Annotated in this window: 37 protein-coding genes (1 of these 37 cut by a window edge); 28 read left to right on the top strand and 9 right to left on the bottom strand. The window is 32.5% G+C overall.

The window, feature by feature from the left end; translation table 11 throughout:
• On the top strand, nt 1-10,199 hold the 3' portion of the coding sequence (locus MY04_RS24320) for a T9SS type A sorting domain-containing protein (RefSeq protein ID WP_066215163.1). 3,013 nt of this gene lie to the left of the window's left edge; the window shows 10,199 of its 13,212 coding nt (coding positions 3,014-13,212); its start codon lies off the left edge, out of view; the stop codon is at nt 10,197-10,199.
• Nucleotides 10,200-10,264: 65 nt separating this feature from the next.
• Entirely contained in the window at nt 10,265-11,377 is a 1,113-nt protein-coding gene (locus tag MY04_RS24315) for a DNA alkylation repair protein (RefSeq protein ID WP_066215161.1), read from the top strand.
• Between the two features lie 59 nt (nt 11,378-11,436).
• On the opposite strand, the gene MY04_RS24310 is transcribed toward MY04_RS24315, so the two are convergent.
• A complete protein-coding gene (locus MY04_RS24310; protein WP_066215159.1) occupies nt 11,437-12,069 on the bottom strand; it encodes a class I SAM-dependent methyltransferase in 633 nt (210 codons plus the stop codon).
• Nucleotides 12,070-12,143: 74 nt separating this feature from the next.
• Between MY04_RS24310 and MY04_RS24305 the strand changes: the two genes are divergently transcribed.
• Complete coding sequence (locus MY04_RS24305; RefSeq protein ID WP_066215157.1) at nt 12,144-14,339, top strand: sulfatase-like hydrolase/transferase; 2,196 nt, start codon at nt 12,144-12,146, stop codon at nt 14,337-14,339.
• Nucleotides 14,340-14,371: 32 nt separating this feature from the next.
• On the opposite strand, the gene MY04_RS24300 is transcribed toward MY04_RS24305, so the two are convergent.
• Nucleotides 14,372-14,932, bottom strand: coding sequence for a DUF695 domain-containing protein (locus MY04_RS24300; RefSeq protein WP_158297894.1), 561 nt, complete (start codon nt 14,930-14,932; stop codon nt 14,372-14,374).
• 356 nt (nt 14,933-15,288) lie between these two features.
• Here MY04_RS24300 and MY04_RS24295 point away from each other — a divergent pair, with 356 nt between their 5' ends.
• The 11 genes from MY04_RS24295 (at nt 15,289) to MY04_RS24245 (ending at nt 32,000) form a co-directional block, all read left to right on the top strand.
• Entirely contained in the window at nt 15,289-16,164 is an 876-nt protein-coding gene (locus tag MY04_RS24295; RefSeq protein ID WP_066216774.1) for a DUF808 domain-containing protein, read from the top strand.
• 106 nt (nt 16,165-16,270) lie between these two features.
• Nucleotides 16,271-16,513, top strand: a complete 243-nt coding sequence (locus MY04_RS24290; RefSeq protein WP_066215154.1) for an AbrB/MazE/SpoVT family DNA-binding domain-containing protein — start codon at nt 16,271-16,273, stop codon at nt 16,511-16,513.
• Entirely contained in the window at nt 16,507-16,827 is a 321-nt protein-coding gene (locus MY04_RS24285) for a type II toxin-antitoxin system PemK/MazF family toxin (RefSeq protein WP_066215152.1), read from the top strand. The genes MY04_RS24290 and MY04_RS24285 overlap by 7 nt, the downstream gene beginning before the upstream one ends.
• A gap of 177 nt (nt 16,828-17,004) precedes the next feature.
• The gene (locus MY04_RS24280) at nt 17,005-18,522 is read left to right on the top strand and encodes a T9SS type A sorting domain-containing protein (RefSeq protein ID WP_158297893.1); all 1,518 of its coding nucleotides are present in this window, start codon (nt 17,005-17,007) and stop codon (nt 18,520-18,522) included.
• Between the two features lie 150 nt (nt 18,523-18,672).
• Nucleotides 18,673-19,515, top strand: coding sequence for an SDR family oxidoreductase (locus MY04_RS24275; protein WP_066215146.1), 843 nt, complete (start codon nt 18,673-18,675; stop codon nt 19,513-19,515).
• A gap of 218 nt (nt 19,516-19,733) precedes the next feature.
• Nucleotides 19,734-21,983 carry a GH92 family glycosyl hydrolase gene (locus MY04_RS24270; RefSeq protein ID WP_066215144.1) on the top strand — a complete coding sequence of 750 codons (2,250 nt, stop codon included), beginning with the start codon at nt 19,734-19,736 and terminating at the stop codon, nt 21,981-21,983.
• Nucleotides 21,984-22,070: 87 nt separating this feature from the next.
• Nucleotides 22,071-24,338 (top strand): GH92 family glycosyl hydrolase, encoded by a 2,268-nt coding sequence (locus MY04_RS24265; protein WP_066215142.1) that lies wholly within the window; start codon nt 22,071-22,073, stop codon nt 24,336-24,338.
• Between the two features lie 61 nt (nt 24,339-24,399).
• Complete coding sequence (locus MY04_RS24260) at nt 24,400-27,405, top strand: GH92 family glycosyl hydrolase (RefSeq protein WP_158297892.1); 3,006 nt, start codon at nt 24,400-24,402, stop codon at nt 27,403-27,405.
• 186 nt (nt 27,406-27,591) lie between these two features.
• On the top strand, nt 27,592-28,911 hold the full coding sequence (locus tag MY04_RS24255) for a metal-dependent hydrolase family protein (protein WP_066215138.1): 1,320 nt from the start codon (nt 27,592-27,594) through the stop codon (nt 28,909-28,911).
• 298 nt (nt 28,912-29,209) lie between these two features.
• Nucleotides 29,210-31,102, top strand: a complete 1,893-nt coding sequence (locus tag MY04_RS24250; protein ID WP_158297891.1) for a SusD/RagB family nutrient-binding outer membrane lipoprotein — start codon at nt 29,210-29,212, stop codon at nt 31,100-31,102.
• Nucleotides 31,095-32,000, top strand: coding sequence for a hypothetical protein (locus tag MY04_RS24245; RefSeq protein WP_066215132.1), 906 nt, complete (start codon nt 31,095-31,097; stop codon nt 31,998-32,000). The genes MY04_RS24250 and MY04_RS24245 overlap by 8 nt, the downstream gene beginning before the upstream one ends.
• 56 nt (nt 32,001-32,056) lie before the next feature.
• Here MY04_RS24245 and katG read toward each other — a convergent pair whose 3' ends face one another.
• Together katG and MY04_RS24235 are read right to left on the bottom strand one after the other, a co-directional pair.
• Nucleotides 32,057-34,357 (bottom strand): catalase/peroxidase HPI, encoded by a 2,301-nt coding sequence (gene katG, locus MY04_RS24240; RefSeq protein ID WP_066215130.1) that lies wholly within the window; start codon nt 34,355-34,357, stop codon nt 32,057-32,059.
• A 221-nt stretch (nt 34,358-34,578) separates the two neighbouring features.
• Nucleotides 34,579-36,693 (bottom strand): T9SS type A sorting domain-containing protein, encoded by a 2,115-nt coding sequence (locus tag MY04_RS24235; RefSeq protein WP_066215129.1) that lies wholly within the window; start codon nt 36,691-36,693, stop codon nt 34,579-34,581.
• A gap of 163 nt (nt 36,694-36,856) precedes the next feature.
• Between MY04_RS24235 and MY04_RS24230 the strand changes: the two genes are divergently transcribed.
• From MY04_RS24230 to MY04_RS24210, 5 genes are all read left to right on the top strand, one after another.
• Complete coding sequence (locus MY04_RS24230; protein ID WP_158297890.1) at nt 36,857-37,087, top strand: hypothetical protein; 231 nt, start codon at nt 36,857-36,859, stop codon at nt 37,085-37,087.
• A gap of 84 nt (nt 37,088-37,171) precedes the next feature.
• Nucleotides 37,172-37,861 carry an HAD family hydrolase gene (locus tag MY04_RS24225; protein WP_066215126.1) on the top strand — a complete coding sequence of 230 codons (690 nt, stop codon included), beginning with the start codon at nt 37,172-37,174 and terminating at the stop codon, nt 37,859-37,861.
• Between the two features lie 243 nt (nt 37,862-38,104).
• Entirely contained in the window at nt 38,105-39,175 is a 1,071-nt protein-coding gene (locus tag MY04_RS24220) for a DUF2652 domain-containing protein (RefSeq protein WP_066215122.1), read from the top strand.
• A gap of 162 nt (nt 39,176-39,337) precedes the next feature.
• Entirely contained in the window at nt 39,338-39,874 is a 537-nt protein-coding gene (locus MY04_RS24215; protein WP_066215120.1) for a PH domain-containing protein, read from the top strand.
• 120 nt (nt 39,875-39,994) lie between these two features.
• On the top strand, nt 39,995-40,390 hold the full coding sequence (locus MY04_RS24210) for a hypothetical protein (RefSeq protein ID WP_158297889.1): 396 nt from the start codon (nt 39,995-39,997) through the stop codon (nt 40,388-40,390).
• 51 nt (nt 40,391-40,441) lie between these two features.
• Here the strand turns inward: MY04_RS24210 and MY04_RS24205 are convergent, their stop codons facing one another.
• Nucleotides 40,442-42,637, bottom strand: coding sequence for a SulP family inorganic anion transporter (locus MY04_RS24205; protein ID WP_066215116.1), 2,196 nt, complete (start codon nt 42,635-42,637; stop codon nt 40,442-40,444).
• A 349-nt stretch (nt 42,638-42,986) separates the two neighbouring features.
• Between MY04_RS24205 and MY04_RS24200 the strand changes: the two genes are divergently transcribed.
• The 8 genes from MY04_RS24200 (at nt 42,987) to MY04_RS24165 (ending at nt 51,550) form a co-directional block, all read left to right on the top strand.
• On the top strand, nt 42,987-44,204 hold the full coding sequence (locus tag MY04_RS24200) for a site-2 protease family protein (RefSeq protein ID WP_066215115.1): 1,218 nt from the start codon (nt 42,987-42,989) through the stop codon (nt 44,202-44,204).
• A 515-nt stretch (nt 44,205-44,719) separates the two neighbouring features.
• The gene (locus MY04_RS24195) at nt 44,720-45,355 is read left to right on the top strand and encodes a GyrI-like domain-containing protein (protein WP_236941127.1); all 636 of its coding nucleotides are present in this window, start codon (nt 44,720-44,722) and stop codon (nt 45,353-45,355) included.
• 38 nt (nt 45,356-45,393) lie between these two features.
• Nucleotides 45,394-46,086 carry a hypothetical protein gene (locus MY04_RS24190; protein ID WP_066215110.1) on the top strand — a complete coding sequence of 231 codons (693 nt, stop codon included), beginning with the start codon at nt 45,394-45,396 and terminating at the stop codon, nt 46,084-46,086.
• A gap of 78 nt (nt 46,087-46,164) precedes the next feature.
• On the top strand, nt 46,165-46,575 hold the full coding sequence (locus MY04_RS24185) for a hypothetical protein (RefSeq protein WP_066215108.1): 411 nt from the start codon (nt 46,165-46,167) through the stop codon (nt 46,573-46,575).
• A 213-nt stretch (nt 46,576-46,788) separates the two neighbouring features.
• On the top strand, nt 46,789-48,117 hold the full coding sequence (locus tag MY04_RS24180; protein WP_066215106.1) for an MATE family efflux transporter: 1,329 nt from the start codon (nt 46,789-46,791) through the stop codon (nt 48,115-48,117).
• Between the two features lie 8 nt (nt 48,118-48,125).
• Nucleotides 48,126-50,414, top strand: a complete 2,289-nt coding sequence (gene gshAB / locus MY04_RS24175; RefSeq protein WP_066215104.1) for a bifunctional glutamate--cysteine ligase GshA/glutathione synthetase GshB — start codon at nt 48,126-48,128, stop codon at nt 50,412-50,414.
• 117 nt (nt 50,415-50,531) lie between these two features.
• On the top strand, nt 50,532-51,044 hold the full coding sequence (locus tag MY04_RS24170; protein WP_066215102.1) for a hypothetical protein: 513 nt from the start codon (nt 50,532-50,534) through the stop codon (nt 51,042-51,044).
• A 47-nt stretch (nt 51,045-51,091) separates the two neighbouring features.
• Nucleotides 51,092-51,550, top strand: coding sequence for a GNAT family N-acetyltransferase (locus MY04_RS24165; RefSeq protein WP_066215100.1), 459 nt, complete (start codon nt 51,092-51,094; stop codon nt 51,548-51,550).
• Here MY04_RS24165 and MY04_RS24160 read toward each other — a convergent pair.
• The 4 genes from MY04_RS24160 to MY04_RS24145 form a co-directional block, all read right to left on the bottom strand.
• The gene (locus MY04_RS24160) at nt 51,547-52,191 is read right to left on the bottom strand and encodes a YiiX/YebB-like N1pC/P60 family cysteine hydrolase (protein ID WP_066215098.1); all 645 of its coding nucleotides are present in this window, start codon (nt 52,189-52,191) and stop codon (nt 51,547-51,549) included. The two genes, MY04_RS24165 and MY04_RS24160, sit on opposite strands and share 4 nt — an antisense overlap.
• Before the next feature lie 198 nt (nt 52,192-52,389).
• Nucleotides 52,390-52,812, bottom strand: coding sequence for a YeeE/YedE thiosulfate transporter family protein (locus MY04_RS24155; RefSeq protein WP_066215095.1), 423 nt, complete (start codon nt 52,810-52,812; stop codon nt 52,390-52,392).
• Between the two features lie 11 nt (nt 52,813-52,823).
• Entirely contained in the window at nt 52,824-53,384 is a 561-nt protein-coding gene (locus MY04_RS24150; protein ID WP_205958167.1) for a YeeE/YedE family protein, read from the bottom strand.
• An 84-nt stretch (nt 53,385-53,468) separates the two neighbouring features.
• Complete coding sequence (locus MY04_RS24145; RefSeq protein ID WP_066215094.1) at nt 53,469-55,115, bottom strand: FAD-dependent oxidoreductase; 1,647 nt, start codon at nt 55,113-55,115, stop codon at nt 53,469-53,471.
• Between the two features lie 284 nt (nt 55,116-55,399).
• Between MY04_RS24145 and MY04_RS24140 the strand changes: the two genes are divergently transcribed.
• Nucleotides 55,400-57,517 carry a SpoIIE family protein phosphatase gene (locus tag MY04_RS24140; RefSeq protein ID WP_084006109.1) on the top strand — a complete coding sequence of 706 codons (2,118 nt, stop codon included), beginning with the start codon at nt 55,400-55,402 and terminating at the stop codon, nt 57,515-57,517.
• The last annotated feature ends 154 nt before the right edge of the window (nt 57,518-57,671 follow it).

Below are 57,671 nucleotides of genomic sequence, written 5' to 3'. Positions count from 1 at the left end.
ACACATTTTATAACCTACATCTAAATATTGATGGAACGAGTTTGATTTCTTTACAAGGAGGTGTATCTGATTATTATGTAATGAATGATTGGATACAAACAGGGGGACGTGTCGATGTAAATAATGCCAACTTGCATATAGGAGGTGATTTTAAAATGGGGTTGGGGGATATGTATGAAGTGGAAAAATTATATTTAATGACTCAAGATAATACCAAAAATCATGTTTTCCAGATGGGTAGACAATTTTCAAACTCTACTGTAGCTACTCGAAACAATAATACCGAAATTATCTTTCAACCTATCTCAGGAGCAACTTATATAATGGAATCTGACCTGAGAATGGAAGGTAGTACTGGGAATTTAATTTTACAATCTGGATCCTTGTTTATGGAAGGGAAATCCATAGAAATGACCAATGGTAATAAGCAATTACTTATTCAAGATGGAGCAGAATTATATGTAAATGCTGGTGCTACTTTAGCGCTACCCAACAATACATCAGGTGCTTTGGTAGTTGAAAAAGGTGGACATTTACGAGTAGTGGGTGATCATAATAATTATGCCTCAGTAGAAGGGTATAATGGAAATGCTTATACTATAGAAATCAATGGTCTTTTATCTGCAAAAGATTACATTATAACCGATATTTCAAACAATGGTCTTGAGTTTAAATCTGGGTCTACACTTGATTCAGAAAAGAATTTAAGTAATGGTTTGTTTATCAATAATTCTGGTAACGCATCTATAACAGTTAGATCTGGAGCACAACTTTTTGAAACAATCATAGAGAATGTTTCTTTCGGAAATGGACCAAGCAATGCAATCATAAATGAAGATACTTCAATTGGAATACTAACTTTTAATGATGCTAAAGGATCGAATAAAATGCTTGAGATTGATCTAGCAAATCGTGTTGAATGGATTGGAAATAATGGTCATTTATGGTTAGGAATAAACAGTTCTGATTGGTTTGATGCTTCAAATTGGAGTAATGCTGTGGTTCCAGCAAAAGATGATAATGCTATAATTAAAAGTGGTACAACTTACGATCCAATAGTTTCTGGTAATATAGCATCAATCCATAAAATAGAAATTGAAGATGGAGCAACACTTACCCTAAATGATAAAATAGAAATCTTTAGCGGTGTTTTTATTTATGCAGGAGGAACTATTATTGGCGGTTCAGCAGATTCAATAATAGTAGAAGGGGATTGGGTAAATGAAGGTGATTTTATTCATAATCAATCTATTATTCGGATGACTTCCAATGAGGCTAAGGTCCATTCTTTTGTTCCGGGAAATGATGTGTACAACGAATTAATTATTGATGCCCAAAAAGGAACAATCGTTCAATCTGATAACACTTTAAATGTAAATACTTTCTTTATTCAATCTGGCATTTATGATGTGACAGATAGCGACATCAAAGTGTATCATCTATGGAAACAGCCAATAGGAATTTTTGAATATAGGAAATCAAAAGTTACAAGTATTGATGCCAAAATTGAAGGAGGGAAATTCTATTCCTTAGGAGTTGAGAACTCAATGGATTTAATGGGGAATATTACCGTGAATAAAAATATCAAACTTAATAATGCTACGTCTATTCTAAATGGAAACGATCACCTTATTTATCTTTTAGGTAATTTGGATAATAGTAAAGGTGGTACTTTTACACATTCAGGGACAATTATTTTTAATGGTAATTCTCAAAATATATACGGTAATGCATCACTTGGTAATTTAATTTTTCAAGGAACCGGTAATAAAACTTTTCATGATAATGTTAATATCACTGCTAATGATGTAACAGTTCTGAATGGTATTGGATCAATATACTTAAACGAATTATCATCATTAAAAGGTACTGGAACTTTTACTATGACAGGTGGAAATGTAGAGGTGAGAGGTATAGAAAATTATCCTAAGGGTTTCTCTCTGTATAGACTTACAGAAGGGACATTTACTTATCGACCACTTACTGATATAGCTCAGGAAATTGTCAATTTGGACTATCATAACCTAAGTATTTATGATTCTAAAAAGGATTTAATTGAAGATATAAATGTTGCGGGTGATTTATATTTTGATAATTATGGAGTCCCTGCTACGCTTCATGTAAATGGATTTGAAATTGCATTAAAAGGAAATCTTAAAGTTCAAAACAGTACTGATATTATATCAATTAATTGGGGTAATGGTACACTCAGACATTATGGTGATGATTGGAAGATGCCTAAAGTTTTGGAAGAAGTTCATCATTTAATATTTGAAGGTAAAGGTGACAAAACAATTCAAAATGATCTTCTGGTCACAGGTGATTTCATCATTCGAGAAGAAGCGGTTGGACGACAAGGTAGTGCTGGTAACTCTGCAAAAGTTACGGGTTCTCTATCGAATTCATTTATGCTGGGTGATGGAAACATATACTATATTTTTGGTGAAAACAATGATGTCTTGCTACCATCGAATTTTAATAATTATCATATACACAAAAATTCAACAATCCGATTACAATCTGCAACAGCAGCAGAAACAACAATATCTACCCTTCCGACTTATGGTCATCTTTATGTTGAAACAAGCGGAGAAACTCAAATTCAAAATTCGGGAACACTTAAAATTTTAGGTGATTTTGAGGAGAGAATTAAAGACGGTTATTCCTTAAATGATCAATCTGTAGATATTGAAATTGGTGGAGATTTATATGTATCAACATATTTGAATCCATCCAATACAATTTCGTTGAATAGTAATGAAGTTGATGGAGAACAATTGATAAATACATCATCATCAATGGTATTTAATCATTTGAAATTAAGTGGTCAGGCACAGAAGAAGTTTGAATTTAATTCATATTTAGTGAACGGTGATATTCAAATAGAAGCCGATGTAAATATGAATATCACCAAAGATTTCATCTTCCAAGGTAATCAATGGAACACTGTTGATGGAGCTCAATTAATTGCTACAGACATTTTAACTATCAAGAATGAAAATGCTATTACACAGTCCATAAACTTTGGTAATAATCACAGGATTAGTTATTTAAATTTTGAGGAACAAAGTCATAAAGATCTTCTTAATTCCTTAAATGTGGATTACTCACTTTTCATACACTTAAATTCAGGTAAGGTAGATTTCAAGGATCATGAACATTTAATAGGCGCATCAGAAATTTCCTTGAATGGGCCATATGACGCCTCCTTATCTACTTTTATTTTAGATGGAGGAGATCAAATAATTCCAGACGAATTTGTGGTGAAAGAACTTCAATTGATAAATAAAGGGACAAAAAAGATAGGGGGGGATTTAACCGTAGAAAATATCATTGGAAAAAATAATGTTGCAGTAAATGCTAGTAAAAACGCATTGATTCTGGTGAAAGGTAATTTCGATTTATCAGAAGCACGATTTAATAAATCAACTGCTACAGTTAGATTCGATGGAAAAGAAAAAGGAAAGACGTATTCAATTAAAAATAAAGGATCAAGAAGAATTTACAAAGTTGAATTCAATGGGTCTAATGCAGATGTAAACTATCAAATGAATAGCGATTTGTACACCTCCAAAGGATTAACTGTAAACCAAGGTGCCTATCTTGATGTTAACGGTTATACATTAAATATTGGAGAAACTACTGAAATTCTTGATTCTGATAATATAGAATTTGTGGATATCTATGGAACACTTGATGTCTCAAAAGGCGGTGATTTACAGGTGAATGCAAGTGATACAAATGAAGATGGAAGTACTCAGCCAAAATTAACTGTTTATGCTGAAGGTACAATTAAAGTGGTTGGAGAAATAGGTCAACTATCAAGAGTGAGCACTGTTGAAAAAGCGACAGATAATCACCGCTTACTTTTTGATGTTCAAGATGGAGCAACAATACATGCCAAGTATTATGAGTTTAAGTCGCTTGCTCATAACGGTGTGCAGGTAGCAAGAAATGCGAACGTAGATGCAATTAATAATTTTTCAGAAGGTGTATTTACCGGCATTTCTACCAATAATGAATTATCAAAACGTGTGTATTTAGATATTGATGCAGAAATAGTTAATGATATATCCAATGTAATATTCGATTATTCTTCTACTCCCAATGCATCGGATCAACTTTATAATGTATCTAGAACTGATGATGCAGGTAGTATTATTAATTTTGTGGGTTCATCGGGAATTACAGGATCATTGAAAGGAGAAGAGTTTGAAAATGATCCACATCAAAGAAATGGGGGAAGTGGCTTAATTCAATGGCCAATATCAAATGATTATGTTTGGGAAGGAGGTGTTTCTACCGATTGGTTTGATGGCAATAATTGGTCGAGTGGAAAAGTACCAATCTTAGGAGTAAATAACGTTATCATAAATTCTAAAACATCCGCTAGCAATTTTTACCCAAGTATATCTGGAAATAGCACAGCTCAATGTAAAAGTCTTATTGTAAGAGGTGGACAGCTAATTATTGATAGTACTATTGAAGATGCTTTAGAATTATCGGGAGATTTAAGTTTAGAAAGTGGAATGATAACGGTAATGAATTCTGAAAGAATAACTGTTGGTGAAAATTATTCCGTTTCAACATCAGCTAATTTTTTCCCTGGATTAGGGACCATCGATTTAGTAAAATCAAATGGGACTGTAGTTCTAGATCAAAACAATTCTAGTTTTCATCATTTATCTATCAGTGGCGACGCTTCGGTTTCTCTACAAAGTAAACTGTCTGTTGATGGGAATTTCCAATTAACATCAGGTGGTGGAATTAAGCTACCTGAGGGACATAAAGTAACATTTAAAGGAGATGTATTTATTAGTGAAAATGGATTATTTGATTCCTCTTCTAGTGGAGATGTCTACCTGAGTGGGACGTCAACTCAAACATTAACAAATACAGAATTTCGTAAAGTCCATTTTGATGGTGTTGAGTATGTTATAACTGATTCTATCATTGTGAATGGGAATGCTTATCTCAACAGTGGGACTATAAAACAACTTCATTCTGATGCTAAATATGTATTTAATAATTATGTGTATTGTCAAAATGATCATTTCAAATTTTATTTAAATGAAGGCGGTGGAGATGTTATCATTAATTCTGATCGATGGTATGGATATGGTCTTTCCAATAACATCATTAATTCCGAATACGGTTCTGCCAATTTTATTTTCAATACCAAAGGAAATATAAACTTCTATGGAGATCATGTCTACTTTGATAATTTTATTTCGAAAGTAGAGGGCAATTATTTGAATACTGATATGAGCATTTTGGGAGATATGGACTTAAATGTATCTTCTTTGTTCGCTCGAACTTATCAAATTAAAGGTTCATCAAATGGAAGCTTTATACTCGGTGAACATCAAAGACTAGATTTGGAAGGTGAAAATAACTTTCCTGTGGGGTTTAATTCATATACTTTGAATAAAAATAGTAGTGTTTCATATACTGGTTATGTTGATCAAATAATTCGTACAGTTGAAAATAATCAACCCATTTTTTATGGTAATATTTACTTTGATCGTACAAGTACTAAAAAGCTAAAACATCATTTAATAGCAAAAGGGTATTTGAGGTTAAATGAATCAACATTAAATGCCAATCAACAAAATATAAATATTGGGGGAAATTTTCTTTACAATAATTCATCTGCGCGTTTTATATCAGAGAATTCAGTGATCACATTTGATGGAGAAGCGGATCAAAATGTATCTTTATTCCCAACCAACGACAATAGTTTTTATAGCATAGTAGTCGATAAACCGAATGGTACACAGGTGAATGTTTCGAATTCTGATATTCGTATTGTAAATGATTTATTGATACAAGAGGGTGAATTTCAGATGATCGACAAGACGGCAACTATTCATCGTAATATGTTGGTCAATAATGGTTTGATATTGGAAAGGGGGAATTATATAATGAATGCATCAGGTAGTGGTGCAATCATAAGAACGAATGGTTCTAAGTTTCGAGGCCTTGTTATAGAAGGACAAACTTCAACTATTTTCACCTTAGATGATAATTTGAATATCTCTAATAACTATGATTTAAACTTAGTAAAGGGAAAACTAATTTCTAATACAGGAGAAATCACAATTGGAAATAATGGACATTTTAATATTGAAGAAGGTGCAGCTTATGTAATGCTCGCTGACGCAAAGTTATTCATGAATAATAATGCCGTAATTAATGTATTAGGTGATATCACAATTTTAGGTTCAGATAATTTACCAGCAATAATATCTGGAGCTGAAGAAAACGATTATTATTACTTTACAGTAGATGGTAATATCGAAATCCAACACTATAGTATTAGTGGTTTAGCATTACCAGGTATAGTGATCAGAGAAAATGCGATTATTGACCCGAACGATTTAGGTTATAATTTCTCTGATGGTACTTTCTCTAATAACTATCGTGGTGGTGTTGCTTTAAAAATCGAAAATGATCAAGATTTTATTGCTACTGAAAACTTAGGTGTTTATACGGGAGGTGCCATAGAAAATGTCAATTTCATACAATCAGTATCTAATGGTACGGCCAACGTTTCGAAACAAATTGCCACAACAGGTCAAGTAGATTTCTATAATGCTAGAGGTGCTTTATCAGGTGAAAATTATGATAGAGATCCATATAATTTGATTAATTGGGTGAATCCAACTGAATTTGTATGGACAGGAGCTGAAGATACAAATTGGTTCAATGTAAATAACTGGTCACCTTCAGATCAAGGATTACCAACAAGTTCAGATGATGTTAGAATTCCTCCTGTAACTCGTCAGCCAGTAATTTCTGATACACAAATAGCGTATGCAAACAACTTAATTATTGAAACAGCCGCTATTGTTAGAATTTCTTCTTCAGATGGAGATGTAGATTTACAAATTGAAGAATCTTTAGATTTATCTGGTCAATTAGATTTAGGCTCTACAGATGGTCAGGTGGGCATCAAGAAAAACTGGAGTACTAATGTAACTGGTTCTTTGAAGAATCAAGGTGGAGAAGTCATCGCTAATGGAGATGGAGCTCAATTTATTGATAATGCGGGTATTGATTTTGGTAAGTTGACAATTGCTGTCACTTCTTCTACATCACTTCAATTAAATGGTGAAGAAAAAATCACTGGAGACCTACAAGTTGATGCATCCGCTTCATTAGAATTAGTAGGTGATAACGAAATATTAGATATCGCTGGGAATATTTCAGTATCAGGCGAGATGAATACAAATAATAATTCATTAGTCTTAATCGAAGATGGAGTAGATGGAAATACAAAAACTATCGATATTTCAAATACTTCTACAATCCAAAAGTTACAAGTGAATTCAACAGATATGAACGATACGTTTGAATTATCTTCTAATCTAAGAATTGAGGAAAGTTTAGCGGTAACATCCGGAACACTTGATTTAAAATCTTCTGAATTAATTTTTGGAACACAACCAAATGCTCAAATAGAAATAAATGGAGGTCACTTATTTATTGATGATACAAGATTATTAATGGGTGATCAATCTAAGTTAGTAATGTGTACAGGTACGTTGACCTTACAGAATAATGCTATAGTAACAAGGTCAAATCCTGCTAGTGGTGGCTACGGCTTTGAATTAAATGGAGGTCAATTGAATTCTTCTAACGCCACTTTTGAGTATATGGGAGCAGAAGGTATTGTGTATGATGGAGTGCAGATTAATCCAGTCAACCTTGATGTTGATATTGAAGGAGTTCCTACGAATTTTGATGTGTTGATGCCGTTTACAGTATATCAATATGGAGCGACTTCAGGAAGATATGTCCACTTTAAAAATTACACCACATCTGGAACTCCAACAGTTGGAAATAAATTACTTGATTATAAGTTCTACCATAACTTCTTCCTAAGAGGAGCACAGTATAACGCTTTAAATCAAACTGCTTCTACTGTTTATTTTGTAGATGCCAAAGGTTTATTAAAAGGAGATAACTTCGAAGAAGATGGTGACATTGTATGGGAAGATACCAAAAATGTATATGTGTGGATCGGTAGTGCAACAGAAGATTTACCGGGTAGTGGACATGCAGCATGGAACAATAAAGATCATTGGGGTTACTTTAACGGTACACCAACGCCAGATCCTGCAAATGAATTCCCAGGTGAATTAGCTGATCATGATGATAATGCTATCGTTATTGTAGGACAACCTCAGCCAGGTTTCTTACCTCCGGTATTAAGATCATCTCACCCAACAATTAAAATATTCTCTTTAGATGTTCTGCCACAAGCAGGCTTTGTTATCATTGGTGATAATACTACGGATGACTTGGATGTATTAAACCCTGTAGAATCAGATTACGAATTAATTATTTCAGAAGAGTTCAATATTGTATCAGATATGACTGGGTTTGGCTATGTTGATTTTCAAAATTCATTAGTGGGTATTCAAGGTAAAATAAATAATGATGGTATTTTCTATCCTAATACTTCAATTATGGTATTAGAAACACCAACAGGTAATATTAACCTAACTGCCGGAGAGAATTATCATAGTTTATATATCAAAGGACAGAATACATCAGTGGTTAATTTAGATGGAGATATAAATGTTCAAGGTAATTTCGAAATGGACAATGGTACATTAAATATTGGTGGAAATACATTTAATGTTGGAGGTGATTTCGAATTGATGGCTGGAGTAACAGTACAATATGAAGATGATTTCATTTTGAACTTAAATGGCTCTGATCAGAATATCACTTTGAACAATCAAACTATTAATCACCTATATTTTGATGGAACTGGCAATAAAACCTTCCAAAGCAATATTCAAATAGCAGGAGATTTACAGATTCTAGGTCAGTTTGTCTCATTAAACGATAATGGTTATAATTTAAATATTGGAGGTAGATGGTTTAATGAATATGCAAATGGAAACTTCACATCTACTGGTCAAACTACTTTTGATGGATCTACACCGCAGTATATCAATACATTTAATGGAGAGGAAGTATTCAATCATATAATCATAAATAATAGTAATGGATTAACATCACTAGTAGATTTACAAATTAAATCGAACCTTACTTTAACAAGCGGTTTAATAGTGGTTCCTCACATGATTTTACAGGACGCAGTGGGTAATATCACCTCTAATGCTTCTTCTTATGTTGTGGGTAAAGTAACTAAACAGAACTTGAGTACAGCATTTGGTAGTTATTATGTATTCCCTGTAGGTTCTACAACAACATGGGCTAGATTAGGATTGAATAATGTTGACGATGATCCGACAGATTATTATGTTGAATTTAAGGATGTCGATCCAAATGCTCAAGTAGTGGTAAATGATGGATCAGAGGATAAGACAATGGCTATTTCTTCTTATGTATGGGATGTTCATAGAGTAGATAATGGTGGTTCTTATGGTGGTATAACAATTGAAATGTATTTTGAGGATCTATCTGCATTGACATTAGAAAACGAAGGCTATAGAACTATTGTACATCATGATGAATCTTTTAATCCATCTGTTTGGGAATTAATAACTTCAACTTGGTCAACAGTAGGAGTTGGTGGACGATTACTCTCGACAATACCTGCAGAGATCAACAGTTTCTCTGATTTCGGTGCAACCTTAGAGGAGTATGTAGATCCTAGTGCTGATTTACCAGTAGAATTAATATCTTTCACAGGTGAAATTGAAGGAGATGAAGTTACTCTTAAATGGGCTACAGCCACAGAAGAAAATGCATCTCATTATGAAATTGAGAGATCAGTAGATGGAAGAAACTATGAAACTATAGGTGAAGTAAATGCTGCTGGTAATAGCAATACACTTCAAAATTATACCTTTATTGATGTATTAACGTCGTCTAAAGGATACTATAGATTGAAGCAAGTAGATTTTGATGATGATTTCACTTACTATGGTCCAGTAATTATTATTCATCCAAATGTTTCATCAGAAATTGATTTGTCTCTAGAAGCGTATCCTAACCCAGTTGATGATGAAGATACTCAATTATTTATCTTAGGTCTGGAATTAGGTGAGTCGTATGTTGCTCAGATTTACAGTATAACGGGTCAACTAATGCATGAAATTTCTGATGATGATGATAAAATCACTATTCCAACAACGGATTGGAAAACAGGAATGTATATGTTGAAAGTTCGAACTTCAACAGGCAAAACGGCTTATTTAAAATTGATCAGACAATAAAAAATAAACTAGAATATAAATGTAAAGGTGGAATGAAAGTTCCACCTTTTTTTTATTTTTAGCCCATGGCAGATTTACTTAAAAATATTTTTTCTAAAGCGCTAGTAGAATTAATTGCTGATGCAGTGGATAACGTTACAATTGATTTCTCAAAAGATAAGTTTCTTTCTAAAGTTTTTGATAAGGAATGGGACAAAAGAGAACTAAAGCAACGTACATCTCATGTTACTGATATTATCATCACTTATTTATCAGAGGATTTTAAAATTTGTGCTAAACAAGTGATGGATATGGGAGACTATTTTATTGATCATAATATCTATCAATTTAAAAATGGAACCTTGGCACTCTTATTCCTTCCAGATATTATTGAGAAACAAGGAATTGATTTCTTAGAAGAAAGTGTGATTGCTTTCAAAAAAATTACTCCTTTAATTTCTTGTGAGTTTGGTGTACGACCATTTTTTATCCGATATCCAAAAGAAATGATGTCGGTGGTGCTTAAATGGGCAAAAGATGAAGACGAACATGTGAGAAGGCTGGCATCAGAAGGTTCAAGACCAAGATTACCTTGGGGTATTGCACTACAAGCGTATAAAAAGAACCCCGATCCTTTAAAAGAATTATTAGAAACACTAAAGAACGATCCATCAGAATATGTAAGAAGGAGTGTAGCTAATAATTTGAATGATATCTCTAAAGATCATCCTGAGTGGGTAATTGATATTGCAAATAATTGGATAGGTAAAACAGCTGAAACAGATTGGATTGTAAAACATGCTTGCCGTACTCTTTTGAAAGAGGGTAGATCTGATGTAATGGAGATTTTTGGTTATTCTTCACCGAAACATTTTAAAATATCAAATTTTGATGTCGTTACAGAAAGTGTTGAAATTGGTGATGCTTTGACATTTCATTTTGAACTCAATCATTTGAATGAAGCACAAGGTAAAGTGAGGTTAGAATATGGTATTTATTATTTAAAGAAAAACGGTAATCATAATCGGAAAGTGTTTAAGATTTCTGAGAAAGAAATGGATGGCAAAACCAACTTAGTCATCAAAAGAAATCAACCCTTTAAAGTGATTACAACAAGGACTTTTTATACAGGAGAACATTTCGTGAGTATCATTATCAATGGTAAAGAAATGCAGAAAAAATCATTCTGTTTGATATGAAATTTTTCGTCTTGAACGGACGTAGCACTGCTACGTCCACACACATAATCTAGGATAAGTCAATTTCCTGTATATTGTAATACAAAAGAAACTAATCTAGGTAGAACTGTTTTATCATCGTCATCAAACCATTCATCCAATTCAATTAATTGAAAATGATGCTGTTTTGCAGAAAAAATAAATTCAGAAATATGATGAGTATATACTTCTAGTTCTTCAGTTCCTTTATCTGTTTCATACCTTGCTTTAGTCCCGCTATATTGTTTAAAAGGATGTAACTCACAGATAAAAAACAGACCATCTTTTTTAATTTTTTCTGAGGCTAATTTGAAAATATGATCAAGGTTTTTGATATGTTCTAAAACTAGATTTGTAGTGACTAAATCAGCATAATTATCAGCTACAGGCCAATCTTGGTTTAAATCGACTTTATTAAACGTGACATTCTGATCTCTTACCTTAACTTTAGCAAGTTCCATCATTTCTTCAGAAAAATCAAAAGCAGTTACTTCAGAAGCATTTTTAATTAGCCACTCAGTATTCTTACCTGTGCCACAACCTAATTCTAAAACAGTATCAAAAGAATATTTTGATAACTTCTTTTGGGTAACAATTTTATCTAAATCTCGAGTTTTATTACTATTTGTGTCGTATTGTTTTGACCAAATATTATAGGCTTTTTCGATACTCATTTATCTTGGGTTTTAGGAATATAAAAGAATTACTATAAATTTATATAATAAAATTTTTTGTGAACGATTTTTTTATGATTGATTTAATAAATCATTTAGGTGGCAGAACCAATACAGTTTTATTTCTTTTGATGATTTTATCCTTTTTTATTTTATCATCATTTATAAAAAATAAGTCTCTTAAAGTAATTTGGTCAATAACTAGTAGTTCAATATTAACACTACAGTTTTTTTCTTTGTATGCTACCCAAAGATTTATTGGTTATCAGTTTTATCTTCATTGCGAAATTAAAGGATTAATTGGGGTTGGAGGTTTGTTTTGGAAACAAATCATTTTAGGAGTTACTTTTTTTCTTATTAATACTGTAGTCTTATACTTATCAGATAGAATTTTTAATAATCACAGAATAACAAAATTATTACTGCTATTTATTAGCTTGGGTATTTTAATAGGTCAAGGAAAACTTATTGAAGATATAAGAACACTCAGCCAAATAGTATTTTTATATGATGATACAAATTTCGAAGAGGTATTAAATAAATACAACTTTTCTGATTATACCACACCAAAAAAAATTAAAGCAACAGCAGGAAAAAATGTAATCATCATTTCTATTGAATCTATGGAAAGGGGAATATTTTCTAATAAGTTTGATAGTATAGCTAAAAATTTGCATCAACTAAAAAAAGACTGGAATTATATAGATATTCAACAGAATACCGGGAGTTCTTGGACTAGTGGATCTTTGTATACTTTCATGACGGGTTTTCCTGCTTTTTTTGGTATGGAAAAAAATGAAGTTTTTAAAAATGCATATCACTCAAATATATCTAGTCTAGGTAGTGTTTTCTCAACTTGTAACTATAATACTACAACTGTTATTGGCAGTGGTGATTTTTCCGGAACGTCAGAAATGTTGAATTGTTTTCATATCAATAAGATAATTGACTATTCTAATACTAGTGATAAAGGAACAAGATCAGTTTTTGGTTTGAAAGATAAGGATGTATTTGATGAAGCTAAAGTTGAGGTAGATCGTCTATCAAAATTAAAAGAGCCATATTCATTAATCATTTCGACTACGGATACACATTTTCCAGGAGGTATTTATGATAATAGAATGGAGGGGTATGTTCCAAAAGGTTTATTCAAAATGGAATATTCAATGGCATCACTAGATTATCTTTTAAATGATTTTTTAATGCATTTGAAAAATAATGGTGTTCTTGAAAACACGAGTATTTTTATTTTTCCAGATCATTTAAAAATGGGAGATCCTGGAATATTTGAAAAAACAGGGGAAAGAGGTTTATATTTAATATCAAATGAAGATCTATCACAATTTGAGGATCAAAACCTATATCAAATTGATTTGCCAAAAATAATTTTAGCTTCTGCTCATATTAAGCATAACCTTCTTTTTTTAACTGATTTTATTGAAGGTGACAAAGAAGAGTATATTCGAAATCATATTTATGAACTCACTGAAATAAATACTAAAGGGATTTTAAATCCAAGAGTTAAAAAATTTGATCCTCAAGCTATTTCAAAAGATTATGAAAAATATAAAATAGATAGATCAAAGTTTATTGCTCAAGCAGGAGGAGTTATTGATAAAGAAAATTACACAAATAGCTTAGAAGCATTAAATAATAGTTATAAGAAAGGATTCAGATTTTTTGAATTAGATTTTTCTCAAACCAAAGATAAACATATCGTTGCAGCACATTCTTGGAAAGCTTTCCATTATTTTTTAGGGGATAATAAGGCAGATGCTTTTAATTATAAAGACTTTATTTCATCTAAAATATATGGAAAATACTCACCACTTGATATGAATTTAATTAATCAATGGTTTGCCAAACATACCGATGCTGTTTTGATGACAGATAACCCAATATCACCAAAAAAACTTATTAATTTATTCGTTGATAATCAAAGATTAATGCTTAAAGTCTTTAATATGAATGATCTTGATGAAGCATTAAAACTAAATTTCAGAACTGTTATACCACACTTTGATCTAATAAACGAAATGAATGAAAAACAGATCAAAGAGTATGTCGATAAAGGAGTACAATATTATACCATGGAATACTATAATTCTGTAGATCAAAATGAACAAATCAACTATTACAGTTCATTAGGATTACAGCCCATTTGTTATGGGTTAGATTTATCATCATATAATGTCGATTTTTATGTAAAGTATCATATGGATAATATCAAAGCGTTCCTAATAGATGATTACAATTTTGAAAAAAAATAGACTATCCATCTATAAGAATAGTCTATTTATGATTAGAGTTTAATTAAGGAATCTAACTTTGAGATAGCATCATTTAATCGCTTATTTAGAATTATAGAATACTGTTGATCTGTTGGAAATAATATGCCAAAATAGTTTCTCCATAATGGGTCTTTTTGGAGCTCTGTACTATAGTTATAATTCCCATATTCACTCATAATTTCATTAATCCGTTCTTCAATTCTAAAATATGTGTCTACATAGAAATAGAAGTGCCTTTCACCATTTTCAGTTAATCGACCTGCATAAGTGATATCATAAAGTTGCCATAACTCTTCTGATAGACTTTCCTCTATTTCAAATAGAGTTTCATTTTCTCTTTGTGATGCTAAACCGTTGGCTTTTGGTGATAACATCTCTATAGAGATCTTAAGCATGTTTTCTTGATGTAATAAAGGAGCTACTTTTTTTAACCCTAAATCTACATAAATACCCTTTTCCGGGTTAGTGCCGATTAAGAAATAAGACTCCCAATCAGCTTGGTAAACATAAGTTGTTTTAGTAGTAGTTGCTTGCTTTTTAGGTTTACCAAAAATAAAATTCATTAGTCCCATCTGCATATATTTTATAGAACCGTAAATGATTTAAAACGAAAGAGAACCACAGATTAAATAAGGTCTTGATTTTCGTACAGATGATAACGATAACCAACAATTTTAGTTGTGTTTTTTCTTTATTTTTTCATCAAATTTTTTGGTAATTTTAATTCCCTTATAAAATCTGTCTAGATGAGAGAATTATGCTTTTCATTTCCATCTAAATATTATTATTTTTATCAGAAAGGAGTAAATACAAAATCAAAAACTATTATAAATTGAAGAGAGTGAGATGAATGAAATTTTTCATTTGTCAAATTGAATTTTGTGATATAAATTTAACTTCTATTCATTGTAAAACAAACTTTAAAACTATGGCTTCTGGATTTTTTGCATTACTCGACGACATTGCTGTAATCATGGATGATGTGGCGGTAACTACCAAAGTGGCTACCCAAAAAGCAGGTGGAATATTAGGGGATGATTTGGCTGTAACGGCAGAGAAAGCCTCTGGATTTAAATCTTCTAGAGAGATCCCTGTGTTATGGGCCATCTGTAAAGGGTCATTTATTAATAAATTGATTATACTTCCTTTAGCCTTTTTACTAAGTGCTTTTTTACCTTGGTCTATCGTTCCCATATTAGTATTGGGAGGAATTTACTTGGCTTTCGAAGGAGCGGAAAAGGTATATCATTACTTCTTTGATAGTGGACATGCAAAAGCGGCAGAAGCTAAAATGAATCGCTCAGAAGAAGAGCAAGCAGCTCACGAAAAACAAAAAATTAAATCCGCTATTATCGTAGATTTTATTCTATCTGTCGAAATCGTAATTGTAGCCTTAAGTGCTGTAATTGATGAAGATATTTCAGTACAAATTGCTTCCGTATCATTAGCAGCAGTTATTGCAACTTTAGGTGTATATGGCTTAGTGGCTATCATTGTAAGAATGGATGACTTTGGTATAAAATTGATAGAATCAGCCAAGGGAAAAGATAACCTAGTATCAAAATTTGGGTTATTATTGGTCAATGCTCTCCCTTGGGTAATCAAAAGTTTATCGGTAATAGGTACTTTAGCCATGTTGTTAGTTGCAGGTGGAATTTTTGTACATAACATTCATCAAATACACGATGCATTGCATGCTGTACCTTCAATTATCGCTGAGTTTTTAGTGGGTAGTGTGGTAGGAGCTGTTGCTTTGATTATAGTGAAAGTGGTGGAAAGTACTGTGAAGAGGAAAGCCGTATAAATAAATTAAACTTGATATTTAATAGGGTTATTAGCTTTATTTATTTGTCTGATTTTTAAAAGTTTACAAAATGTAATAACTTTGTAATTACATTAATGCATTTCAAATGGAAGCTAAGATAATACAAGTAGGTAACTCTAAGGGAATTAGATTAAGTAAGACGATTTTAGAGAAATATAATATTTCAGATAAAGTAAAATTAATTTTAAAAGAAGATTCTATAGTTATTACTCCAATAACTTCGCCAAGACAAGGTTGGTCTGAGGCCTTTAAATCTTTATCAGAAGATAATGCTGAAGAGCCATTAATTGATGATTTTTTTGATGATGAACAAAATGAAGAATGGTAGAACAATATAGAATTGTACTTGTAAATTTAGATCCAACTCAGGGTACAGAAATTAAAAAAACTAGACCGTGCGTTATTATATCACCTAGTGAGATGAATAATAATATTCAAAGAGTCATCGTAGCTCCAATGACATCTAATACTAAAAATTACCCATTTAGAGTTAAGTCATCGCATAATGGACGTGAGGGAATGATATGCCTTGATCAAATTCGTACTATTGATCAATCTAGAATAGTTAAGAAATTTGATATGATATCAAATAATGAAATATCCGAAATCAAAAAGATATTAAAGAGTATGTTGGTGGATTAATATTATTTCAGCCAACATATTCAAAAAAATCCCCCAAACCACTCACAAAAAACTAGACAACACTAAATTCATCCACTTCTGATCAAAATACATAACAATTAATCATCACTTATTCTCTAATTTTGTTTCATACTTTTTTTATAAACTCAGCAGACTTCTTTGAAATAGAATTATTAAATGAAATTATTACCGCTCTTATTCTTGACTTTTTTGATGTGTAATATTACTTATGCTCAAAATAAAAAAACAGCTTCTACAAAAAGTAGTGCGACTCTTCGTTTAGAACAATATGCACAGGCTGGAAATTGTGATGTGAACATTCCAAACAATCCAGAATGGAATATTGCTTTTAATCGTTATGATCTTCAAGGTGATTTAGCACCAAATAATTATTATACTAGACGAGACCCTAGCTCAGTCATAAAAGTAGAAGGGAAGTATTATGTTTGGTACTCCTACAGTCTAACAGATGCACCTGGCAAGGAAGCCCCTTGGGATTACAACGATTTATATTATGCAACTTCTACTGATGGATGGACTTGGGAGGAACAAGGTTTAGCTGTTGGTCGTGGTCCAGAAGGATCATTTGATCATCGATCGGCATTTACTACAGAAATTTTTTATCACGAGAAGAAATTCTATTTAGTATATCAAGCCGCCAAAGATCTTGAAGGAATTTACGATAAGAACACTATCGCCATGGCGTATGCCGATTCTCCTGATGGACCATGGACAAAAGTACCGGAACCTTTAGTAGCTCCTACAACAGATGCAGATGGACCTTTTTTTGATGACAATGCTGTTCATGATCCTTGTATTCTTCATTTTAATGATAAATTCTACTTGTATTATAAAGGCGAAGGATCTGAAGAACCTATTTGTGGTGTTGGTGTATGGGGACTGAACAAACAAGTGAAATGGGGAGTCGCTATTGCAGATAATCCTACAGGTCCTTATGTGAAGTCACCTCAAAATCCAATAACAAATACAGGACATGAAGTTTGTGTTTGGAATTCTGAAAATGGAGTAGCATTAATGTTGCATCAAGATGGTCCTGAATACGGTACTATTCAGTACGCAGAAGATGGGGTGAACTTTGAAATTAAAGGAAAAGTAAACGATTTTGTGTTACAAGATTATTCTTCTGATTATCCAGAGGCAGCAGGATTGTATCGTCCAGTTACAGATGATAAATCGCCTGTTACTGGAGTATCTTGGGGGATATGTCATACTTTAACTAGGTCAGGTGGTAAATTTTGGATGTACCTTCGTCGTTTCGAAAGCAAAGATAAATCGATTATTGTCGATGATTCGGATAATGAAGGCATTGTTTTAACAGATGAAACTCCAGAACAACCTGTAGAGCCAGAAGAGCCGGAACCAGAACCAGAGGAGCCTTCAGAACCTGAAGTTCCAGGTGATGGTGAAACTCCTACATCAATTGGAAAAACATCTTCACCTTTATTAAATGTTTATCCCAATCCCGTGGATCAATCATTGTATTTGGATGGTATCATAGCTGGTATTTATGATTTTGAAATTCGTTCTATTGTAGGTCAAATAGTCAAACAAAATCGATACGATACCGACAATAAAATGATCAATGTGTCTAATCTTACATCAGGGTTATATTTTCTTTCCATGATGAATCAAACAACAAATGATTTTTATAAATCATCTTTTCTAAAGAATTAGAAATTGATGATAGCAAAATAAATAAGAGGGTACTTTATCAAGTGATATGGTACCCTTAATTTTTATCAAAAAAATTAGTTGAAATAATTACTTGTTTTATTATCATTTGATTAACTTAAATAATCAATCACCCATAAAACAATTTATTAAATGAAATTTGCAGTTACTACAGCAAGTGGAAACCTTGGTTCATCCATTATCAAACACCTAAAAACTGTAAAAGACAATGCTAATATTATTGGTATTGCTAGAACACCCGAAAAAGCAGCTTTTCTAGACGTTGAAATAAGAAAAGGAGATTACAACAGTAAAGATCAATTTATGGAAGCCTTAAAAGGAGTAGATGTATTGATCCTGATATCAGGAATGGATCATCCTGACAAAAGAATTGGTCAACATAGAAATGTTATTGAGGCAGCCAAAGAGAATGGAGTGAAAAAAATTGTCTACACCAGTATTATGGGCTTTGAAAAAGGGACAGGTTTTAGCCCTGTTGTCTCAAGTAATAGACAAACGGAAGAGGATATTAGAAACTCGGGAATGCAATGGGCCATCGGTAGAAATGGTATTTATATTGAACCGGATGTAGAATATATTGAAACGTATAAAAATGAGGGCAAAATAGTAAATTCAGCAGGAGAAGGGAAATGTGGTTATACAACTAGAGCTGAATTAGCTGAAGCTTATTTCAATTTAGCCATAAAAGAAGAATTCAATGGCAAAACGGTAAATTTATTTGGACCAAAAATTACTCAAAAGGAATTGGCTGATGGATTAAATAAAGTATTTGGTCTTCAATTGGATTATGAAGCTGTTTCTGTAGAAGATTATACAAATGCGAGAATCAAAGCTTTAGGTGATTTCTTGGGTTCTGTTATTGGAGGGATCTATGAGGGCATCAACAAAGGAGCATTTGATGAAGAAAGTCAGTTTGAGGAAGTAACAGGAAGGCCACACATATCTTTAGTAGAAATGATTGAAAGTATTAAGTAAGACCAATTATAATTAATCAAAAATGAGTGGAATTCAGTAGAATGTTGTGTTTTAAGTTTTTTTCACGCAAATAGTTGTTAAGCTACTTTGATTAAGTGAGTGTTTTACCCTTATTGCTCGACATAAATACGAAAAGAATTACTATACTGAGTTTTAAATTAGTTAAATAAATAATACTCAGCGTACTACAACTGTAACCGATTGAAAATTAAATAGAAATGAACTTGAGGAAATTCTACTCTTTTGTGGTTGCCTGCTTGTTTGCTTTTTCAGCTCAAGCGCAAGATTATACTAAATACGTAAACCCATTTATCGGAACGACGAATTACGGTGCAACAAATCCAGGAGCAATTGCTCCAAGAGGTATGGTGTCTGTGGTTCCATTCAATACTTCTGGAGGAGATACTAGCTTCGAAAAAGATAGTGGTTGGTTATCCCAAGTATATGAATACACCAATACATTTTTCACCGGATTTTCACATGTTAATTTAAGTGGTGTTGGGTGTCCTGATTTGGGTGCCGTTATTGTAATGCCTACAACTGGTGATGTAAATATTCATCCATTACAATACGGTTCTTCGCTATCAGATCAGAAAGCACAAGCGGGATTATACGAAGCCCATATCGATAAATATAACGTAGACGCTAAGGTAACTGCTACTCAAAGAGCAGGTATTTCTAAATTTTCATTCCCTGCTGGAAAAGCAAATTTACTTTTAAATCTTGGTCAGGCGCTTTCAAACGAAAGTGGAGCCATGGTTAAAGTGGTGAACAATCAAGAGATTGAAGGAATGAGAATGGTTGGGTCGTTTTGTTATAACAATCCGAAAACGATCTATCCAGTTTACTTCGTGATGAAGGTAAATAAGAAAGCAGATAAAACAGCCGTATGGCAACAACATAAATACAACGATGGTCCTGAAGCTGCTTGGATGGAAGCATACAACGGTCAGCAAAGAATTATCGAAGATGCGTATTACCCAATTATTGGTGACTCTCTAGGAACAATATTCTCTTATGAATTTGCTGAACCAACAGAATTAGAAGTAAAAGTAGGTATTTCATATGTTAGTATCGAAAACGCTAGAAAAAACCTAGAAGCAGAAATCTCTAATGTGCCTTTTGATGAAGTGGCAAAAAGAGCAAAAGAAAGATGGAATGATGTGTTATCAACTATAGAGGTTGATGGTGGAACAGACGACGAAAAGACGGTTTTCTACACGGCATTATATCACACTATGATTCACCCTAACATTATGAGTGATATCAATGGTGAATATCCTGAAGCAAAAACAAGAAGAACAAAACATACCGATGGAGATAGATATACTATATTCTCGTTATGGGATACTTATAGAAACCTTCATCAGTTAATGACTTTAGCTTATCCTGAACAGCAGTTGAATATGGTGAATACCATGTTGGATATTTATGATGAAACAGGATGGTTACCTAAATGGGAATTAAATGGCACCGAAACATTTACTATGGTAGGTGATCCTGCAGCAATTGTAGTGGCTGATACTTATCTAAGAGGTTTGGATCAATTTGATGAAAATAAGGCATTTGAGGCCATCATGAAATCGGCTTATCCAGTAGAAGGCGGCAACCCAGTTCGTCCATGTATCGATTCTTATATCAAACATAATTACGTACCAGTGGATGATGAATTGGAAGATAAGCTTTGGGCATCAGTATCTACCTCTCAAGAGTATTATGTAGCTGATTTTGGTATCGCACAATTCGCCAAAGCATTAGGTAAAGACGATAAATACAAAGAGTTTTCTGAAAGAGCAGACGGTTATAAAAAGCTATTAGATCCAGATACAAAGTTCTTAAGACCAAGATATGCTGATGGTTCATGGTATGCTGATTTTGATCCAAATGCTGGAGCTAACTTCACTCACAACGTTGGGTATGCAGAAGGTAATGCTTACCAATATAATTTGATGGTAGCTCAAGACATGCCAGGTTTAATCAAGTCATTCGGTAGTAAGAAAGTGTTCATTAATCGTTTAGACGAAATCTTTGATACTGACCAATTTGATATGGCTAACGAACCGGATATGAACTACCCTTTCATTTATAACTATATCAAAGGTCAGGAACATAGAGCCACAGAAAGAGTACACGAATTAAGAAAGAAATATTTTACTACTAAACCAGATGGTATTGCAGGTAACGACGATACAGGTACAATGTCTGCATGGGTAGTATTTTCTATGATGGGTATTTACCCAGATGCTCCAGCGGTTCCTCATTATACCATCACTGTTCCAGAATTTGATGAAGTAACAATTCATTTAGATAAAAAATTCTGGGATAATGATCAGTTAGTGATTAAGAAAACGGGAGGAAAAACCAACAAGATCAAATCAATTAAAGTAGATGGTAAAACTCTAAAAGGGTATTTCATCTCTCACAAAGATCTTGTTGCAGCCAAAACATTAGAAATAATCACTTACTAATCATAGGTGGAATTTGAGGTGATATAAAGGTATTTGTTTGTACGGACGTTGCATTGCAACGTCCTCCAAACCATCAGAGATAAAAATATGAAAAACATTAAATATATCGTTGGACTTTTATCCGTATTATTCATCGGATGCCAAGAAAAGCCAACACAAAAAACAACTGAAAAAGAAGCCATTGATTATGTTGATCCGTTTATTGGAACAGGTGGTATCGTCCACACATTCCCAGGAGCAACAACACCATTCTCTATGATTCAGTTATCACCTGATGGGGATAACACTGGTTGGAATTGGTGTTCAGGATATCATTATTCTGATACCAACTTGAAAGGATTTAGCCATACCCACTTAAGTGGAACAGGTTGGTCAGGTTTAGGTGATATTGCAATCATGCCTACAACAGGAGAGATTAAACCTCAAGCGGGTAGCAAAGAAAATCCTGATGAAGGATGGAGATCAAGATTCTCTCATGAGGATGAAACGGCGACTCCGGGTTATTATCAAGTGAAATTAACCGACTATAATGTCAATGCAGAATTGACAACGGGTAAAAGAGTAGGTTTTCACAAATATACTTTCCCAGAATCAATGGAATCTCACATAGTATTTGATCCAACAAATAAGATTTTTGAGCAAGTATTAAATACATCCATCACGGTAGTATCACCAACTGAAATCGAAGGCTTTTGTCAGTCGAACGGATGGGGAGGTAACAGACACGTTTACTTTGTAGCTAAATTATCTAGACCTTTCGATTCTTTCAATATTTATAAAGATCAAGAAAGAACAAAAACTTCTTCAGAGGAAGGAAAGAATGTAGTTGGTTTTGCGAACTTCAAAACTGTTGAAGGTGAGCAAATCGAATTGAAAGTCGCTATTTCTGCTGTATCTGTTGAAGGTGCTAGAAAGAACTTAGCCTCAGAAGGACAACAATCTTTTGATCAAGCTATAGCCAATGCTAAAAACGAATGGACGGAAGTATTGGACAAGTTTGAAGTAAAAGGTGGAACTGAAGAGCAAAAGAAAATTTTCTATACGGGTGTATATCATAACTTCATCGCTCCAAACTTATCGATGGATGTGGATGGACAATATGTTGCTTTAGGAAAAACTATGAAAGCAGAAGGATTTACTAACTATTCTTCTTTCTCTGTATGGGATACGTTTAGAGCTACAAAACCATTGATCAGTTTCTTGGCGCCAAATTATTCCACTGATTTTGCTAATTCATTAATCAGTCGTTACTCAGATGCAAAAGATCATTTACCTCTTTGGGAACTTTGTGGAGTGGATAATACATGTATGATTGGTTATCCTTCTGTACCGGTAATCTATGATGCGATTATCAAAAAGACAGGTAATATTGATGAAAAGATGGCACTAGCCGCTATGGATGATATCGCACATACCAATAAAGTCTCTAGTTCTGATGGAGACGGTGGTTTGGATGAGTATATCAAATTAGGTTATGTACCTGCTGAAATTCCAAAGAACGTATCTAAAACACTAGAATATGCTTATGAAGATTGGGTAATTGCTCAGTTAGCAAAAAAGCAAGGAGATGAAAAGAAATACAAAGAGTACATGAAACGCTCTGAAAATTATAAAAACCTTTTCAACCCAGAAAGAAACATGTTCTGGCCTAAGAAAGCCAATGGAGAATGGTTCGGTGATATTGAAATGGACCAATGGGAGCCATTGCAAAAACACTGGATTTCTGGTAACCTTTGGGCGTATGAGTATTTTGTACCTCATGCTATGAAAGACTTTATCGAGTTAAAAGGTGGACAAGAAGCCTTCCAAAAAGACTTGGATAAACTATTCACAGAAGAATTAAATATGAAAGGTGAGGAGCACGTTGACATCTCTGGCTTTGTAGGTGGATATGCTCATGGTGACGAGCCAGGTCATGCCAACCCATATTTATATAATTATGTTGGTCAACCTTGGAAGTCACAGGCAATGATTCGTCGTTTAATGGACGAAATGTATTCTGATAAACCTGATGGAATGATCAATAACGAAGACTGTGGTCAGATGTCAGCTTGGTACATTTTCTCGGCAATGGGCTTCTATCCAGTATGTCCTGGAGATGAAAGATATGTTATTGGTTCTCCATTATTCGATGAAGTTTCAATGAAGCTAGCGAACGGAAATACTTTGAAAGTAGTCGCTGAGAATCAATCGGAGAAAAACGTATATGTACAATCAGTCACCTTAAATGGTAAAGAAATAAAAGACGCATTTATTACACAATCACAAATAGAAGATGGTGGAACACTTCATTTTGTCATGGGCGATCAGCCAAACACAGAATGGGGAGCGAACCCTTCTAAACTACTTAACTAAACAACAATTTATATATATAAACCCTAGATTTTTTCTAGGGTTTTTTTATTACCTAATTGAAATGATGAGAAATTTTATTGCTTTCATTTTGAGTACATTTATGATTATAGGTTGTACTCAAAAAGAGAATATCGATTATGTGAATCCTATGATCGGTACAGATGGTATTGGTCATACTTTCCCAGGAGCGACTACACCTTTCGGTATGGTTCAATTGAGTCCTAGTAACGAATTTAAAAATTGGAATTGGTGTGCAGGATATCACTATTCAGATAGTATAATTAAAGGTTTTGCCCATACTCATTTTAGTGGTGCAGGCTTGGCCGGATTAGGAGATATCTTGGTCATGCCTACTGTTGGAAAACCCTCAACTTCAGCAGGAACAGAAGAACACCCGGAAAATGGATACCGCTCACGTTTTTCACATGATAAAGAAGTAGCCAAAGCAGGATATTACTCTGTTAATCTTTTGGATGATAATATTGATGTAGAATTGACAGCTACTCCAAGAGTGGGTTTTCATCAGTATACCTTTCATAAAGACGAAGAAGTGAATGTGGTTTTCGATCCCACACATCATTTGATGGAAACGATATTTGGCACCTCAGTAGAGATATTAGATGATCATAGTTTGAGAGGTTACAAGAAAGCCGATGGAGAAGCCGGTAAAAGAACGGTCTATTTTTATGCTGAATTTACCAAAGCATTCAAAGCATCTTTGCTTACCAACAATGATCAGCCTAAAAGCAATATCAAAAAGTTAGAAGACGAAAGAGCAAAAGCCGTAGTGACATTTGATGTCAAAAGTGGTGAAAAGCTAGGTTTAAAAGTAGCCCTATCAAATGTCAGTTATGAAGGTGCTAAAAAGAACTTTGAAGCAGAAGCTGAAGACAAAACGTTTGATCAAGCACTTTTCCAAGCACAACAATTATGGAGAGAAAAGTTGAATAAAATTGAAGTAGAAACATTGAATGAAGACGATAAAGCCGTATTCATGACGGGCATGTATCATTCATTTATCTCTCCCAACTTATTATCTGATGTAGATGGAAATTATGTTGTCGAAGGAAAAGTATTTCACACCGATTACCCTCAATATTCTAACTATTCCACTTGGGATACCTTCCGTGCCTTGCATCCATTATTCACCATCATAGAAAAAGAAAAAACGGGCGAATTTGTCAATTCATTGATTTCTAGAAAAACTGTATCGGAAATGGAGTTACCTATTTGGGAAGCTATCGGTCATGATAATATTTGTATGATTGGGTACAATACCGTTTCACCAATTGCCGATGCTATTTTAAAAGACATTCCAGGTATTGATGTTAATACGGCATATCAAACCATGTTATCAGCATCAAATTATCTGGGCAAACATTCTCCAAATTATGATGTGAATGGGATGGAGGATTACTTGAAATTCTATTTTGTTCCAGGAGAGATCGGATCATCAGTATCAAAAACTACAGAGCAAAATTATTACGATTGGACGATTGCTCAAGTAGCACATAAATTAGGTGATGTAAAAAATGAAAAATTATATCTAGAAAGATCTAAAGGATACAGAGCATTATTTGATAAAAAATCAGGCTATCTATTACCAAAAATGAGTGATGGTATGGTACCAAATGTATCGACCAAAACATGGGACGATTTGGTAAAGAATTATGTTTCAGGTAATATTTGGGCTTACAGTATGTATGTACCACACGATGTGAAAGCCTACATGAGTATGTTTGGTGGACCTCAACAATTTGCTCAAAAGATTGATGATATTTTGGCGGATACAACAACAATTGGAGGTGCTCAGCATGTGGATATTTCAGGATTCATTGGAAAATACGGTCATGGTGACGAACCCGGGCATCAAATACCTTACTTCTATGTGTATGCACAACAACCATGGAAAACTCAAAAGTTGGTGCATCAGGTAATGGATGAGTTTTACCATAATGACCCTGACGGTTTAGTCAATAACGAAGATTTAGGTCAAATGTCGGCATGGTACCTTTTCTCATCATTAGGATTTTACCCTGTAACTCCTGGCGATTTAAATTACATTATTGGTTCTCCTAAAGTGAAATCGGCTACAGTACATTTAGAAGATGGAAAAACATTTAAAGTGAAAGTAAATAATGCTTCTAAAGAAAATGTATATATCAAATCGGTCAAATTGAATGGAAAGACATTGGATAAAGCCTACATCACTCATAATCAAATAATGGAAGGTGGTGAATTGGTTTTTGATATGCAATCTACTCCAAATAAAGAATGGGGAGTTACAGAAGAGGCTACGCCAGGAAAAAATGTTGCATCAATTCCCGAAGTGAAGCAAAGAGTGACGAATACTCCTTATTCATCAAATACTGAGAATTTCTTTGGTACCTCGTTGAATATCAAATTGTATTGTAACAACAAAGATGCTGTTATTCGATATACTTTAGATGGGAGTGAGCCGACGGGTTCTTCAAAGAAATATGTAAATGGAATTCGTATTAATAGAACATCAACTCTAAAAGCAAAAGCTTTCCAAAAAGGATTAATTGATAGTAAAACGTTTGAACATCAATATATCAAAACTTTATCTGCCCGTTTAGGAAAGGGATTTCCTAAGATACAATTGATGCACGAAACAGAAGATTATGGTGCGACTGATGGTCGTCAGTTAATTGATCAGAAATTAGCATCTGATGCTTTTGCTGACGGAAAATGGAATGGCTTTATTAAAAATAATTTAGAAGCTATTTTAGACCTTGGTCAAGTTACTGATGTAAAACAGTTAAAATACAATACGTTATCGAATACATATGTATGGATTTTCCCACCTAAATCGATTACCGTTTGGACAAGCACAGATCAAAAGAAATGGAAAAAGGTGGCAACAGAGACTTATGATGTTGTAGATAGTCATGAGCATAAGATAATTACTAATAGTGTATCTCTGGGAAATCAAAAAGCAAGATACATTAAAGTAGAAATTCAAAACTATGGAGGAATGCCGAAGTGGCATGGAGGAGCAGGACAAACTCCTTTCTTAATGGTGGACGAAATTTTTGTAAACTAATTATTTTATTGTTATATAGCTTTAGGCCTATGGGAAACCATGGGCCTTTTTGTTTTGACTTTTTTGTGTAAAATCAAAAACAAATGATGTAAATAATTTTAAGATTAAACAATGACATTTGTATTGTGAGATTAAGGAAAGGAAAAGGGATCTCACGAAAGTCAAATCTTTAATACTTAATACATTATGAAAAAAATCGTTTATTTATTCATTTGCTTTTTTGCAAGCTTTGGTCTTTTTGCTCAAGACGATATTCTAATTAAAAATATTGATGTTTTTGATGGAAAAAATGAGAAGCTATTAAAAGGTGTAGATGTTTTAATACATGGAAATAAAGTCCACAAAATTGGAAAACATATCGATGCAGATTCTGCTCAAATCATCCAAGGAGAAGGAAAAACATTAATCCCCGGACTTATTGATGCACATTGGCACACTTCCTATGCCTATACACCTGCTGAGGTACTATTTATGAACCAAGGAGATATGCCAGAAGTGGCTATCCGAAGTATGAAAGGGGCAGAGGAAACATTGTTAAGAGGATTTACTACCGTTCGTGATCCAGGTGGGAATCCATTTGCAGTGAAGAAATTAATTGATGCAGGAGAGTATCCAGGCCATAGAATTTTACCATCAGGTCCTTTTATGAGTCAGACAACAGGTCATGCTGATCATTATTGTGTATTGGATGAACCAAGAAAAACATCTGGTGAGATGAGTTATTGGGAGAAAAACATGATGGCTATTACCGCTGATGGTGTTCCCGAGGTGAGAAAAGTAACTAGAGAAATCTTAAAATATGGTGCAACTCAGATTAAAATCTGTACCGGTGGTGGTGTATCTTCTGAATATGATCCTCTAGAAGTGATGGAGTATTCAGTGGAGGAAATCAAAGCAGTGGTTGAAGAAGCTGAAAATTACGGTACCTATGTGCTATCGCATGTAATGATTGATAAAGGAATCATTGCATCAGTAAATGCGGGTGTTAAATCTATTGAACATGGTTTCTTTGCATCAGATTCTACATTACAATTAATGAAAGATAAAGGGGTTTGGCTAAGTCCACAGCCATTCTTAGAAGGAGATAATTCATTTGCTGACCCTGGTAGCCAAGAGAAATGGTTACAAGTGGTAAAAGCAGTTGATAATGTATATCAAAAAGCAGCCAAAATTGGAGTAAAAGTTTCTTTCGGTACTGACATTTTATTCGATGCCGAGAATACTAAAAATCAAAGTTTATTATTGGCTAGATTAGGAAAATGGTATTCACCCTACGAAGTCTTAAGAATTGCTACTTCGGGTAATGCCGAAATGTTAGAAATGGCTGGTTCACGTCACCCTTATCAAGAAGGACCGTTAGGAGTTGTTCAAGAAGGTGCCTATGCTGATATGATTATTGTTGATGGTAATCCTCTAGAAGATATTAATTTGGTGGCAGATCCAGAAAATAATTTCAAGATGATAATGAAAGACGGTGTGATTTATAAGAATACACTTGAAAAGTAAAAGATTAAAATAGAAACACGACTTATTATGTAAATAGTAAGCCGTGTTTTTATCTTTATTATTATTTATTCTACTGATATTTTATAAAAGTCAATGGTATTTGCACTAAAATCACATTAACACTTAATCTTTTTTAAGAATTTATAATACAGATTGTCAGTTACATAAACGAGTTGTACTCAATGTTTTTAGAATTTATAGATATTGTTTAAATACAAACACTTATTTTTATATCACTTATAAAGTGACTATTTGTAATAGAACTAAACCTAATTTTTTAATCTAAATCTAAAATCAATTGAAACATCTGACAACAATTCTTCTATTGTGTCTCATTTTTGGATGCCAAAATCTTCTAGACGATCAACTAGAAATGACCGATGGAGATATCAAAACTAAAGAGCAAAGACCTCCTCAAGAAATAATGGATGATATCCAAGAAGACCTAAGAATAGCACAAACAGCAATGTATTCTAGTGGTCATGAAGCTTGGAGAGGTAATCTATTGACATCAGGTCAAATTTCTCAAAATATCGGAACAACTTTTTCAGCAAACCCAGGGTTTTCATATAATAGTTCATTTCATGGGGAAACTTTTTATTTAATTTTAAATCAAATTTTACCATCAATTGAAAAAGGTCTATATGAAACAGAAGGAATTGAAGAATTAGAATACATTCATTCAATTTTTAGGATAGTAAAAGTAGTCAACCTACTGCGATTAACAGAGATTTATGGAGACATTCCCTATGTAAAAAATTGTAGAGATTACTATCATGATGGTCTTTATTTACTTGAGTATGACTCTCAAGAAAAAGTATTGGAATATATGGTAGAAGATTTGATTGAGTCGAGAAATAAAATAGGAATATTAGATAAGAGTACTCTAAAATATACTGATTATTATAATACTAATAGCTCGAGTCAGTTTAGATATACTAAATTAGCTAACTCACTACTTATAAAAATAGGTTTAATGTTATCAGAAGCAAACCCATCTCGTGGGGCTGAAGTATTCAAGCTAGGATATGAAAACTTTTACGGCTATATAAAATCTTGGGATGATGCACCTTATATTGAGCATTCTGATGATTATAATCCTTGGAGCGATAAGGTAAATGGTACGGGTGTAGCAATCCAAGGTAGAGTGGGTGGTTTTTCAGAAACTTTTATTTCTGATGTGGCTTTGAAATATATGCAAGGAAATTTTGATCCTAGATTGTTTAGAATTGTTGCACATTATGACCGTAGTTATGGAACCGCAGACGCAATATCAAATCCCTTTTCTTTATATCGAAATTTTGACCCATTTGCAAAAGCAGAAGATAGCGGAGATTTTAAAAAGGTACATTACAGAGGAGTTAGAATGGGTAATTCACAAGAAGTTCCTACTTTATTTCACAACGCAGAAACTAATGAAGATCAGCTAGCATTTAAATATTATTCTGTTTTTGGAGATAATTATTCAAATTATCATTTTATAGAACAAGGTCAGTTATTAACCTTAGCTGGAATTAATCCTGCAACTTTTAATGCTACAACACCAAGTTTAGTCATCGGTGCAGATGAAGTTTCTTATTTAGTTGCTGAAGCCAATGTTTTACCTGAATATGGAATTAATGATGTGGATGCTTTTAAAAATGCACTAACCCTATCTCAGACGAAATATAGGGAGATGAATTTTCCTGGTGATTTTTTCGAAATGAGTTATTCAAATTTATATAAACATCAAACGAATAGTAATTACAACCCTGAATCTGCAAAAATAGAATATGTTGATCGCTTACTAAAAAAATATAATGAAGCAACAGATAAGAGAGATCTAATTGTCACCGAACATTGGATTTCATTAATCCCAAATGGTTATTCTTCATTTTGCTTAGTGAATAGAACAGGTGGACCTTCTTTTCTTAAATCATTTATATCAAACGATGAGAGAACGCATTCAGTAAAAATATTTGATAAAGATCCTATTATGTATTCAAGTGCTATTGGAATTGGTACAAAAGAAATTGAGTTATTTCATTCTTCAGAGGCCAATTTTGAACGACCATATAGGTTTCCTTATTCATCTGACGAACTAGAAAAGAATACACAAAATGTAACAGAAGCGATTCAAAATCAAGGTGGTTATCTTCCATTAAATACTTTAATGAACTTAAAACAATATTACTCTAAAAAAGATGAATAAAACATTTAAATCAATACTATTATTAGGAATTTTTTTAGTCAGTTCATGCCAAAAAGATGTTCTAGATGAGTTATCGTGGATTGAAGGGAATATTGTTGATACAATGACATATTATGATGAAAAAGTATCAGAAAATGGTGATAAGAAAGGAACTTTACGTATTTATTATTTGCTAGAAGATAATACCTTCCAATCTGAAAAGCTTACATATGTTAAAGTCTATAATCAGGGTATACCTACTACTGATATCGTTACTAAAATAAGAAGTAAAGGAACTTATGAATTTGAAGGTGATCAAACTTACTTTTATTTTGAATTAGATCTTGTGTATAGAATGGAGAGAAATAGGGTGAATGGTGAAATGGAATTAGATTATTTCTCAGAACATAAAGTGGATTGTGTCACTAAATCTAATTATAACCAGCAGTCTAATATCAATGAAAGTGAGGTTAGAAATAGCATTATGGAAAAAGATCATCGCTATAAGTCATTTAATGAGAATACAAACCTAACCAATCATTCATATTCTGATGAACATATTATTAAAAAAACAAATATATGGTATACCTTTCAACCTAATGGTTTGTTTAATGTAACTAACGTTGATTTGATAGTTGAAAAGAATTTTTCGAATGAAATATCAATGATAAGAAAATCATCTAATGAAGAGAAAGGAAATTATTTTATATATGATGATGAGCATTTAGTATTTTACAATATCGAAGGAATAAGTAAAAGCGAGCATTTTTCAAAAGATTATAGCTTTTGTGAACCAATATATCAAAATGAACATGAATATATAAATTCATACCATCAAGTATATGATATAAACGAGTATTTTACTTCAGAGAAAGAAAATGATCTATCATTCGAATCATTAGGGATTAGTTGTGATTAATATAAAAATCCAAAAGACCTACTTTAAATAAGTAGGTCTTTTGGATTATAAATTTACTAAACCGAATCAGGTCTATCTATATCAAACCGATCCAAGTTCATCACTTTTGTCCATGCTTTAATAAAGTCTCTTACAAACTTTTCTTTTGACGTTTCACTTGCATATACTTCTGTAATTGCTCTTAATTCAGAGTTTGAGCCAAAGATTAAATCTGCTCTTGTTGCTCTCCAAACTTCTTGATTTGTATCTCTATTTGATCCAATAAATTCTAATTCATCATCATTTACAGCTTTCCATTCGTAGTCCATGCTTAATAGATTTACGAAAAAGTCATTTGATAATGTACCAGGTTTGTTGGTTAAAATACCTAATTTGGAATCATCAAAATTGGCATTTAAAGAACGCATACCACCTAATAAAACTGTCATCTCTGGAGCGGTTAACGTAAGAAGTTGTGCTTTATCGATTAATAATTCCTCCGTTGTTAGCGTATATTTTTTCTTTTGATAGTTTCTAAAACCATCTGCCATAGGTTCAAGTACTGCAAAAGATTCTACATCAGTTTGTTCTTGAGTGGCATCTGCACGACCAGGAGTAAATGGAACCGTAATGTTATAACCACCTCTTTTAGCAGCTTCTTCAACAGCTGCAGTTCCACCAAGAACGATCAAATCAGCGATTGATACTTTTTTATTTCCTGAATTGTATTTCTTTTGAATTGCTTCATATTTTGCTAGTACTTTTTTCAACTGAGTAGGGTTGTTGCTTTCCCAATTTACTTGGGGAGCCAATCGAATTCTAGCACCATTTGCACCACCTCTTCGGTCAGAACCTCTGTAAGATGAAGCAGAAGCCCATGCTGTCTCTATCAATTCATTATGAGGAATACCTGATTTTAAGATCTCCGTTTTTAATTTATTGATATCAGCTTTAGAAATAACTTTATGATTTGAAATGGGTGTTGGATCTTGCCAAATAAATTCATCTTTTGGAATCTCCGGTCCAAGGTAAGTTGATTTTGGCCCCATATCTCTATGAGTTAATTTAAACCAAGCTTCTGCAAATGCTTTATCAAATGATAGGGGATCCTCCATAAATCCTTCCATCACTTTTCTGTAAGCAGGATCTTCTTTTAATGCTAAATCTGAAGTAAGCATTGTCGGACGGTGTCTTTTCTTCTTATCGTAAGCATCGGGAATAATCTCTCCTACATCTTTCGCCACCCATTGATGAGCTCCCGCAGGACTTTTAGTTAATTCCCATTCGTTGGTCATCAATAAATTTATAAACGAGTGACTCCAACGTGTAGGAGTTGGTGTCCAAACTACTTCAAGACCAGAAGTAATAGCATCTTTTCCTTTGCCAGATTTGTAAGAACTTTTCCAACCGAAACCTTGTTCCTCAATTTTTGCTCCTTCAGGTGATGCTCCAACATGTTTTGCATCTCCAGCACCATGCGTTTTACCGAAAGAGTGACCACCAGCAATTAACGCTACCGTCTCTTTATCATTCATACCCATTCTACCAAATGAGATTCTAATATTTTTTGCTGATGCCAATGGATCAGGGTTCCCATTTGGTCCCTCTGGATTAACATAGATCAAGCCCATTTGTACTGCAGCCAATGGATTTTCAGCATCCAAGTCTAATTCACCGTCTTCGTTAAGACGCTTAGATTCAAGCCATCCAGCCTCAGATCCCCAATATATATCGTTTTGAGGTTCCCAAACATCTTCTCTACCACCTGCAAAACCAATAGTTTTGAATCCCATTGATTCTAAAGCTACATTTCCTGTTAAGATCATTAAGTCAGCCCAAGAGATTTGATCTCCATATTTCTGTTTAATAGGCCAAAGTAAACGCCTAGCTTTATCAAGGTTACCGTTATCCGGCCAGCTGTTTTGTGGTGCAAATCGTTGAATACCCATTCTTGTACCTCCACGACCATCACCAGTTCTGTACGTACCAGCACTATGCCATGCCATACGGACGAATAGCGGACCATAGTTACCATAATCGGCCGGCCACCAATCTTGGGATGTAGTAAGGACTTTCTTTATATCTGCTTTTAAAGCAAAATAATCCAGTTTTTCAAATTCTTTTTCGTAATTAAATGCTTCACCCATTGGGTTGGTCTTCTCAGAATTTTGAGCAAGAATACCCACATTTAGTTGGTTAGGCCACCAATCTTTATTGGTTTTTGCCGTTTTGATCTGTTCTTTCTTATGGAGTTTGTCAAATCCAAAAGGACAACCTCCAGACGATTTTTCGTTACTTGTTGTTTCGTCGTTGCTGCTTGAACATGCTGATGCTATCACTATTAATGATAACATAGAAAGTCTGAGTAATTTTTTCATTCTATTTAAGTTTGGTTAATTATGATTTAGCTGACTGATATTTCGATGGTTTTTGATATGATTGACTAGCTAAACCGTAATACAAAAGTAGATAGAATAGAGGTGTAAGTAAAATTGATATTATTTATGAAACTATAATTATTTATTATATGATCTAAATTTTAGTGAGTTAAATGACAAAAAAGCGTATGACTTTATTCCAATTGCCATACGCTTTTATTTTATTTTACTAGTATCTTATGTGTTTCAATAAAATCTGCTTGATTCACTTTTAGAATATATAATCCCTTTTGTAAATCATCTGTAGGAATTACTTGATGTTGAAGGTCTGATATATATACCTTTATAAGCTTTCCATGTAGATCAAACAGCTTAATTTGAGCCTTACCCACTTTATTAAAAAATAGATTAATCTCCTTATCTGCAGGGTTAGGGTAGATCTTAATTTTTTCAGTTCCATGATCATCAAGAGAAGTAATATCATCTTCGTCTTCTACGATATCAGCAGCTTTTGTCGTAGTGTTTACAATCATTCCAACTGAAGCTATATGACCACCTTGATCACTAAATAGAACACTTATTTCATTGGAACCTGATTTTAATAAATTCTGATCAAATGGAATTTCTAGGACCCCAAAAAAACGTGAACGATTCGATTGATCATACCCTTTGATAATATCATTAGTAATAATTACTTCTTGACCATTTACTTTAACTGTAGGTAATAAACTTTTCCCATGATCCCTGCCAATGCCAATTCTCAATTTACCAAAACCATTTTCTTTAGTAACATTCTTAATGGTGAATTTTTGTTCTGTATTTGATGAAATTGGTTTTAAATAAGTTGAAGCATAGTATTTCTTTTCAAATAAAGTATTTGATAAATCAACAACATCTGTGAAATGGTAAGTAACTACAATAGTTTCGCCATATTGAATAGGTAAACTTTCTGGAACTTCATTTAAAGTTTGATTTGAAAGTTCTGGTAATTGATCAACATATACTTTTAACTGTTTGATGTCAATTTTATCTACTCCAATGTTATCATTCAATTTTAAGTTGATGTTTTGAGTTTCATCGTTTAGATTATTCAAAACAACATACATTTTATTGTCATCCACAAAAGCCATTGACTGAACATCAACGTTGTCATTTTCGATTTTAACTCTTTCTCCTTTCACATCTTTCCATATTTCAAAAAAGTATTTTCTCGATGTCAATTCCCACTCTTGATCATCATTCAATGTCCATAATGCAGCTTTAGAATACTTTTCTTTAGGATTGATTTTTTGAGTAGAGAAAGGGATGGCCATTTCAATTTGTTCACCTCTTTCCATAAAACTCATTGCCATATGAATTTGAGATCTTACAGCTTGAGAATTTTCAATGGGATGATAATTCGATTGTCCATTATTCCAAGTCCAACCTTCTTGATCAGCAACTAATCTACCGTATTCAGTAATTGCTATAGGTTTTACCTTTCCAAACTTTAAGAAGCTGTAAGCCTCAATTAGGTCTAAAATTGCTTCCGAATTAGATCCTGATCTTCTACCTCCTGTATTATTTAGCCCTACACCATCGTATAAATGGATAGAGAATAAATCAATATCTTCACCGGCAATATCAATAAACTTTTTATATCTAGAATTCCACAAAGAGAAATCACCATTTTCGAATTCTGGCCATGCTGATGCATAACCTATCACTTTCATATTATCTAATTCTGGAATATCACGTACTGCCTTTCCTAAGTGTTGATGAAATTGACAAATCTTAGTCACAATTTCATCTGTTTTTGCAGAATTATAACTTCCTGGATAATGATCTGCAGCATGAATCATGGGTTCGTTAAAAGGTTCAATATACTTAGGAACCGGATTCCATTCATCTCGATAATTTTTTGCCACAAATTCAGCTACTTCAATTGAAAAATCAGTAATGTCTACAGTAGAATAATCTACATTTTCATCGTACATTAAACTTCCAGATCTACCAGTATCTACGTGATTATTTACGCTTCTTACTCCAGAATAATTATTTCTAATATTAGGAATTACTCCATTTTTGACTAATCCTAATGGACTCCAAAATCTTCTTGAACCGATATAGTTTTCATCAATATTGTAAGTTGATTTGAATGACTTGAAGTCAACATCATTAGGTTCATTACCAAACCAAATATGTGCTTGTAAATACTTCGATCGATCAAAAGTAGATACATCACCTATAAAGCGCTGTGTATTTGGATACACTGTAATATTTGTTTGTGCTAACACTTCTATAGATAGAAGTGTAATATATAAGCCAATGAATAGTGATAAAAATCTAAATTTCATTTCAAAAGGAAAGTTGTTAGTTACAATTTTTAATTATTTATCAGCATATTACGGGCATTTGTGAAAAGTAATGTGGAATAATCTATACGAAAATAATTTTACCCCTCTTATATTCGCATTTATCTCTACCACTAATTATAATCGTGCGAAATATTTAATACGTATGGCAACAAACAATATACAGAAAGATCTTTTTGAAAGTATTCAATCAGAGAATAAAGAAAACCTATTTCAAGTATTATCTTCAATAATTGATAGGGAGGATGAAACTCCTTTTTGGGTAGAAAGTTTTCACAAAGTGCTTCTTGATTTTGAAAAAAGCACACATCTAAAAACAGATGAGCAATATTGGCTTGATGTAAAAAGAGCATTCATTGATGTTATTCCAAGATAAATATTCAATATTATTCGATAGTCATATAATTTAAAATTGTAGCATAATGCTTAATTTTGATGATCTTATCACATAACAAGTAAAATGCAAAATATTAAAGTAATCGCTTTCGATGCCGATGATACCTTATGGATTAACGAGCCTTTCTTTAGAGAGTTCGAAGAAAATTATTTCAAAGTGTTATCAAAATATCTTCCTGAGGAAGAATTAAAGAAACAACTTTTTGATTTAGTGATTCATAACATATCACTTTATGGCTATGGAACAAGAGGTCTATCTCTTTCTATGATCGAAGGTGCGGTGACTTTTACCAATGGAAAAGTAACTTCAGATGAGATTTTGCAAATCATCGAATTAGGTAAGAAAATGCTAATGAATCCTATCGAATTACTTGATGGTGTGATAGAGACTTTAGAATACCTAAAAGGAAAATATCGATTGGTAGTGGCTACTAAAGGTGATCTTTTGGAACAAGAGAGTAAGGTAAAAAAATCGAATTTAGAAAAATATTTTCACCATATTGAGATTGTATCAGAAAAAACACCCGAAGAGTATAGTAAGTTAATTAAACATTTGGATGTAGAACCGTCTGAATTTTTAATGATCGGTAACTCTTTAAAATCTGATATTGTCCCTGTGTTAGAATTAGGAGGAAATGCATATCATGTTCCTTTTCACACTACATGGGCACACGAAATGATTGATCATGAAATTGAAACTTCAAATCAGTTTAAGGTCCTAAACAACATTGCTGATATCAAAAATATTCTTTAGACTATGAAGTCATTTTTTACTTCCATAATAAAGAAATTTCTGCTTTTATTTGTAGCAGCTTTTGAAACATTTTTCATGTTATTTTTCATGGCCTGTATGTTTGTGAGCAGTTCTTTTTATTATGTCATAAGAGTAATCACTTGGCCAGTAAGATTTATAATGAATGTCTATCAGCGATATTTTGGTCAACCTAAAAAGTCAATTTACGAATACAAAGACCCAAAAAACACGAACAAATAATTAATGAAATCTTTTCTCTTTCTTCCTGATATTTCTGGTTTTACCGAATTCATTCAAAGTACAGAAGCAGAGCATAGTCAGCATGTTATTCAAGAATTACTTACTATTCTTATTCAGTCGAATATACTCGATTTAGAGTTGGCTGAAGTAGAAGGAGATGCTTTGTTTTTTTATAAGGAAGAAGTTCCAACTCTAGAAAAAATAATGGCACAAGTGGAACATATGTACACTGCATTTTATTCTCACTTGGAACTTCTTAAAAATAATAGAATTTGTCCATGTAACGCTTGCCTTACTGCTCCAAATTTGGAACTGAAAATAATAGTGCACTGTGGCGATATTCAGTTTATCAATTTACAAGGAAAGAGAAAGCCATTTGGAACGGAAGTAATACAGTTACATAGACTTTTAAAAAATTCAGTAGATAGCAATAATTATGTGTTGTTTACATCAAATATTCAGGAGGATGTTGGATTGGCCGATAATTATAAGAGTAAATTATTTCAGTTTGAATCAGGGAGTGATATTCACGATGGTGAAGAATTGAATTATGTATATTCAACTATCAATAAGGAAGAATTACAACTTAAACCTTATTCATTTGCCCATAAAGTTCAACCTAAAGGTTCGCCAACGTTTACGATCGATCTAGAATTTGATGTCCCAAAACTAAAAGTGATGGAATATGTGACCAATTACAAATACCGTCATGAATGGTCGATAGGCGTAGATGCTTATGAATTTAATGAAAATGAGGTCACTCGTGAAGGTTCAGAACATGTATGTATTATCAATGGCAAGCATCTCAATTTTGTAACAATTACCAAAGATGCCCCTGTAGGCATTAATGTATATGGAGAATCCACAGAAGCAGTTGGACCAGTAAAGGCGGTACAAAACTTCTATTTATTTAAAACTATCAACGACAATAGGACAAAAGTAACTATTGAAGTTTACATAACGCCTAAAAACTTTTTCAATAGTATATTCATTGCGTTAGTTTTGAAAAGAGTATTTAAAAAAACTACGCTAAAGAATTTTTTGAATTTGAAGAGGATATTAGAGCAATCATAATTATCATGAAATTACATTATTTTAATTTGTATTTCATTGTTATTTACTACTTTTCTCATCATATTGAATTTTTATATTACTAAACTATATTCTCACTCCTCATTAAAAATGACATCTTTAGTTATTTAATGTTTCTGTGAGATCCATTTAAAATTAAATACTATGCAAGCACACTCAGAAATCGTACAATCAGCTGAATTTAATCCCAAAATCAAAGCCTATATGTTTACCTATGGAGCAGTACTTTTACTAATATCATTTATAGGTATTCCATTACTTCCTTTTTGGATTTTAGGTTTAGGTCAATATATAAGTCACAGTTACTATAAGAATATCAAATGCAATCTAACTTCTAAGCATCTTGAATTTAAAAAAGGGATGATGTTCAAAGTTGAAAAAACTATACCGCTTGAAAACATTCAAGATCTCACCTTCATAGAAAATCCATTACTAAGGATATTTGATCTTCGTATTCTAAAAATCGAAACAGCTGGACAAAGTAATCCACAAGGAAGTGATATGAAATTGGTGGGTATTGTAAATACTCAAGATTTTAAAGATAGAGTTTTGGAACAAAGGGCATTATTGAAAAATGAAAGTAAAGTAGAAAAAGTTACTGAAGTATCCAATGACACTCAAGTTGTGGAGTTATTGACTGAGATAAAAGACCTTTTGAAGGAAATGAAAAATGATAAATGAAAAGTTAAAAACGTATTTACTTCATATTTTACTATTCTTCATTATGGTTTTACCATCATGTAATCATAAAAAAGAAGAAGTTCATAATGTCATATTATCGGACGTTATGATAGGAACAAATTGCAAAGTACTGATACGAGTAGTTTGATAATAAGAGAAAAAGAAAATAGATTAGAACATTATTTTGGTCTGGAAATAATAGATGGTCAAGAATCATTCTTTAGTCAATCTTTTCAAATTGATACAAATAACATCTCTAAAATTTTTAGTTGGCAAACTCAGCTTCCTCTTGTAGAGGAAAAGAATTATTTTGTAAATAATAAAAAGAAGATTGTAAGAAAATATTATTTTGACGATGAGAAAAGTATAGATGAAGAAGCATTTTATTTTATAATGGATAATAGGTTAGTCTCTTATAATTCAGCTGCTCTGAACATTCAGTATTTTTATAAATATGAAGATTCTACAATAATTGGCTTATTGAAAAATGATACTACTAGCTTTTTTAAGCGATAAAAACACCCAACCTGTCTAGATTGGGTGTTTTATAATAAATATGTTCAAGTATTATACTTGAGCTTCTTCAAATCTTTTCTTAACGACTTCATTACCTAGATTATCGACAAACGATAACATGTATTCCATCGATTTACCTTCTGATAACAAGCCCCATTCTTTATGAATCAACATCTCACGACGTTTACATTCAATTCTATAAGGTTGTTCTGCGATTAAAGAAATAATATCTGATGTGAAGAAAGTATCAATGAGTTCTTCATTATTGCCGTAAATATTGAAAGGCGTGAGATTAGATTTCTCCATCAAATCCATATCATATTTCGTCTTTAAGTTAGAAAAATTACTTTTATCCTGGGTATAGAAATCAGGAATACCACCTTTTGCAATATTAAAGACTAAAGCGATGGTTGCAGTAGTTGTTTCTGTAGAGAAATCATCTGCTTTAACATATGTGATATCGAATATCATGAAGCTATAATGTTCTCTTGTACCTAAGATGAAATTATTGGCTCTTCTTAACCTAGAAAGGATAGAAAATGCACTTAAGTAAGGTCGAACAAAAGAAGGGCTTAGGTTGGCCTCGAAATCAAGATCATGAGATTCAGCGAATTCCTTAATAGATTGTGCTCTTTTAGTTAATTCTTCAGGAGTATTCTCTTGTAAAGGATTAGTCACTAATCTTCTTGATGATAAGTGATGTTGAGATTGGAAGTGATGCTTTTCAAATCCGACCTTTATTAACTCACCACCTTCTTTAGTAAACTTATTCTGAATATTGTTGATGTTATTCAAAAATGTATGGTCAATAAAGAAACAATCACTAAAATCTAAGATTATTTTTTGATTCTTTGGTTGAGCATCAATAAGAGATTTGAATTTTAAGTAATTGATAAAAGAAGCAATACCGCTAAATTTAATCACCAACCCATCTTTACTAGCAGAAACCTGAGTATTCAGTTGGAACATTTCATTCAATTTCACACCTTGAACAAGTTCTATGACTATTTTTAATGCAATACCTGCTGCAACACCAACAAGTAGATCCGTCCATAATGTAACTATTAATGTAGTAAGGAACTGTAATAACTGATCAAAACCAACATTCTTTATTTTTATAAACTCTTGAGGAGAAGCTAATTTTAAACCTGTAAATACAAGCATGGCCGCTAACGCTGCATTTGGTATAGTTTTAATAACTGCAGCCGCCAATAAAACAAATAAGAAAAGGAACAAACCATGGTAAAAGTTACTCATTCTTCCTTTTGCTCCAGCATTTATATTTGCAGAACTTCTTACAATTTCAGAGATCATCGGTAAACCACCAATCATACCGGCTATTGTATTACCAATACCAACAGCAACCAAATCTTTATTAAGGTTGGTTACTCTATCGTTTGGATCTAAAGCATCAATCGCCTTGGCACTAAGTACAGATTCTATACTCCCCACCATGGCAAACATGATGATATACTTGATAGATGTATAACTTAATAATTGAGAGAAATCTGGAAAAGTAATGCCACTAAAAAAGTTCTCAGGGAGAACTACTAAATATTGTGACGGTGAAATATCGAAATCAATTGATCCTAAAGTGTAACTATGTGCGTTTGATAAATTAAATACAAATCCTAACGGAATAGCTAATAACAATATTAATAGGGGTGCAGGTAGCTTATTGACCGTCTTATTTTTGATTAAAGGATGTACGAATAATAAAGCTAAGCTTAGTACTCCAATAACGGCTACTTTAGGATTTAAATTCAGAATACTATGTGGTATTTCTGCCAAAAGCCCCCAAGGTGATTTTGCTTGAGGAACAACTCCAAAAATCACGTGTATCTGCTTACTAATGATGATCACACCAATTGCCGCAAGCATGCCTCGAATCACTGATATGGGGAACATATCACCCATTTTACCAAACTTTGCAAATCCCATGGCTATTTGAAGCAAGCCTGAGATTACGATAACTGCTAAAGTAAGTTTGTACCCTAAAATAGGATCATCTCCTCCTAATTCTTCCACAGCTCCGATAGCAATGGCAATTAGTCCTGCTGCAGGACCTTTAATAGCTAGTGGTGCTTTTGATAAAAAAGTAACAACTAATCCTCCGATAACTGCAGTATAGATACCTGCGATAGGTGGAAATCCACTTGCTTTGGCAATTCCTAAACAAAGTGGTAGTGCAATTAGAAATACTAAAAAGCCTGAGATGAAGTTAGACTTTATGTTCTTATTAATCATTTTCAATACTTGATGATTTAGTAACTGAAAGCAAAAATCTGAAATAAATTAACATTTATACCATAAAAACGATTAATTGATTTTATGTTAAGCATTAATATTTTTAATGTAATATTCTTGTAATTTGTTTAATTAATTTAACAATTACATTAACTATCCTATTATCAATGTTTTATAGTAACGTACTGATTACACTATATGTCTAAATGTAATACAAATATCACTTCAAAAAATTCTATTTATTTTAACAAAAAAATAGAAAACGACATATTTATTGTCATATGATTTATATATTCATAAATTAGATCAAGCAAACAAAAAGTAATAAACTAATTATCAATAAACTTCTATGTTTAAAAAAATTGTACTTGCCATACTTCCTAAATTTTACTGGATTATTATTTTGTTCTCTACTTTTATTTTTCTTTTAGGTAAGGAAACAAGTGGTCTCTTTTATTTAGGGTTCAACATTTTAATATTTCAATTATCATTAAAGCTTGGCATCTTAATTCATGAAATTGGCCATCTATTTTTTGCCTATTTAGTAGGTGGAAGTCCTAGAAGATTAACTTTAGGTAAAGGATTCAAGATATTTGATTTTAAGTGGAGAAATATAAAAATTATCATGAATTCAAAGTTTAATTCTGGATTAGCAAATGCTGCTTTTAATAATACTGATAATCTTAGAATTAAATTATGGTTTTATATCGCAGGTGGTCTTTTACTAAATCTAATAGTCGCTGGAATTCTATATTTATTATTCAATTTTTCAACTGAATTTAATGACGGCATTCATGTTTCTTCACTAATTGTTATTTCAAATCTACTTCTCGCTATTTCTTTTTTATTCCCTTACAGAGCTCAAGTGAATGGTTTGAAAATTGATTCAGATGGTTTATCGCTTTTTAGAATTCCATTTAGAAAAATTGATGATCTAATTGAAATGAGTAAAGTAAACGATCTATTAGATGCTTACGATCTAATGGAGCAAAAGAAATATAATGAAGCAATTGGTATTTATGAAACAGTTAAAAGGGAATTGAATAAAGTCACTGCTATAAATACGAGTTTAAGTATTTGTTATTTAAAACTAGGTGAGTCCGATAAAGCTTTAGAATTATTAGAAGAACTTTTACCTCATATTGAAGAGGAAAATTTAAAGAAGTTTCAGAATATTATATACAATAGTCTTGGCTGGACTTATTTGATAATGGACAAATTAGAAGAAGCCAATCACTATTCACAATTGGCTTATCAATTGGACTCGAAAACAGAGGATATAAGAGGAACTAGAGGGGCTGTATTAATCGAAAAAGGACATTATTTAAAGGGGATTAACCTCATAAAAAGGGATGTTGATTTTAATTACCCAAATAGCACTACTTTAATGAACGCCATCTATATCGCTCTAGGTTATTATTTATTAGGTAAAGATGATAAAGCATTAAAATATAGAATATTCATCGTTGAAAATTTATCGTTATTAGACTTTGATGAGAATTATTTATATCAGCGAGCTAAAAATAAATGGGAAATGAAAATAATGAAATCTGAAACTGTTGAATAATCATTACATAAAGGCTTTTTATAAAACTCAAGTATAGGAAGCCTTTATTTTTAGAAATTCTCCTGTATTTTATGCTTTTAATTCTTTGGATCATTGAAATAAAACATATAGATTTGTCATAGAAATATTTTGTATAACAAATATTTCATTTCCCCATAAATACGACTAGTACTAACTAAATTGACAGTTTTTTTATCTAATGGTTAATATCGACTTATCTATTCTTTATTTTCTCTGTATTTTTGACTTATTATTATTTACCCTAGGGCTATACATAAATACTAAAATACAGTTAGAAAAAATTACAACATGGATTAGTATTCCTGTAATACTACTATTGTATGGTCTCGTAATTCCTTACATATCAATAAAGCTTCAAATAGAATATCATATCTATTTTGATGGATTAGTAAGAGATGGTACTAATTTTCTATGGCTCATGTTTAAAATCCCTTTATTTTGGTTGATTGGCTTAATGCAAATTGGGTACATTTATTATCAAAAATTTAAACCTAATGATGATGAAATTCGAATGGAGAAAAAAAGAAAAAACTATTTATCAACCTAAAACTAAACCCGAGATTATTGATGTTCCCGAATATCAATTTATTATAATTAGTGGTGAAGGCAATCCCAATAGTGACTTTTTTCAAGAATGTATTGGAGCCTTATATAGTGTTGCGTATGCTATTAAAATGACCATGAAGAAATTGGACAACCCACCCTCAGATTATATAGATTGGACGGTTTATCCGCTAGAGGGGGTGTGGGATATTAATGATGAAGCAAAAAAGAATTTTAACGGACAATTAAACAAAGACGATTTAGTTTTCGACTTAATGATTCGTCAACCTAATTTTGTAAGTAAAGAATTCTTTGATGAGATACTAGAGCTGACTAAAAAGAAAAAACCAAATCCGTTACTAGAACAAGTAAAATTTGAACAGATTACTGATGGCAAATGTATCCAAATGTTGCATGTAGGCAGTTATGATGATGAACCTGCTAGTTTTGAATTGATGGAACAATACGCAGGGGAGATGAATGTAAAAAGAAAATCAAAAGTACATAGAGAAATTTATTTATCTGATTTTAGAAAAGTAGCTACAGAAAAGTTGAAGACTGTTTTGAGGTTTCAGTTAGAAGAGTAATATTTGATGATATATAAAAAGTAAACTATTCAACTAAAATGACACTTCTACGAAATTCGCTTTTACTATTTACAGTTTTTCTAATTCTTTTTTTTCAATCGCCTGAAGTTGTTCTTGAAGGTGTATTAGCTAAGTTCTTACAGAATTTATCAAGCGATGAGTTATCCTTTTTCGATTTGATATACAGTTTTATTGCTTATTTACCAACTCAGTTAGGATGGATATTAATTTCTATGTGGGTTTACATTTATGCAAAAAAATCAACTTACAGTGCATTATATTTGGTTATTATTGTATTAACTAATTCATGGATAGGGTTAGTTTTTTTCCTTACTATTTATATCAAAGAAAATTTCAGCTTTAATAAAAAAGAGATTTTTAAGATTTCTTTTCTTATACTAATTGCCTGGTCTTTTGTAACACTTAATCCTTTATTGTTGAATTTTTACATACATAAATTTGATTTCACACAACGACTATTCGAAATAAACTTAACAATACACGAGCAAAGTTTTATATCCATGTCATCTCCTGTTTTTAATATTTTAATCTCAATCATATTTATTATTCCAGTTTTTTATAAAACTTTAAAAAAGGATCAGTCAAATCCAATCTTTTGGTTGGTTTCAACCATTGTTTTAGGGATAATACCATGGACTATCTATAATTTATTATCCATAGTAAATAATAATCAGAAGATCACTTATACACCTGAGGAAGTTTTAGATTAAACTAAACTTGAGGTTAATAAATTTAAACACGAATTAATACATGAACATTTATTCATATATTTCGTCTTTATTAATGTAATGAAAAAGAATTTATCACATATCGTAAAGATTTCTTTGGCTTTCAGCATGTCATTGATTGCCTTTTTGCTATTAAGCGAAAAGGAACAAGAGACTTGTTGTAAACTAAAAAAAGAGAATGATAAAGTGATGTTCTTTCAAGAAATCGCCCAGATAGCAAAACAAGGTAATCAAACGCAATGTTGTTTACCAACTGAGCATAAGCCATTGGCTGGATCTGTTCTTAGTATACATTCTTCTGTTGGGCCTTATTTCTTGACAAACTTAGAAAACGATCCTCAGGCATTTCTTAGTAATTTATTTGCCAATAATAAGGCTAATGGATTAATTATTTTAAAAGACTTTACCCTCGATATATTATCAAAAAGATATCATCAGTATATCTTTTGGCTCTGTCAGCTACGACTATAACAAATTCTTAATCATCTAAAAATGACTATTCTAAGTGAATCATTCAACATTTTTAGATCCATTCTTATCACATTTATTTTATTTCCAATAGCCTTTATATCTATGTATATTGATGAATAGATAATTTATATCTAATTAATCATTATGTAGAAAAAGATTGGAAAACATCCTCACATGTAGTGAGATTAATTCGTTATTTCAAAAAATTATTTGATGAAAAAAGATTTAACTAAGGGTAATGTATTTAGAAATATCATTACGCTTGCGTTACCTATCATTACCTCATCGTTTTTACAATTTGCCTACAATTTTACCGATATGATTTGGGTAGGTAAATTAGGTAGTGATGCAGTAGCAGCTGTAGGGACATCAGCCTTTTTCTTACAGTTATGCTGGGCCATTTCTTCCGTATTTATTTTAGGTACAGGAATTTCTGTTTCCCAAGAAATAGGAGCTAAAAACAATCCTTTGGCTGAAAAAATCAGTAGAGAAGCTTTTACAGGAATAGGTTTGATCGTAGCGATTATGCTAGTTCTTATTCAGATTTTCCCTGAATATTTAATTGGGTTGTTCAACTTAAATGATTCTATTGTAGAAGGATTTGCGATTTCATATTTGAGAGTTGCGGCCATTGGACTATTCTTTTCCCATGCAGTATTTCTTTTTACTTCTATAAGTAATAGTCGTGGTGATAGTAAGACACCAATGAAGATCACTATGATCGGCGTTGTGGTAAATATTATCCTTGATCCGATTTTCATATTTATATTCAACTTTGGTGTGATAGGAGCAGCAATCGCTACGGTTATCTCACAAATATTATCCTTCGGGTTGTTTTATAGAAAGTCTGTGGTACATTTCTTTGGAGCATCAAAATTCAAGATATCTTTTGATGAAATTGGACGTATCACTCGATTAGGTATACCATCTTCTATTCAAAGAATTGTATTTACTGTAATCGGTATCATCATGGCAAGAATTGTGGCACAATGGGGAAGTGATGCTATTGCTGCTCAGAAAATTGGTCTGCAAATCGAATCTATGACATTTATGATTACAGGTGGTTTAATGGGCGCATTGCTATCATTTACCGGACAGAATTATGGAGCGAAAGAATACAAAAGAGTCAATGAAGGATATCAGACGGCTATAAAAATTGCGATAACCTTTGGGATTTTAATGGGGACATTGTTTTACATTTTCCCTGAATTCTTTGTACGATGGTTTGTTACCGAAGAGGAAACAGTGGCTATTGGAGCAAGTTATTTGAGAGTCATTGGATTATCTCAAGTATTTATGACTGTAGAGATGGTGACAACAGGTATTATCAATGGATTAGGTAAGACAAAAATTCCGGCCTCCATAAATATCACCATGACCGTCATCAGGGTGCCTATGGCACTTTATTTATCACAAGAACATCTTTTTGGTATCAACGGCGTTTGGATGGCCATAGCTATCAGTACCGTTTTAAGAGCAATTTGCTTAAGCATTGCCTATCATACCGTTAAAAGAAAAATGATCTTATCCACTTCCATTTAGACAACATTATGCATACAATACAACAAATATTAAAAGACAATAGAAACGTTCGTATCTTTGAAGGAAACTTCGGTTTAGAAAAAGAAAATGTACGTATCACCAAAGATGGTAAAATGGCGACTACTTCCCATCCATCAATTTTTGGTAATAAATTAAATCATCCCTATATCACTACCGATTTTTCTGAAAGTCAGGTGGAGATGATTACACCGCCCTTACCATCTATTAAAGAGGCTTTGGGTTTCTTGGAAACTATTCATGATGTGGTCACAGAAAACCTAGGTGATGAGTTATTATGGCCTCAAAGTACTCCTCCGGAATTACCAGAAAATGATGACGATATCAAAGTAGCTGATTTTGGAGAAGAAGGTAAAGAAAATGAAGAATACCGTAATTTCTTGGCTTCAAAATATGGGAAGAAGAAACAGCTATTATCAGGGATTCATTACAATTTCTCTTTAGAGGAAAAGAATATTGAGTTCTTATATCAACAATATGAAGGCAAGATCACTTATGATGATTTTAGAGAAGAATTATATTTAAAATTAACTCGAAACTTTCTCCGTTATCGTTGGTATTTAATTGCATTGTTAGGAAATAGTCCAGCACTTCATAATACTTATTTGAAATGCTGTATTGATAAATTACCTAAAGCAACGAGAGATAGTCATCATTTTGATCATGCAATTTCGATGCGTTCTTCTGTTTGTGGATATAAAAACATCGAAGATTTAGTATTGGACTATAGTTCATTAAAGAACTATGAGTCAAGTATTGATAATGCCATAAAACAAGGTGTTTTAAATAGTAATAAAGAGAATTATACACCAATTCGTCTCAAAGAAGTCGATGGTAAACTAAAATATGTTGAAGTAAGATTATTGGATTTAGATCCTCAAGAGAAAATTGGTATTTCTGAGGAAACAGCCAAAATAGTCCACCTCTTTTTATTGTTTTGTCTTTATAAAGAGTCAAAAGAGATCAGTTCAGAGGAACAAAAAATCGCCACTGAAAATCAAGAAATTGTAGCTAGTGAAGGGCTTTCTGATCATGCTAAAATTATTGTTGATGGAATAGAAGTACTTTTAAGTGAATCCATTCAAAGCTTAACAGCGGAGATTTTAGATATGTTCATCACTTTTGCTCCAAACGATTATAAGTCAGCTTTTAAAACCTTGATGGATCTAAGTGAAAATAAAAAGGTTCGTCCATCATGTGAAACATTAAAAGCCATTCAAGGTAAAGAATATATCGATTGGCATCTTGAAAAAGCTATTGAATATTCAGACGCATCAAAAGGTACTCAGTTTAAGTTTCATGGCTTAGAAGATATGGAATTATCCACTCAATTAGTGCTTCGTGAAGCTATTTTGAGAGGGATCAAATTCGATATTATGGATCGTACAGAAAACTTTATCAAATTAGAAAAAAATGGTAAAGTAGAACACGTCATGCAAGCCACAAGAACATCATTAGATAATTATGTTAGTGTCTTGATGATGGAAAATAAAGTCATGACCAAAAAAGTGATTGAAAATGTAGGCATCAGAACTCCAAAAGGCGATCAGTATACTTCCGTAGACAAAGCCAAAAGTGATTTCGTTTTCTATCAGGGACAATCCATTGTCATCAAACCTAAGTCGACCAACTTTGGTTTGGGTATCAGTATATTAAAAGACAATCAAGATAAAAAGCTATTCGATAGAGCTGTAGAAATTGCTTTTGAACATGATAATTCTATTCTCATCGAGGAGTTTGTTACAGGTAAGGAATATCGAATTTTCATTATTAACGATGAGGTGGTGGGTATTCTTCATAGAGTTCCTGCGAATGTTAAGGGTGATGGACAATCGACAGTAAGAGAATTGGTCATCGAAAAGAATAAAGATCCACTTCGTGGTAAAGGCTATAAGACCCCTCTAGAAAAAATTGCTTTAGGTGAAGCTGAGGAAATGTTCTTAAGAACTCAAGGTTACGATTTTGATTACATTCCAAGCAAAGATCAAATAGTCTATTTAAGAGAGAATTCGAATATTTCGACTGGTGGTGATAGTATCGATTATACAGATGATATTCCAGATTCATACAAGCACATTGCCGTCGAAGCAGCGAAAGCCTTAGATGTTAAAATCACAGGTATAGATATGATGATTGATGATATTCATGAAGAGGCAAGTGAAGATAATTATGCCATCATTGAAATGAATTTCAACCCGGCCATTCATATTCACTGCTATCCTTATAAAGGAAAAAACCGAAGCTTAAATGCCAAGGTTTTAGATGCCTTAGGTTACTAAAAAGATCATTTGATAAAACCTCTGAGGATTCGTTCTTGGAGGTTTTTTTATAATAAATTTAATCTTTTATGTACCTTCAATAATTAATTATCTCACTCCATATACTTTTTCAATACATTGGATATAAAAAAGGAACATATCATTCTGTTAGAAGAAATAAAATCTTCTAAATCACAGTCAATTAATATCAATGAAATAAAATTTGAAAACTATCTTCAGAAAGAACGTTTATTAAAGTTAATAGAAGATCTTCTAAGATATGACCTCGTCGAAACAGAAGATGATAATGATGTGTATTTTATCACTCCAAATGCGTTTGACTTTTTAGATGATTATGCCGATTATTTTGATGATGATATTGATTTTGATGAAGATGAACCTAGAAAACTTACAGCAGAAGAATTAAACGAAAAGATAAATTTCTTTGGGAAGGATAAAACGAGATATTATATCTTTATATGGATTGCCATTATAGGTATTATTATCATCTTCTTTACTTATTATAAGATATCAGTCTCTACACATGAAGATATAGAAAAGGTATTTAAAAGTATCGATGTAGAACAAATTAAAGAGATGATAGATAGTGCATCTCATAATAATATAGATTCGACGTTGATAAATGATTAGAAAGAATTAAGAAAAACTCTTTTAATATTAATGAGTGATAAATAAATATGGTAAGACTCATCAAAAAAGAAGATATCTTTGCTTTAAAGAAAGTATTAGATAGCATTGAATTATTCCCTTCTGAATACTTAGAGGATATGATTTCAGATTATCTAAATAATTCAAATTCAGATGATATTTGGTTCACTAAAGTGATTGATGGAGAAGCAATTTCATTAGGGTATTGTTCTCTTGAGAAATTTACTAATTCAACTTATAACCTTTTAGCCATTGGAGTAAGAAAAGATTTCCAAAGTAAATCACATGGCAAAGAGATGGTGAGTTTTATTGAAAATTATTTAATCGAAAAAGAAAAGAGGATCCTTATTGTTGAAACTTCGGGCTCAGCAGGTTTCGATTCGGTGAGGTTATTTTATGAAGGGTTAGGGTATAACAAAGAGGCAGTCATTAGAGATTTTTGGGAAGAAGGTGATGATAAAGTGATTTATTGGAAAAAATTGAATTAATTCAACTCAATTATATCCAAATACTTCGATCTAGAAACACCCCCAGGATTCAAACCAGCTTCACCTTCTGGAATTGGAGCATTCAATTTTTTAAAATAATCTACCCAAATAGGGAAGTATTCATTTGTATCTGGATCTTTATAAGTCATAGGAAATAATTGGAATACTTCTTTATTGTTATTAGCTGATTTATACGTCTCATAAACCAACTCAGAACAATAATATTTATCGTTTTGAATATCAAATACATCATCATATGATTTGCCTAAATAGTCGAAAGCATACTTTGCCGCTTTTGGAGCCAATTCTTGATATTCAGATTTCATTCTTCCTATAATTGTTCCTCCTTCACCTGTATGTTTTCCAAAGAATTCTTTCAGAGAAGTACGTTTTACTCCTGCACCAACTGCTTCGATAATAAGGAGAGAATCAGCTTCTTCGACAACGATAGCACAGTGTGAGAAATCTCTTCCATTCCATCCTTCAGTCACTTTATTAATGGCTACACAAAAATCGCCACAATCAAGATCTTGGAAGACAATATCGCCTACCTTAACACCATAAGGATTGTCAGTTTGTTTTTTTGTTTCATTGCAACTGCCTAAGGCAAATAAAAGGAAAAATGGAAGTATGTATTTCATGCTACAAAACTACAAAAAAAGTAATAACTAATAGGTAATAATGAATAGTTTTCATCTTAACAAAAGACTAAAACTTATTACCTATTAGTTATTACTTATAATATATCTTTATATTAATTAGATAGGTTTATTAGAAGAATTTTGGTAAAAAGTCGAGCGTTAATTCAGCACCTCCTACCTACTACCTACTACCTATTTTTAATGTGGTAAACGTTCTTTAGTCAAGCCATAAACAAATGTACCAACTAATGCGAAGGCAAAAACAATCACCATGCTATATTCACCGTAACCCATAAGGATGAAAAGGGGTGCAGTACATCCTCCAACTAAAGCCCAGCCTAAACCGAACATAATTCCTCCCAATAAATATCTCCAAATACTTTTTTGTTTATCGGCAATAATGATTTCATTACCGTCAAAATCTTTGATATTAAACCTTTTGATTACCTGTACGAGGATAGCACCAACAACTACAGCTGAACCGATAAATCCATACATGTGGAAGGATTCAAAGCGGAACATTTCCTGAATTCTAAACCATGAGATAGCTTCACCTTTAGAGAGGGCAATACCAAAGAAAATACCTAGAATTAAATATATTATTACTCTTTTTGGTTTCATTTCTTGTGTGTTTAAAGGATAAATGGAATAATTAACCAAGTCATGATTAAACCGCCAATGAAATATCCAATAACGGCAATAAGTGACGGTAATTGTAAATTTGATAATCCGCTAATTGCGTGTCCAGAAGTACACCCACCTGCGTATCTAGAACCAAAACCAATTAAAAAACCACCTATTGTAAGCATTAAAAGCCCTTTCACAGAGAAAATTGCTGATGCATTGAATAACTCTGAAGGAAGGACGTAATGGTTATCACTTGTAATACCAAGTGATTGTAAGTGATTTGCTGTAGCATCAGAAATACCTGCCAGGTGATCTCCACCTAAATATTTATAACTGATAAAACCACCGATTATACAACCAATAGCAAATACTAGGTTCCAAGATTCTCTTTTCCAATCAAAGTTGAAAAATGAGTTTTTCTTGCCTGCTCCACATGCGGAACAAATAATTCTGAAGTTCGAAGATAGTCCTAGGCTTTTACCAAATAATAGTAATATAGCCATAGTCGCACCAACAATCGGCCCTGTAACATACCAAGGCCATGGTGCAATAATGTTTTCCATCATGGAAATTGTCGTTTAATGAAAGTTTAAAGATGAGTAGGGATGTTACGTCTATGTAGAGGTAACATCCCTACGGGTAATTAACAATTAGCCGTTGATTTTGTTCCAAGCGGTAAACCCACCAGCTATGTTATGAATATTTTGGAAGCCATTATGTGCTAATATTAAAGAAGCCAGATAACCTCTTAAACCTTTTGCACAAGTCACATAAATAGGCTTTTTAGTATCAATTTTATCTAAATTCTCTCTTAATGTATCAAGAGGTAAGTTTAATGCACGATCATCAATTCTACCAGCATTTTCTAGTTCCGCAGGATTACGAACATCAAGGATTGTAATGTCATCACCGCTTTCAAATGCTTCTTTAGCAATTGCAACATTTACTTCTTTGAACAATCCTTTTTGAGCATTCTGAGCCACAAACCCGGCAACAATAACAGGGTCCTTTGCTGGAGAGAATGGAGGAGCATAAGCTAAATCAAGATTTGGTAAATCTTCAATAGTTAGCTTAGCATAAATAGCAGTAGCTAATACATCAGCACGTTTATCCACTCCTTTTTGACCAAACAACTCAGCACCTAAAATCACATGAGTATCTGGAGTATAATAAATTTCGATAAACATATCTTTACCCCCTGGATAGAAGCCTGGATGTGAATTGGCAATGATAAAAGTAGATTCATAAGCAATCCCATCACGTTCTAATACTTTTGGACCAGCACCAGTTCTAGCTATTGTATGATCAAACATCTCCATAATCGCAGTACCATAACCACCAGGGAAAGTTTCGTTACCTCCTACAGCATTAGCACCAGCTACACGACCACCTTTGTTGGAATGCGTCCCCATCGGGAACCAACCTTCTGCATTGGTGACTATATGAGGAATTGAAGCACAATCACCCGCTGCATAAATATCGGGTAAATTTGTTTCCATTCTTTCGTTTACAATCAAAGCACCATTTGGTAGATGATTGGCACCTTTCGAAGTCAACATTTCTGTGATAGGTTTTACACCAATCGACATAATCAAGAAATCTGATGAGATTGTTTTACCATCACTTAACACTAAGCTACCATCAGTATTAATTTTTTGAATTGATTTGCCTAATTCAAGTGAAACACCATTATCTTCTAAAACTTTTTCACCCATTGTTGCAAATTTGTCATCCCATGGACCAAGAATGTGTTTTCCTAATTCTATGATGGTCACTTTTTTGCCAATTTGCATTAGGTTTTCAGCAGTTTCAAGACCGATAAGACCTGCACCAACGATAGTAATTTCATTTGCACTATTAAGTACATCTGATTTTATAATTCTATCAAAGTCTTCAATTGTTTTAGCGTGTGCCCACTCAGTGTAATCAGCTAAACCTTCAATAGGGGGAGTAATAGCAGTACCACCAGTAGCATAAACCAATTTGTCATATTTATATTCACCTTTTGGAGTGTACACCATATGATTATCAGGATCGATATTCGTTACGGGTTCTTCTAAATGAACATCTATGTTAAAACGTTGGCGTAATAGATCAGGCTTTACGACCAACAATTTATTTCTATCTTTAATTCTTCCGGAAAAGGCATACGGAATACCGCAAGTCGCATAACTTATGTTTGCAGTTTTCTCGAATAATATAATTTCAGCATTTTCATCAGTTCTTCTTGCTTTTGCAGCTGCTGATGGTCCGGCAGATAAACCGCCAATAACGATGATTCTTTTTTTGTTATCCATTTCCAATTAAATCGCTTGTTTATTTTGATGATACAAACATAGATGAGGCGGTAAACTAAAAGTGTAACTTTTGTCACATAAACGAGAGGAAAAGGGTAGATCTTAAAGAAATTGGTTTTTGTTAACAATTGAAAGAAAGCAAAGTAAAGGATTTTAGAATTTATTAGATAAATCCATGTTTTGTTTATACTTTATTCATATTTCTGTTTTATATTTAGAAGCAATTATATTAATGCATAAATTTTACTGACTAATTGAGGCTATCTAAATCACATATACTTTTATTGATAATTCTCTTTTCTTCTTTTGTTGCTTTTGGAAGTGAGATTCCTGACTACACTCAAAAAAAATTAGAAAGTTACAAAAGCGTTTGTTCAAAATATTTGAGAACATCTTCTGATTCTACACTTATTTATGCGAATAGAATATTATCTATTAGTATAGAAATAAATAGTAAGGCTTGGGAAAGTATGGCTTATCAGTATATGGGTTCCTATCATATTCGTAAGGGACATATGGCTGTTGGTTTCGATTATTTGATGAAAGCCTTATCCATTTCCGAATCTTTAGAGGATTGGTCTGATGTTGCCAATATATCAAATAACTTAGGTGTATTTTATATTAGAGAACATGAACACGAACGTTCCATATATTATTACAATAAGGCTCTCATTGCTATGGAGACTCTAATTAGTGAGTCGGATAATATTACAAAAAGGCAAAGAAGTAATTTAATAGCAATGATATTTAATCTAGGCGAAGTTTATTCGATTATTCATGAAAATGACTCTGCAGAGAAATATCTTAATGAAGCATTCTTTGAATCAATCAAACATGGTTACAAAGAACAAGAAGAATATGTTATTGCTATTCGATCAAGAGTTTTCTTTAATCAGAATAAAGTAGAATTAGCGATCAAAGAAATTATAGAACCCATTCAATATTTTAAATTGAAAAATAACCTAGATGGGTATAATGAATATAGCTTGTGGCTTTCCGAATATTATTTACATGAAAAACAATATGGTAATGCTAAGAAAGTAGCACTTGATATTTACGGAGGTAAAACAATAGATAATACCAAATTTTGGAAAAAAGAAGCTTCAAACATGTTACATAAAATTGAAGCAGAAAAAGGAAATTGGAAAATTGCTTATAAATATAACAAAGAGTACCATCAGTTAGGCAGCGAATTAGATAATGCTGATATTCGAGAAAGGATCGAACGTATAAAGCAAAACTATTTATCTGAGAAGCGTTTGGACGAAATCAGCTCTTTGAAAGAAAAAAATACTTTATCTAATCAACTCGTACATCAACAAACAAGGTTTATCTATCTTATGGTTGCATTGTTTGTTATTATGATTGTAGGGATTTATTTCTTACTAAAGTTTTATCTTGGTCTTAAAAAAGCTTATGCGAACATTAGAGAAAAGAATAATGAAATTGAAGCACAACAAGAGGAAATTTTAGCTCAAAAAGACCACCTTCAAAATTATGTGCAACTGTTGGATAATAAGAATAAACAAGTAGAGGCAGGGATTACCTATGCGAAAAGGATTCAATCCGCTACCTTACCTGTGAAAAGTAAGATGGAATCCATCCTTGGTGATGTTACTCTTTTTTATCAGCCTTGTGGTCTAGTTTCAGGAGATTTTTATTATTGTTCTGGTAAACTATACAAGAATAACGAAAGAATTTGCATAGTTGCTACAGTTGATTGTACTGGACATGGTGTACCTGGAGCATTTATGTCATTAATCGGAAATGGTATTCTTAATGAAATTATTAAGGTGAAACATATTGTAAAACCTTCTGATATTTTAGAAGGATTACATCAGCGTTTACAAACCACTTTAAGTCAGTATGAGGAATATGGTGTTCAAGATGGTATGGATATTACCGTTGCATGCATTAATTATTCTCAGCAGAATGTAACTGTTTGCAGTGCTAAAAATTCATGGGTCTACTTTAAAGATGATCAATTAAATTACGTAAAGGGTGATAGACGTAATATTGGAGGTATGGATTTAAATACTTCAAATTTCAGAGACCATGAAATCAGTTTTGCAAATTCAAAAATTTCATTTTATTTCTATTCTGATGGTTATCAAGATCAATTAGGAGGGGAGAAGAATAAAAAATATATGATAAAGAATTTTAGAAATTTATATAAACGGCAAAACGAAAAGTACATTTTATTTCAATCGAATTGTACAGTTTATTTTGCCGTTTACACTATACTAATATTTTATTACCTGTTCCAGCTTCAAAATAGAAGTAATCACCATTTTCATCATGGTAATATGTATTCCAATTGTAATTTTGAGACAAATCTAAAAGCAATGTTTCAACTGACTGAAACCATGCTAAAGTTGTACTTTGCTTGTTATACAACTTAACTGATTTTGTTGTTGATGCTATAACATTTACATCTGTAATATCATTCTTTACAGCATTCAATTGATCTAGTTGATTTTGCTCATGTTTAAATCCACCTAAAGAAACATCATTTGAAAGACCATGTATCACAAACAATAAATTGATATTCACATT

Origin of the sequence: Flammeovirga sp. MY04, from assembly GCF_001682195.2 — a bacterium.
GTDB classification, from domain to species: Bacteria; Bacteroidota; Bacteroidia; order Cytophagales; family Flammeovirgaceae; genus Flammeovirga; species Flammeovirga yaeyamensis.
Note: the sequence above shows the minus strand (reverse complement) of the source record. Positions and strands in the feature narration are given on the sequence as shown.

What these genes read in the sequence shown, in the direction of transcription:
- MY04_RS24195 (WP_236941127.1), top strand. Translation starts at nt 44,720, where the DNA reads ATGATGATGAAATTCGAATGGAGAAAAAAAGAAAAAACTATTTATCAA.
- MY04_RS24225 (WP_066215126.1), top strand. Translation starts at nt 37,172, where the DNA reads ATGCAAAATATTAAAGTAATCGCTTTCGATGCCGATGATACCTTATGG.
- MY04_RS24275 (WP_066215146.1), top strand. Translation starts at nt 18,673, where the DNA reads ATGAAATTTGCAGTTACTACAGCAAGTGGAAACCTTGGTTCATCCATT.
- MY04_RS24260 (WP_158297892.1), top strand. Translation starts at nt 24,400, where the DNA reads ATGATGAGAAATTTTATTGCTTTCATTTTGAGTACATTTATGATTATA.
- MY04_RS24165 (WP_066215100.1), top strand. Translation starts at nt 51,092, where the DNA reads ATGGTAAGACTCATCAAAAAAGAAGATATCTTTGCTTTAAAGAAAGTA.
- MY04_RS24315 (WP_066215161.1), top strand. Translation starts at nt 10,265, where the DNA reads ATGGCAGATTTACTTAAAAATATTTTTTCTAAAGCGCTAGTAGAATTA.
- MY04_RS24205 (WP_066215116.1), bottom strand. Translation starts at nt 42,637, where the DNA reads ATGATTAATAAGAACATAAAGTCTAACTTCATCTCAGGCTTTTTAGTA.
- MY04_RS24160 (WP_066215098.1), bottom strand. Translation starts at nt 52,191, where the DNA reads ATGAAATACATACTTCCATTTTTCCTTTTATTTGCCTTAGGCAGTTGC.
- MY04_RS24255 (WP_066215138.1), top strand. Translation starts at nt 27,592, where the DNA reads ATGAAAAAAATCGTTTATTTATTCATTTGCTTTTTTGCAAGCTTTGGT.
- MY04_RS24185 (WP_066215108.1), top strand. Translation starts at nt 46,165, where the DNA reads ATGAAAAAGAATTTATCACATATCGTAAAGATTTCTTTGGCTTTCAGC.
- katG (WP_066215130.1), bottom strand. Translation starts at nt 34,357, where the DNA reads ATGAAAAAATTACTCAGACTTTCTATGTTATCATTAATAGTGATAGCA.
- MY04_RS24200 (WP_066215115.1), top strand. Translation starts at nt 42,987, where the DNA reads ATGTTTAAAAAAATTGTACTTGCCATACTTCCTAAATTTTACTGGATT.
- MY04_RS24265 (WP_066215142.1), top strand. Translation starts at nt 22,071, where the DNA reads ATGAAAAACATTAAATATATCGTTGGACTTTTATCCGTATTATTCATC.
- MY04_RS24280 (WP_158297893.1), top strand. Translation starts at nt 17,005, where the DNA reads ATGAAATTATTACCGCTCTTATTCTTGACTTTTTTGATGTGTAATATT.
- MY04_RS24190 (WP_066215110.1), top strand. Translation starts at nt 45,394, where the DNA reads ATGACACTTCTACGAAATTCGCTTTTACTATTTACAGTTTTTCTAATT.
- MY04_RS24285 (WP_066215152.1), top strand. Translation starts at nt 16,507, where the DNA reads ATGGTAGAACAATATAGAATTGTACTTGTAAATTTAGATCCAACTCAG.
- MY04_RS24245 (WP_066215132.1), top strand. Translation starts at nt 31,095, where the DNA reads ATGAATAAAACATTTAAATCAATACTATTATTAGGAATTTTTTTAGTC.
- MY04_RS24220 (WP_066215122.1), top strand. Translation starts at nt 38,105, where the DNA reads ATGAAATCTTTTCTCTTTCTTCCTGATATTTCTGGTTTTACCGAATTC.
- MY04_RS24150 (WP_205958167.1), bottom strand. Translation starts at nt 53,384, where the DNA reads ATGATGGAAAACATTATTGCACCATGGCCTTGGTATGTTACAGGGCCG.
- gshAB (WP_066215104.1), top strand. Translation starts at nt 48,126, where the DNA reads ATGCATACAATACAACAAATATTAAAAGACAATAGAAACGTTCGTATC.
- MY04_RS24230 (WP_158297890.1), top strand. Translation starts at nt 36,857, where the DNA reads ATGGCAACAAACAATATACAGAAAGATCTTTTTGAAAGTATTCAATCA.
- MY04_RS24235 (WP_066215129.1), bottom strand. Translation starts at nt 36,693, where the DNA reads ATGAAATTTAGATTTTTATCACTATTCATTGGCTTATATATTACACTT.
- MY04_RS24155 (WP_066215095.1), bottom strand. Translation starts at nt 52,812, where the DNA reads ATGAAACCAAAAAGAGTAATAATATATTTAATTCTAGGTATTTTCTTT.
- MY04_RS24215 (WP_066215120.1), top strand. Translation starts at nt 39,338, where the DNA reads ATGCAAGCACACTCAGAAATCGTACAATCAGCTGAATTTAATCCCAAA.
- MY04_RS24305 (WP_066215157.1), top strand. Translation starts at nt 12,144, where the DNA reads ATGATTGATTTAATAAATCATTTAGGTGGCAGAACCAATACAGTTTTA.
- MY04_RS24310 (WP_066215159.1), bottom strand. Translation starts at nt 12,069, where the DNA reads ATGAGTATCGAAAAAGCCTATAATATTTGGTCAAAACAATACGACACA.
- MY04_RS24270 (WP_066215144.1), top strand. Translation starts at nt 19,734, where the DNA reads ATGAACTTGAGGAAATTCTACTCTTTTGTGGTTGCCTGCTTGTTTGCT.
- MY04_RS24295 (WP_066216774.1), top strand. Translation starts at nt 15,289, where the DNA reads ATGGCTTCTGGATTTTTTGCATTACTCGACGACATTGCTGTAATCATG.
- MY04_RS24180 (WP_066215106.1), top strand. Translation starts at nt 46,789, where the DNA reads ATGAAAAAAGATTTAACTAAGGGTAATGTATTTAGAAATATCATTACG.
- MY04_RS24290 (WP_066215154.1), top strand. Translation starts at nt 16,271, where the DNA reads ATGGAAGCTAAGATAATACAAGTAGGTAACTCTAAGGGAATTAGATTA.
- MY04_RS24145 (WP_066215094.1), bottom strand. Translation starts at nt 55,115, where the DNA reads ATGGATAACAAAAAAAGAATCATCGTTATTGGCGGTTTATCTGCCGGA.
- MY04_RS24300 (WP_158297894.1), bottom strand. Translation starts at nt 14,932, where the DNA reads ATGGGACTAATGAATTTTATTTTTGGTAAACCTAAAAAGCAAGCAACT.